This window comes from Amycolatopsis sp. NPDC102389 (assembly GCF_044765885.1).
Classification (GTDB): domain Bacteria; phylum Actinomycetota; class Actinomycetes; order Mycobacteriales; family Pseudonocardiaceae; genus Amycolatopsis.
On record NZ_JBIWKX010000021.1, the window covers coordinates 1 to 41,347 of the forward strand.

Genomic DNA, 41,347 nt, shown 5'->3' on the forward strand with positions numbered 1-41,347 from the left:
GTCCCCCCCCCAAACACCACCCTCCCTCGGCGCCGGCGGGCGGGGGGTGTGGTGGGGTGGGGTTTTGGGGTTGGGTGTGGCCCCCCAACCCCACCCCCCCCAACCCCCCACCAAAGCGAGCCGGTGGTTTCAGGCCACCAGAGCGAAACTGGAGTAGTACTCACCCGAAGGATCCCGCGAACCGCTCCGGTCCGGGCTGACCTCGGCGCCGACCCAGCCTTGGAACGCGCCGGCGTCGTCGATCACCTGCAGCAGCGGGCGGACGTGACTGTTGCCGAGGTAGCAACCGTTGTAGGACAGGCATTCGCACCAGAACTCGTAACTGTTGCGCCGTCCGCCGAAAGCGTCGCTCAGGTAGTAGAACCGCCTGTCGCCGGTGTCGATGATCTTCTTCGCGCACGCCTCGTAGCCGGGGCCGGCGGGGCAGCACGAGGACGGGTCGCAGCCGGAGTCGTACTGCACGTATCCGAGACAGGAGCTGTCGTCGCACTTGTTCCAGCCCGGACCGACACCGAGGGCACCGCTGCTTCCCCTGGTCCAGTTCGTGATCGCGCGGCGGTTCACGCCCTGGCCTTCGAGCAGGTACGACCGCTGGGTCGCGCGGACCGAGCTCATCGGGGCCTTGCTGGTCTGCGCGAGGGAGGCGTTGCTGCCGTAGGCGATGCCGCTGCTGATCGAGTAGTTGTCGTTCACCAGCTGCAGACGGCCGAGCCCCGGCTTCGGCTCCGAGACGGCCCACGTCTCCGTGAGGTTCACCGGGGTGGTGGTGCCGTCGACGGTGCTGCTGGTCCAGGTGATGGCCACCTGTCCGGAGTTCTCGGCGTAGGTGCCGGTGAAGTGGCCGTTCGGCGCGCCGGTGAACCCTGGCGCGGTCTTGATCGGGCAGTTGTTGCGGGGATTGGTCCCCGGCGCCCAGTCACCGCAGTAGTAGACGTCGCCGCTGTTGACCGGGGCGGGGAAATCCGCCTGGTTCCAGGTCCAGAAGTTGTGCGCGACGGTGTTGTCGGCCGGGTTGAACACGAGATAGCCGAGGCGGACGTAATTGCGGTCGGCGTCGGTCCGGAATCCGCCGACGCTCACCACCCAGTTCTGTTTGCCCGACGGCGCGGACGTGGTCCGAGCCTGGGACGCGCCGACGAGGAGCGTCGAGGCGAGTACGGACAGGACGATGATCGCGAAGACACGTAACCGATTTCTCCCCATGTGAGGAGCTAAGCAGGTCAGCCCGCTTCCGGTCGAGAATCTCCAGCGTATCGCCAGTCGACATCACCCACTTCGCCCGCTTTCGCGGCGCGACGCCCGACGACGAACACGTAAAGTAAGAACGCGACCTCGGCGATTACTCCGATTCCTATCCTCGCCCAGGTCGGCAGGCCCGAGGGGGTCACGAAGCCCTCGATCACGCCGGAGATCAGCAGTACGACGGTCAGCCCCAGCGCCATCACCACGACCGATCGCCCTTGCTCGCCGAGCGCGGCCGTCCGGGACCGGCGTCCCGGGTCGACGACCGTCCAGCCGAGCTTCAGCCCCGTCCCGGCCGCGACGAACACTGCGGTCAGCTCCAGCAGGCCGTGCGGCAGGATCAGCCCGAAGAACACGTCGAGCCGCCCCGCCGAGGACATCAGCGCCGCGCCGATCGCGAGGTTCAGCGAGTTCGCCCACAGCGCGTAGATCACCGGGACCCCCAGCACCACGCCGAGGAACAGGCAGGTCGCGGCCACCCACGCGTTGTTGGTCCAGACGCGCGCGGCGAAGGAACCCGCGGGATCGGACGAGTAGTACGTCTCGTACTTCCCGCCCGGCGCGGTCAGCTCCTTGAACTCCTCCGGCGAGGCCAGCGACGCGAGCACTTGCGGGTCTCCGGCGATCCACACCGCCGCGATCGCCATCACCGCGATCGACGCCGCCGCCGAAGCCAGCCACCAGCGACGGCTCAGGTACAGCGCCGCCGGGAACCGATGGGTGAAGAAGAGGCCGACCTCGCGCCAGGCGGGGCTGTGCGAACCGGTGACGGCCGAGCGCGCCTTCGCGACCAGGCCGGACAGCTGCGCGACGAGCACGGGGTCGGGCGCGACCGAGCGGATGATCGAAAGATGCGTCGCGACACGCTGGTACAGCGTCACCAGCTCGTCGGCGTCCGGGCCGCTGAGCCTCCCGGCGCGGCCGACGAGGTCGCGCAGCCGGTTCCATTCGGCCTGGTGCGCGGCGACGAACACGTCCACGTCCAACTCGGAGCCCTCCCGGCGATCGTCCTTGGTCGCCCAGCCTATTCGTCACTACGCTTGCCAGGTGGAACAAGAGTCCGAACTCGTCACCGGCGAGGCCGTCGTCCTGGACGTGCGCGCGGCGAAACTGGCCAGCCGCGGGCTCGCCATGATGCTCGACGTCGCCCTCCAGCTGATCGTCCTGTTCGTCGCGATGCTGGTCTTGAGCCAGGTCGCCGTGTTCGGCGACGAGGCGCTGGCGCTGACCCTGTTCCTGGTGACCCTCGTGCTGATCATGGTCGGCTACCCGGTGATCTTCGAGACACTGAGCCGCGGCCGCACGCTCGGGAAGATGGCGCTCGGCCTGCGGGTGGTCCGCACCGACGGCGGCCCGGTGCGGTTCCGGCACGCGCTGGTCCGCGGGCTCGCCGGATTCTTCATCGACTTCTGGGCGCTGGGCATGCTCGGCGTCGTGGCGGTGGTCACGTCGCTGCTGTCGCCCAACGGCCGCCGCGTCGGCGATTACCTGGCGGGCACGCTGGTGATCCGGGAACGCATGCCCGCCTCGCGGACGCCGTACGTCGGGATGCCGCCGCAGCTGGCGTACTGGGCTTCGCAGCTGGACCTGACCCGGTTGCCGAACGATCTCGCGCTCGCCGTCCGCCAGTACCTGAGCCGCACGAGCGAGCTTCGCCCCGAAGCGGCCGAAGCGCTCGGGTACGGCCTTGCGCAGCAGGTCGCGGGGGCGATCGGGGCGCCGGTGCCGCCGGGGGTGCCGTCGTGGGCGTACCTGTCGGCGGTGCTGGCCGAGCGGCGGCGGCGGGATCAGGCGAAGCTGCAGCCCGCGGTCCAGTACGGACAGCCAGTCGTGCAGCCCTATCCGCAGCCCGCCGCCCCCGCACCGGTCGCCCCACCTCAGCCACCCTCGGAACCGGCCCCGGAAAACCCCTTCGCGCCTCCGGGCTGATCGGCGTCAGGTCAGGAAACGTCGGCCGACTTCGCCGCCCAGGTGTTGCACTGGAACATCCGGTTCTTCTGCGCGCCGTGCTGCCACCACGAGACGGCGTGCGCGTCGGAGCCGTGGTCGCGCGGGCCGCCATTGTGGTCGCCGCGGTCCTGCGTCTGCCAGGCGTCGCGATACATCGCCTGATCGACCGAGCCGCCACGCCCCACCGTCGAACCGAGGAACGTCCCGGAAAGACACTGCGCCGAAAGCTCGTTGCGCCGCGACATCTCCAGGCCCGCCGCCGAGTCGGTGCCCGCTTCGTACCGCGCGTCCCAATAGGCCTCCGAGATACCGGAAAGCGCCTGAATGTGATGCGCGTACTCGTGGGCGAAGACCGCCAGATAGACCCCGGGCCGGTTGCCGTATTGAGAGACCTGAAGCCCTTCGTACGGCATGTACAGCGTCTCGTTCTGCGAGCAGTAGAACGCCGCCACCGAGCCGCCGTTGGCGTCGCCGCAGGGGCTCGACCAGTTCTTGCCGGACGGGTACTTCACGGTCGGCACGCGGAACGGCAGTTTCGAATAGTTCATGACCTGCTGCCAGACGCTGTCCAGGCAGGGCCGCGCGCTTTCGAAGAACGCCGATGACGCGTTCGGGTTGTTCGCCCAGCGCGAGAGATTGCACGGCTGGTTCGGCAGGCCGACTTCGGAATCGAGCCACAGCGGGTTGTCCGCCAGCTTGTGGTGCGGTTGCGGGCCGGACGGGGCGCGGCTGGCGGACGTCTCACGGTTCGAGCCGGTCGACGTCTCCCGCGTGCCGGTCGAATCACGCGAACCGGTGGCCCTCGTCGTCGACGTGTCACCGGACGTGGTCGTCGTCGTGTCGTCCGAAGTGGAGGTCGTCGCATAGCTCGAGTAACCGACGTCCGCGACGTGTTTCGACTTGCCGTTCGCGATGGTGATCACCATGAGCAGCCCGCCCATGACCGCCATCACGGCCACGATCGCGATCGCCGCGATGACCCCGCCGTTCGACTTCTTGGCTCGATATCCCCCGTAGGGCGCGAAAGCGGGCTGAGCGAAACGCGGACCGTAAGGAAGCTGCGGCGGGCCGACGGCGCCAGGCCGGAACGGGACCGGCGCGCCGATCTGCGGCGGCGGGAGCGGAGCCGCACCCGGCGGGGGCAGCGGCATGCCACCGCTCGGCGGACCCGGCCGGTACGGCGGTGGAATCGGCGTCGGCCGGGAGACCGGCGGACGTCCGGGCGGGACGGGGCCCGGCCGGTTCGGCGGCGGCATCGGCGGCCCCCCGCGCGGTGGAAGCGGTGGAAGCGGACGCGCTCCCGGCGGCGGGAGCGGACGGCCACCCTGCGGCGGCCGGGGTGGCTGCCGGGGCGGTTGCCGCGGTGGCGTCGGTGGCGGAGTCGGCCGGCGCCGCGGATCAGGCGGGCCGGGCGGCTGCTGGTTCATCGAGTGGATCCCCCATGCGGTTCGGCAACGCCGTTCGCCCAGGTGGCGGATTCGGCGTTTCGGCGGTCAGCATAGATCGGCTGCCCTAGAGTGTGTGGCTGTGTTGACGAAATGGGGGACGGCGGTCGTGGCCGTCGCGGCGAGCTCGGCCTTGATGGCCCCGCCGTCGGATACGAACGTGCCGGAGGCGCCCGGAGCGGGCCCTTCACTGACGAACGCGCCACAGCTGCCGAAGCCGCCGCCACTCGGCGCGCGCGGTCAGCTCGGGCTGCTCCAGCCGCCGAGCGGAGCGTCCGCGAACGTCGCGGTGAAGGTGGAACGCGACGGTTCGGTGTCGATCACCGAGCAGGTGACCGTCCCGGGTGGACAGCATCTGGTGCGCCGGATCCCGTTGAGGGTTCCCGCGGGAGAAGAGCAGGACCGCGTCTACGCGATCCGCGACGTCTCGGTCGAGGGCGCGGGCAAGGCCGAGCCGAACGGCGAACAGCTCGTCGCCACCTTCGACGGCGGAGCGGCCACCCTCAAGTACAAAGTGGACGGTGCGGTCGCGGACGTCAACGGCGCGCAGCAGGTGCGCTGGCAGGTCGCGAGCGGCTGGGACGGCGAACTGTCCCGGGTGTCCGCTTCGTTCAGCGCGCCGACGCGCGAAACGCCCACAGTGGACTGTTTCGCCGGGCCGCTCGGTTCGGACCGGCAGTGTTCGCTCGCGGAGACCGACCACAGCGGCGTCGTCCGCATCGAGCAGGACAAGCTCGCGGCGGGCGAGCGGGTCGACCTCGCCGTCCAGCTCCCGGCGGGCACGGTGCCCGCGAACGCGCGGTTCGAGCAGCTCGCCTCGGTCGGCGGCGCGTTCGCCCTCACCACCCTCGCCGGTATCGGTTTCGGGGCGCTGGCGCTGTTCCTGATCCTCGGCGCGCTCGCCGTCTGGCTGCTGCGCCGTCGTGACCGGGGCGCGCTCACCGCGGGCACCGGCCCGGTCGACGTCCTCATGCGGGAGGGCGACCGGGTGTCCTTCGCCTCGCCCGACGGTGTCCTGCCCGGACAGGTCGGCACCGTCGTCGACGAGACGGTCGACGTCGTGGACGTCAGCGGAACGGTGGTCGACCTCGCGGTCCGCAACTACCTGTGGATCGCCGAAGTCCGCGGCGCCGGAACGGTCGACTGGCAGATCGCGCGCCGTAACGCGCCGGACGAGCACCTCGCCGCTTTCGAGCGCGAGATCTACTCCGCGCTCCTTCCCGAGGGCACCGATTCCGTGCTGCTGTCGGAACTCCGCGGCCGCGGCACCGTCGATCTCCGTGTCGCCGGCGAGGCGATGTACGCCGACGTCGTGCGCAAGGGCTGGTTCTCGCGGCGCCCGGACAAGGGCAAGAGCAAGCTGACGTGGGCGGGTATCGGCCTGATCGCACTCGGACTGGTGGCCACGGTCGTCCTGACCTTCACGGCGGGCCACGCGCTGCTCGGCGTCGCGGTCGCGCTCGCCGGGATCGCGACGCTGCTGGGCGCGTCGTGGGTGCCCGCGAGGACCACACGCGGCAGGCGACTGGTCGGCCAGGTGCGCGGACTGCTCGAATACCTGCACACCGTCAAGGTCGCCGACATTCCCTTGGGGGACCGGGAAATGGTGTTCTCCCGGTCGCTGCCGTACGCCATCGTCCTCGGCGACACCGAGCACTGGCTCCGGACGTTCGAGGGGCTCGACCCGTCGGCGGACGGTTCGGCCGGGCTGTACTGGTTCGGCGGGCTCGAGGGCGATCGGGATCTGCGCCGGTTCGCCGCGCATCTGCCGTCGTTCCTGTCCGCTTTGGACGGTCTGCTCGCCGAATCCGGGCATCTGCGCTCGCTTCGCCCGGAACCGGTCCCCGCCTGACGTGAAGCCCCACGTTTCGTCCTCTGAATGCGGTAGTTGCACACGCAAGTACCGCATTCAGAGGACTAATTGCGTGCTGTTGCTGGTCGGTCTCCTGCTGGTGCTGGGCGCGGCACCGGCGGGAGCGCAGAGCGAACCGCAGCTGCCCTCGTTGCCGAACAGCGCGGAGATCTCGCTCAAGGTGGAACGCGACGGCGCCCTCACCGTCGTCGAGGCGGTGTCCGTGCCGAGCGAGGCGACGATGACCCGCCGGATCCCGCTCCGCACGGCCGCCCCGCGCGACCGTGACCGGATCATCGGCATCCGTGACGTCGTCATCGAGGGGGCGGGCAACGCCGAGCTGACCGGCGAAGAACTCACCGTCAAGCTCAAGGGTGGCACCTCGATCGTCCGGTACACAGTGGACGGCGCGGTCTCCGAAGCCGACGGCTTGACCCGGGTGAGCTGGCAGCTCGCGGGCGGCTGGGACACCCGGCTCGAACTCGTGCGGGCGAGCTTCGCCGCGCCGACCATCCCGAACGCGGTCACCTGTTACGCCGGGCCCGAGGGGTCGCGCGCGCACTGCGGCACCGCCCAGATCGCGCATTCCGGGCTGACCAGGTTCAGCCAGCAGAACCTCGCGCCGGGGCAGCGGATGGAGATCTCGGTCGAACTGCCCGGCGGCACCGTCCCGGCGAACGCGCGCCTGGAGCCGTCGAAGACCTTCGCCGGGGCGTTCGTGCTCAGCGCTCCGGTCGGCTGGGCTTGGGGTGGCTTCGCGCTCGCGCTGGTCGCGGCCGGCGTCGCGCTGGCCCTGCTGCGGAGGCGGGACCGGGATCCGGGCGACGCGCTCCCGGTTCGGCTGCTCACCGGGAAGGACGACCGGGCCGCGTTCGCCTCACCCGACGGCGTGCTTCCCGGGCAGGTCGGGACCGTCTTGTCTGGCCGCGCCGACGCCGTGGACCTGGCCGCGACGGTCGTCGACCTCGCGGTCCGGAACTACCTCTGGGTGAGCGAGGAGCCCGGCGAGCCTGCCACCTGGCGGCTCGTCCGCCGCAATCCGCCGGACGAGCAGCTGACCACTTACGAACGCGCCGTGTTCGACCTCCTTCTGCCCGGGGACCGCGAGTCGGTGCTCCTGCCGGAGATCCAGTCCGCCCGGATCGGCGTCGACACGGTGCGGGACGTGCTGGACGACAGCGTCGTCGAACGCGGCTGGTACTCGCGGCTGCCCGCCAGGCTGACCCGCGTCGGCCTGCGGATCTGCTTCTACGGTCTGTTCCTCACCGCCCTGCTGGCCTTGACCGTCGGCTACGCGCAGCTCGGGCTGATCGTCATCGCCGCGGGCGCGGTACTCGCCGTCGCCGCCCGGTGGCTGCCGGTGCGCACCGGCGCCGGCGTCGCGCTGCACCGGCGGCTGCTCGGCGTCCGCGACGTGCTTCGGGAGACCGAGGCGACGGCCGTCCCGAAGCTCGAACGCGAGGTGCTCCTTTCCCGCGCGCTGCCGTACGCGCTCGCTCTCGGCGAACAAGACCGGTGGGTCGCCGGATTCGCCGCGCTCAAGGGGCCGCCCAAGATCTACTGGTACGGCAAGGAAACCGCCGAAGAGGTGGACTTCGCGCGGGTGAGCGACTTCACCGCCGCACTAGTGGGAACCTTCGCCGCGACCCGCCAGGGTCGTCGCCTGGAGGCCTGAGTAGCCCGTAGGGTGGTGCGCATGGCCGATCCCGAGCTTGTCCGATTCACCCTCGACAACGGTCTGCGCGTGGTGCTCGCGCCCGACGCGACCGCTCCGGTGGTGGGTGTCAGCGTCCACTACGACGTGGGCTTCCGTTCCGAGCCCGAAGGGCGCACCGGTTTCGCGCACCTCTTCGAGCATTTGATGTTCCAGGGGAGCGAGAGCCTGGAGAAGCTCGCGCACTTCCGGTACGTCCAGTCGAGTGGTGGCAGCTTCAACGGCTCCACCCATCCGGACTACACGGACTACTTCGAGGTCCTCCCCGCCGCGGCTCTCGAGCGCGCCCTGTTCCTCGAAGCGGACAGGATGCGGGCGCCGAAGCTGACGCAGGAGAACCTGGCCAACCAGATCGACGTGGTCAAGGAGGAGATCCGCCTCAACGTGCTGAACCGGCCGTACGGCGGGTTCCCGTGGATCACCCTCCCGCCGGTGCTGTACTCCACGTTCCCCAACGCGCACAACGGTTACGGCGGCTTCGAGGATCTCGAACAGGCCACCATGGACGACTGCGCGGCCTTCTTCGACACCTACTACTCGCCCGCGAACGCGGTGCTGACCGTCGCCGGTGACTTCACCGTCGACGAGGCCCGCGAGCTGATCGAGAAGCACTTCGGCGACGTGCCGCACCGGCCCGCGCCCGAGCGTCCGTCGTTCGCCGAGCCCGCCCCCGATGGCGAACTGCGCGGCGAGCAGGTGGACCCGCACGCCCCATTGCCCGCGGTCGGCGTCGGCTACCGCATGCCGGATCCGATCAACGACCTCGACGGCTACCTGGCGAACCTCGTGCTCGCCGGCGTGCTGACCGACGGTGACGGCTCCCGGCTGCAGCAGCGGCTGGTGCACCGTGAACCGCTGGTCGTCGACATCGGCGCGGGCGCCGGGCTGTTCGGCCCGTTCGAGGCCCGCGACCCGGACACGTTCACCATCACCGCGATCCACCCGCACGAGGTGAGCACCGACCAGGTCCTCGCCGCGCTGGACGAGGAGCTGGAGAAGCTGGCGGCCACGCCGCCCGGCGACCAGGAGATCAAGAAGGTCACCGCGCGCTGGGCCGCGAGCCTGCACTCCGAGCACGACAAGCTGGTGTCCCGGACGCTCGCGCTCGGCTCGTTCGAGCTGCTGTACGGCGACGCGTCGCTGGTGTACCGGCTCGCCGACAAGATCTCGGCGGTCACCGGGGAGGCCGTTTCGGCGGCGGCGAAGGCACTGCGGCCGGATTCGCGCGCCGTGCTCGTCGTCCGCCCGGGTAGTGGATCTTCAGACCAGGAAGGTACCGAGCAGTGAGCGCACCGCACCGCACCGCCGAGGAGATCGGCCGCACGGCCGCCGGGCCGCGTCCGGTCCCGTCGCTGGGGACGCAGCGCGCCGCGGCGGAGCTGTCCCATGTGGACACCACGCTGAGCAACGGGCTGCGGGTGCTCGCCGTCCGCAAGGCCACCGTGCCGCTGGTCGAGCTGCGCGTCTGGATCCCGTTCGCCGGCGAGGACAAGCTGCACCCGGCCACCGCCGAGGTGCTGGCCGAGACCCTGCTGACCGGCACCGCCCGCCGCGACCGCATCGAGATCGACGCGGATCTGGCGCTGATCGGCGGTGACCTCGCGTCCGGCGTCGACCCGGAGCGCCTGGTCGTCACCGGCACCTCGCTGGCCGACGGCCTGCCGACGATGCTCGACGTCCTCGCCGACGCGCTCACCGGCGCGTCGTACGCGGACGCCGAGGTCGAGCGGGAACGCGAGCGGCTCATCGAGCGGATCGCCGTCTCCCGCACGCAGCCGAGGACGATCGCCCGTGAGGCGCTGCAGAAGCACCGCTACGGCGACCACCCCGCGGTGCGTGAGGTCCCGCAGGCCGAAGACGTGGCCGTCGTGACGCCGGAGCAGGTTCGCGCGCTGCACCGGGCTTCGGTGCTGCCGCGGGGATCCGTGCTGGTGATCGTCGGCGACATCGACCCCGACACCGTCATCGGCGACCTGGAGAAGGCGTTCGGCGGCTGGGCTTCGGACCGTTCCGCCGTCCGCCTGCCCGCGCTGCCCGCCCTCACCGGGGGCGATGTCCTGCTGGTGCCGCGGGCCGGTGCCGTGCAGTCGCAGATCCGGCTGTCCGCGCAGACCGTGTCCCGCACGGACCCGCGGTACCCGGCACTGCAGCTGGCGAACCTCGTCTACGGCGGGTACTTCTCCTCGCGGCTGGTCGAGAACATCCGTGAGGACAAGGGTTACACCTACAGCGCGCACTCCGGGTTCGAGTTCACCGACCAGACCGCCGTGGTGAACGTCGACGCGGACACCGCGACCGATGCGACCGCGGCCGCGCTCCTGGAGACGCGGTACGAGCTGGCCAGGCTCGGTCTCGTCCCGCCGACCGCCGACGAGGTCGAGTCGGTGCGCCAGTACGCGATCGGTTCGCTGGTCACGTCCGCGTCCTCGCAGGCGGGCCTCGCCGCTCAGCTGTCCGCGCTCGCCGCGACCGGGCTGGGCGCCGAATGGCTCGCCGAGCACCCGGCACGGCTCGCCGCGGTCACCGCCGAAGACGTGGCGAACGCCGCGCTGGAGTTCTTCGCGCCCAAGCGGTTCACCGGGGTCGTCGTCGGCGACGCCGACGTCCTCGCGCCGAAGCTGACGGCGCTGGGCGACGTGACCGTCGGGGAGCCATCCTGATGGAGACGCCGTTCGGGTTAGGGGCGCTCCCGACGCTTTCGCGCTCCACTGCGGACCGTCAGGAATCCTTGCGCACCAACCCGGACAGGCTCGCCGAGCGCTGGCCGAACGCCCGGGTCGTGCTGCTCGACGAGCACGCGCGCACCCCGGTGGTGGAGGGTTCCGGCACCCTGGCGACGCGCAAATCGCAGGATTTCGGCACCGAGCCGCCCGCCGACGCGGTCTTCCTGGGGGAGTGGCAGGGCACCGACTACTGGTCGCTGCCCGGCCGGCCCGCCGGCGAGACCGAGACCGTCGAGATGGCGGGCAGCTGGGGCGTCGTGGAGCAGGTCGCACGGCACGAAGGCGAGATCTGGGTCGACCTGCGCGGCTACGGCGACCTGCTCGACGACACGTCGGCCGGGCTGTTCACCACCGCGCAGGCGTTGCAGGCCTGGCGCCGGCAGGCGAAGTTCTGCACGCGCTGCGGCAGCCCGACCGAGCTGGTGCAGCTGGGCTGGGCGAGCAAGTGCACCGGCTGCGGGCGGGAGGAGTACCCGCGCACCGACCCGGCGGTCATCTGCCTCGTGCACGACGACGCCGGCGTCAACGGCGAGCACGTCCTCCTGGCACGGCAACCGATCTGGCCGCCGGACCGGTACTCGATCCTCGCCGGTTTCGTCGAGGCGGGGGAGTCGCTCGAAGGCTGTGTCGAGCGGGAGATCCGCGAAGAGGTCGGCGTCGAGGTGCGCGACATCCGCTATCTCGGCAGCCAGCCGTGGCCGTTCCCGCGGTCGATCATGCTCGGCTTCACCGCGCGGGCCGACATCTCCGCTGAGCTCGTGCCCGCCGAGGGCGAGATCGAAGAGGCGTTCTGGGTTTCGCGCGAGGAGGTGCGGGCCGCTTTCGCGAACAGTCAGCTGCGGAACGCGGGCGCCGTGCCGACCCCGATCGCCGGCGGTACGCGGCAGCTGGTGCTGCCGGGGAACTCGTCGATCGCGCGCGTGATGCTGGCGGCCTGGGCCGGCGTGTAGGCGGTGTCCTGTTGGCGGTCTGAGGCCTGCTTGATGTCGCGAAAGCCACTTTCGGGACATCAGACGTCGCGAACGTGGCTTTCGCGACACGCTCCGGCCGCACGACCGCTTGCGGGAAGCCGCCACCCGACCCCACTGTCCACAAAGGCCTCGCTCCTAGCGGGGCGCTGCTGCCCGAAGGGGTCGTGAGTGGCAATGAGGGTTATTGAGGGGTAAGTCAAATGTGGCGTGGACCCTCTTCGCTGACGCCTACTCGCCGCTGATTGTCCACAAGGGACAGTTTCCGACTGCGCGGCATCCGTTTTATATCCATTTGTACGATCCTGACCGAGGTCGTGAGTGGCAATGAGGGTTAGAACCCCACTTGCCACTCACGACCCCCTCGTGAAACCGTACATATGTGCATTAAACGGACGCAGGGGTCGTCGGCAAGCGTCCTTTGTGGACACTGGGGGCAAACTTACAGGACGACCTCCAGTCCTCTGGTGGCCATGTTGGTGATTTGCCCGCGAAGCGGCGAAGTGTCCGATACTCTCCGGCCGTTCGGTTTCTTGATCATCGAGTTAGGACACTGGGGAAAACATGAAGAACACCTTGCGGCGGCTTGCCGTCGCCGGAGCCGCTGTCGCGGCCTTCGCCTCGTTCAGCGCAGTGAACGCCGGAGCTGCGCAGGCCTCGGACTACGAGTACTTCGGTTCGTACTCCGAGGAGGACTGCGGAATCACCGGCCACCATGGCCAGATCGCCGGGGACTGGAACGGGTGGATGTGCTACCCCTCGCCCACATTCCCCTGGGTGTACGACCTGTACGTGCAGCCCAACTTCTGATTCACCACCGCGTCGCCGAAGGGCCGCTCGGGAGGCTTCGAACCTCCTGAGCGGCCCTTCGTCGTCTGAACGGACACCCTCCGCGCCGGTACGTGTACCCACTGTGCGGAACACGCCAAGCGTTACCTCCCCGTTTCCCCGCGCCGTTGACGGCTGTGGTTCGGCTCACTACAGTCCCCGGAAACCGTCTGTAAAGTTTCCTAACGAAGTCGGGAGCGAACCCCCATGCGAGCCGGCAGTCCGCGAATGCTGCGCGAGATCAACGATCGCGCGGCCATCGAGGTCCTCCTCCGGGACGGCCCGCTGACGCGCTCCGAGCTCGAGGTCGCGATCGGCCTGTCCAAACCCGCGACGGCGCAGCTGCTCACGCGCCTCGAGCAGGACGACATCGTCGCCAAGGCGGGCGTGCGCGGCGGGGGCCGGGGCCCGCGGGCGCAGCTCTGGCAGGTCAACGGCGGTGTCGCCTACGTCGCGGCCGTGGACCTGACGCCGCAAAAAGCCGATTTCGTCGTCGCCGACGTCACGGGCGCGGTGCTCGCCGAGTACCAGGTCCCGCTGCCGGTCCACGAGGGCGCGGACGTCGTCGGCACCTTCGGCGCGGCGCTCACCCAGGTCGCGAACAGCGCCGGGCTCGCCGCCACCGATCTCCGCCACGTCGTCATCGGCGCGCAGGGCGCCTTCGATCCGCGCACCGGCCTGCTCTCCTCCGCGCCGCACATCCCCGGCTGGCTCGGTTTCGACGTACCGCGAAGGCTCAGTCAGGAACTCGGCGTCGAGGTCACCATCGAGAACGACGTCAACCTCGTCGCGATCGTGGAGATGACGGTCGGCCAGGCCGTCGGGCTCGACGACTTCGTGATGATCTGGCTCAGCGACGGCGTCGGCGGCGCGGTGGTGGTCGGCCGCAGGCTGTTGCGCGGCGCGACCGGGGGCGGCGGCGAGATCGACTGGATGCGCGTTCCCGATCCGGTTTCCGTTGCCACACGAAAAGAACCGGCGCGCGGAGGCGATCGGTTCGGTGACCTCGTCGCGTCCCCGGCCGTCGTCGAGCTGGCCGCCGCGCACGGCATCGAGGCCGAGACCGGCGCGGACGCGGTCGCCAAGGCCCGCGCAAGCGAGAACGAAGCCTTCCTCGACGACCTCGCCCGCCGTGTCGCGGGCGGAGCGGCCAGCCTGATCGCGGTCGTCGACCCCGAACTCGTGCTCCTTTCCGGTGACACCAGCCGGGCCGGTGGCGACGACTTCGCCGCCCTGGTCGCGAAAAGGCTGCACGAACTGGTCCTGCCCCGCACTCCCGTCGGGGTCGCTTCGGTGCAGGGCAACGCGGTCCGCGCGGGCGCGCTCCAATCGGCGCTCGCCACCGTGCGCAGGGACGTCTTCGGCGTCAACACCCCTTCGCTCCTCGGGCCGAGACGGTCCGGGGCGGGAGAGCCTAACCCGATCGTGGCGATCCCGGATTCACGAACAGAACCACCGTCTCCCGCCCCAACCAACTAGGAGGAGGGTCATGAGTTCCACGACCCAGGTTCGGAGAAGTGGCCGCCGTTGGCGCGGCTCGATAGTGCTCGGCGCGGTCACCGTCGCCGCGCTGGTGTCCGCTTGTTCGGGCGCCGCAAGCGGCCCGAAGGATGGGGCGGGTGACGCGGCGGCCGCCCCCGCCGCGGACGCGAAGCTCACGCTGACCGTCTACAGCAAGTTCACCGACCGCGAGTACAACGTGGTCACCGCCGGGCTCAACAAGCTCAAGGCGAAGTTCCCGAACATCGAGATCAAGCACGAAGGCCAGCAGGACGACGACAAGATCACCCAGTCCATCCGCGGTGGCAATCCGCCGGACGTGGCGATCTCGTTCTTCACCGACAACCTCGGCGCGTGGTGCTCGACGGGCAGCTTCCAGGATCTCAAGCCCTACATCGAGCGCGACAAGGTCGACCTGGCGCAGATCCCCGACGCCGTCCGCAGCTACACCGAATACCAGGGCAAGCGCTGCGCCATGCCGCTGCTCGCCGATGTCTACGGCTTCTACTACAACAAGGACATGTTCGCGGCGAAGGGCATCACGTCGCCGCCGAAGACGACCTCGGAACTGTTCGAGGCCACCAAGAAGCTGACCGAGTTCAACCCGGACGGCTCGATCAAGGTCGCCGGGTTCATGCCGTCGATGCCGTTCTACGCCAACTTCGCGCAGTACTGGGCCCCGAACTTCGGCGCCACCTACCTCGGCCCGGACGGCCAGTCGCATCTCGCCGACAGCCCCGAGTGGAAGGCGATGTTCGACTTCCAGAAGCAGCTCGTCGACTTCTACGGCGGCCATGCCAAGGTCGAGCAGTTCAAGGCCGGTCTGGGCGAGGAGTACTCGGCGGACCACGGTTTCCAGCGCGGCAAGCTCGCGATGATGATCGACGGCGAATACCGGACCGCGTTCATCAAGGACCAGACGCCGGACCTGAAGTTCGGCACCGCGGCCCCGCCGGTGCTGGACAGCAAGCCGGACCGTTACGGCGGCGCGTTCACCACGGGCACGATCATCGCGATCCCCAAGGGTGCCAAGAACCCCGGCGCGGCTTGGGAACTGATCAAGCAGGTCACCCTCGACACCGCGACCCTGGTCGATCTGTCGAACGGGCTCAAGAACGTGCCGAGCACCAAAGCCGCGCTGACCGACCCGAAGCTCGAGGTCACGCCGGAGTTCAAGACGTTCCTCGACCTGTACAACGGCGGGAAGCTGCTGCCGAACCCGTCGACCCCGATCGGCGACGCGCACCTCAAGGCCGTCAACGACTTCGCGGAGAAGTGGCAGGCGGGCAACATCCCCGACATGATCGCGGGGCTCAAGCAGGTCGACGCTCAGATCAACGACGAGCTGGCCCAGAAACGCGCCGGCGGCTGATCGCATGACCTCGACCCTGGATTCCAGGGCGGTCGGTTCCCCTTCCGCGTCCACCCGGACGCGGAAGGGGAACGCAGCGCGCCGCCGTCGCACCGTCTTCTACTTCATCGCACCGGCGATGCTCGGGTTCCTGATCTTCTTCGGCTACCCGCTGATCGCCACGGTGTACTACTCGTTCACCCGCTACGACCTGATCAACGCGCCCGAGTTCATCGGCTTCGACAACTACATCCGGATGTTCACCAATGAGCCGCTGGTCGGCACCGCCGCGTACAACACGCTGTGGCTGGTGATCGTCCTGACGTTCTGCCGGGTGGCGTTCGCCCTCGGCACGGCGTCGATCATCTCCCGGCTCAAGTCGGGTGTCGGCCTGGTGCGGACGCTCTGCTACCTGCCTTCGCTGGCCCCGCCCGCCGCCGCGACGCTGGCGTTCGTGTTCCTGTTCAACCCGGAATACGGCCCGGTCAACGCGTTCCTGCGGGCGGTCGGCGTCGACGGCGGCCTGTGGTTCAACGACCCGGCGATGTCGAAGCCCGCGCTGACCCTGCTGGTGATGTGGGGTTCGGGCGAGCTGATGATCATCATCCTGGCGGCACTGCTCGACGTGCCGCAGGAACAGTACGAGGCCGCCGAACTCGACGGCGCCGGTCCGGTCCGCCGGTTCTGGCACGTCACACTGCCGTCGATCTCGCCGGTGCTGTTGTTCGGCGTCGTCAACTCGATGATCTTCGCGTTGCAGTTCTTCACCCAGGCGATCGTCGCGGGTTCGGCGGCCGCGGGCGCGGCGGACGTCGCGGGCAACACGAGATTCATCGGCGCGCCACAGAACTCGACGCTGACCTACCCGGTCTGGCTGTACGTCCAGGGATTCCGGTACTTCAACATGGGCTACGCGGCGGCGATGGCGGTGCTGCTGTTCATCGTCTCGGCGGGGTTCACCTGGATTCTCGTGCGTCAGCTTCGTAAGTCCCAGCATCAGGAGGAGGGCGGATGACCACACTGGCCGAGCCCAGGCACACCGCCCCGGCGTCCGAACCGCCGAAGGTGCGGGTGCGGCGCCAATGGGACAAGAAGCTCTACTGGATCGCGACGCACAGCGTGGGCATCGCGATGGGCGTGATCTTCATGCTGCCCATCCTGTTCGTGTTCCTCACCGCGGTGATGTCCAGCGAACAGGCGCTTTCGTCGAACTTCTGGCCCAAGGAATGGCACTTCGAGAACTTCATCGAGGTGTTCGAAAAGGCGCCGCTGTTGCAGTACTTCGGCAACAGCATGCTCTATTCGACGCTGGCCACTTTCGGGGCGCTCGTTTCGGCGATCCCGGCGGCGTACGCACTTTCGAAGCTGAAGTTCCGTGGGCAGAACCTGTTCTTCATGCTCACCGTGGCCGCGATGATGCTGCCCCCGCAGGTCACCGTCGTGCCGCTGTACGACCTGTGGGTGCGGCTCGGGTTCACCGGGACGCTGGTTCCGTTGATCGTGCCGTACTTCTTCTTCGACGCGTTCTCGATCTTCCTGCTGCGGCAGTTCTTCCTCACCATTCCGAAGGACTACCTCGAAGCCGCGAAGATCGACGGCTGCAACGAGTTCCAGGCGATGGTCAAGGTGCTGATCCCGATGGCGAAGCCGGGGATCGCGGCCACCGCGATGTTCTGTTTCCTGTTCACCTGGAACGACTATTTCGGCCCGCTGCTCTACACCGGTGAGACCCGCGACAGCTGGCCGCTTTCGCTGGCGATCGCGTCGTTCCGCGGGATGCACCACGTGGAATGGAATCTCACCATGGCGGCCACCGCGCTGATCATGCTGCCGGTGATCGTGCTGTTCGTATTCGCGCAGAAGTCCTTCGTCAAGGGCGTCACATTCACAGGGGTCAAGGGATGAAACTGGCAGTCGTCGGTGGTGGATCCACTTACACACCCGAGCTGATCGACGGGATCGCCGGACGGCGGTCCACTTTGGACGTCGACGAGATCGTGCTGATCGATCCGGACGCGTACCGGGTGGAGGCGGTCGGGGACTTCAGCAACCGGTTGCTGAGCCACGCCGGGCATCCGGCGCGGGTCCGCACCACCGCGAGTCTCGAAGAGGGCGTCGAAGGCGCGTCGGCGGTGCTGATCCAGCTGCGGGTCGGCGGGCAGCGCGCGCGGCGCGGGGACGAGACGTTCCCGCACGCCTGCGGCTGTGTCGGGCAGGAGACCACGGGCGCGGGCGGCCTCGCGAAGGCGCTGCGCACCGTGCCGGTGGTGCTCGACATCGCCGACCGGGTAAGGAAAATCGCCGGGGACGACACCTGGATTGTCAACTTCACCAACCCCGTCGGGATCGTCACCCGCGCGCTGCTGAACGAGGGCCACCGTGCCGTCGGGCTGTGCAACGTCGCGATCCACCTCCAGCGCACGTTCGCGCAGCTGCTCGGTGCCGGCGTCGACGACGTCAAACTCGTCCACACCGGACTGAACCACCTGAGCTGGGAACGGAAGGTGCTCGTCAACGGCGAGGACCGGTTGCCGGAGCTGCTGGCGGAGCACGCGGAATTCCTCGGCGAGCACGTCACCGCGCCGGTCGAGTGGATGCGGCGGATGAACGTCGTGCCGTCGTACTACCTGAAGTACTACTACGGGCACGACGAGCAGGTCACGAAGCAGCGCACCGAGCGGCCGCGCGCGGACGTCGTGAGCGACGTCGAGGAGGAACTGCTCAAGGTGTACCTCGACCCGGAGGTGGTGACCAAACCGGAGCAGCTGGAAAAGCGGGGCGGTGCCTACTATTCCGAGGCCGCGGTGCAGCTCGTGCACGCGCTCACCTCGGGCGGCCCCGCCGAAGAGCACGTCGTCAACGTCCGCAACGAAGGCACTTTCGGCTTCCTGCCGGACGACGCCGTCATCGAAGTTCCGTCCCTTGTGGACGGTAACGGTCCGCGCCCGATCCCGCAGCCGCCGGTGGAGCAGCGGTTCGCCGGGCTCATCGCCGGGGTGACCGCGTACGAGCACCTCGCGCTGGAGGCGGCGATCAAGGGTGGCCGGGACCGGGTCGCCGACGCGTTGCTCGCGCATCCGCTGGTCGGCCAGTACACCAAGGCCGATCAGCTCGCCGACACGCTGGTGAAGATCAACCGTGAGTTCCTGCCGTGGGCGGGGGCATGACGGCCGGCTCACGGGACGTCGTCGTCGCGATCGACGGCGGCAACAGCAAGACCGACGTCCTGATCGTCTCGCGGGACGGACGGGTGCTCGGGCAGTCGCGAGGGCCGGGTGCGTCCCCGCAGAACATCGGGGTGGACGGCAGCGTCCAGGCGCTGGAGAAGCTGGTCCTGGAAGCCCTTCGCGGGGCAGGGCTTCCCGACGAACGTCCTTTCGCGACACATACCTCCGCCTATCTCGCGGGGCTGGATTTCCCGCGAGAGGAAGCGATCCTGCACGCCGCGCTGGCCGCGCGAGGCTGGAGCGACACGCTGATCGTCGGCAACGACACGCTCGCATTGTTGCGCGCGGGCAGTTCCGACGGGACGGGTGTGGCGGTGGTGTGCGGCGCCGGGATCAACGGCGCCGGCGTCAGCGCCGACGGCCGTGAGCACCGGTTTCCCGCGCTGGGCAAGATCTCCGGCGACTGGGGCGGCGGCTACCGGCTGGGCGAGGAGGCGCTGTGGTGGGCCGTCCGCGCCGAGGACGGCCGTGGTCCGGGTACGGCTCTGCAGGCCGCCGTCACCACGCACTTCAAGGCGTCTTCGGTGCTGGAAGTGGTGCAGCGCCTGCACTTCGAGGAGCTGCACTCCGATTCGATCCACGGCCTGTGCCCGCTGCTGTTCGCCGTCGCGGCGGACGGTGACGAGGTGGCGCAGGACGTGGTCGACCGGTTCGTCGAAGAGGTCGCCCTGCTGGTCTCGGTCATCCTGCGGCGGCTCGAACTCACCGAGGAGGCGCCCGAAGTCATCCTCGGCGGGGGAGTGCTGACCGGGGTCGGCGCGCAGGTGATCGCGGAGATCGAACGGCGGTGCCTGAAGGTGGCGCCGCAGGCGTCGATCCAGGTGGTCGATGTGGCCCCCGTGGTCGGCGCGGCGCTGTTCGCGCTGGACACGATCGGCGCTTCTGTCACCGCGAAGGCCTCTCTGAAGGCCGCGACCAAACGGGTCTGAATGTCCGTGAAGGCCTCCTTTCCGACCTTGAGCGTAGGGAAGGAGGCCTTCACGGACATCGGCTCAGGAAGCGGCGGGGACGAGCGGCTCGTCCGTCTCCAGCAGCGACTTGAGGTCCGACAGGATCCACGCCCAGCCGCCACCGGCGTTCTCGCCCGGCCCGGCGTTGATGTTCTCCTGCGAGCCGTTGACCAGAGCGGCCGTCGTGGGCGCGTCGGTGACGTCGTGGGTGACGGTCAGCCGGGTGCCCGCGGTCTTCGTCTCTTCGATCTCGTAAGTGAGCTTGGTGTACGGCTCCTTGTCGAAGGCCGGGTCCATCCGCAGTTTCCAGGTGACGACCAGCTTGCGTGGCGGATCGACCTCCAGCACCTCGCCGTCGACCAGGTCGTTGGTGAAGCCGGCTTCGACGTATTCCGGCGTCGGGTGGGTGGCGTGCTTGCCACCCGGCCGCAGGTCGAAGTCGACGAGGCCGGTGTAGCCGTACTTCCGCGACCACTCGGGCTTCGTGATCGCGTCCCAGATCTTCTCCGGGGTGGCCTTGATGTAGACGCGGTAAACCTGGGTGTCGGTCATGGCGGTTCCTCGGTTTCGAGTTCGGCTTTGAGGTCGAGCAACGCGGTCACGTTGCGCTCGGTGAACTTGTCGATCCACCGGTCGTGGATCTGCCGGATCGGTACCGGGTTGAGGAAATGCTTCTTCTCCCGGCCCTCCTTGCGCGTGACGACAAGTCCGGCTTCTTCCAGCAGTTTCAAATGCTTCATCACGCCGAACCGGCTCATGTCCACTTCGGACTCGAGCTCGGTCAGCGTGCGGCCGTCACGCGCGAACAGCTGGTCGAGCAGGAACCGGCGGGTCGGATCCGCCAGGGCCTTGAAAACCAGGTCGTCGTCGGGCACGTCGAAAGAATAGGTGACCAAAAGGTCACGTGTCAAGCCTCGGCTACAGCAGGGCGCCCAGCGGCAGGATCAGCGCGATCGCGACCACCGAGATGACCGTCTCCATGATCGACCAGCTCTTCAGCGTCTGCCCGACCGAAAGCCCGAAGTATTCCTTGACCAGCCAGAACCCGGCGTCGTTCACGTGGGAGAAGAACAGCGAACCGGCGCCGATCGCCAGCACGAGCAGCGCGCTGTGCGACGGGTCCATGGTCGCGGCGAGCGGGGCCACGATGCCCGCGGCGGACACGGTGGCGACCGTCGCGGAGCCGGTCGCGAGCCGGATCGCGACCGCGACCAGCCAGCCGAGCAGCAGCGGCGACAGGTTCGCGCCGGTGGCCAGGCTCGTGATGACGTTGCCGACCCCGGCGTCGACGAGGGTCTGCTTGAACCCGCCGCCCGCGCCGACGATGAGCAGGATGCCGGCGATCGGCGGCAGCGAATCGGCCACAGTGGACGAAAGCTTGTCCCGTGTGAAGCCCGCGGACCTGCCCAGGGTGAGCATGCCGAGCAGGACCGCGGCGAGCAGCGCCACCAGTGGGTCGCCGATGAAGTCCAGCACGCGGCGGAGGTGGTTCTCCTTCTCCAGCAGGATGTCCGCGAGCGCCTTGCCCATCATCAGCACGACCGGCAGCAGCACCGTGGACAGCGTCGCGAGGAAGCCCGGCCGCCGTCCGTCCGAAGAGGACGATTCCGGGACGAGCCGCTCCGGCGCTACGGCGTCCGGGACCATCTTGGCGGCCAGCCTGCCGAACAGCGGTCCGGCGATGATCACCGTCGGGATCGCGACGAGGAGGCCGAAGGCGAGGGTGAGGCCGACGTTCGCGTTCAGCGCGCCCGAGGCGGCGAGCGGGCCGGGGTGCGGCGGGACGAGGCCGTGCAGCACCGAAAGCCCGGCGAGTGCGGGGATTCCCAGCATCAGCAACGGTTTCCCGGTGCGCTTGGCGACCAGCAGGATCACCGGGATCAGCATGACCAGGCCGATCTCGAAGAACATCGGCAGCCCGATCAGCGCGGCGACCAGCGCCATCGCCCACGGCAGGGTGCGGTCGCCCGCGCGGCGCAGAATCGTGTCGACGATCTGGTCGGCGCCGCCGGAGTCGGCGAGCAGTTTGCCGAGCATCGCGCCGAGCGCGATCAGCACGCCGACCGAGGCGACGGTGGAGCCGACGCCGGAGCTGAAGCTCTTGATCAGCTTGTCCACCGGCATGCCGCCGACGAGCCCGAGCACGCCGGAGCCGAGAATGAGGGCCAGGAACGGATGCTGCTTCGCCTTGGTGATCAGGACGACGATCACGGCGATGGCGAGCACCGTCGCGCCGATGAGGCGGGTGTCGTGTCCGGTCCAGGCGGCGGCGAGTGTGGTGGTCATCAGCGGTCCTTGAAAGCGGAAAGGGCGGTTTCGACGATCTCTTCCGGCTTCTTCGCGATGTCGGCGACGAGGCCGTGCTCGTCCGGCCGCAGCGGCTCGAGGTCGGCGAGCTGGGAGTCCAAAAGGGACACCGGCATGAAGTGGCCGGAGCGGGTCTTCATCCGATCGGCGAGCAGATCGTGGTCGCCGTGGAGGTGCAGGAACCAGACGTTTCCGCCGCTGCGCAGGATGTCGCGGTAGCGATACTTGAGCGCGGAAGACGTCACGACGCCGCCGGAGCGCTGGTGGTCGCGGATCCAGGTGGCGATGGCTTCGAGCCAGGGTTGCCGGTCTTCGTCGTTCAGCGGGTGGCCGGAGCTCATCTTGTCGATGTTCGCCTTCGGATGGAACGTGTCCGCTTCGGCGTAGTCGACGCCGAGGCGTTCGGCGAGTGCCGTGCCCACGGTCGTCTTGCCCGAGCCGGAAACGCCCATCACCACGATGACGGTCATCCGTACCTCCCACGTCGTTGTAGCCGGGACGAGTACAGCTCAAAAGTACTACTTAAGCAACATCAAGTACTACTTAATCGAGTCAGAACGCTAGAGTCGCCTGGTGGGCAACGACAGGCATGCCGAAGTGCTCGACGCGCTCGGCTCCGCGATCGCGAACGGGGAGCTCCCGCCGGGCTCCGTACTGCGCTCGGAGGAGCTGCAAGAGCGGTTCGGCGCGTCGCGCACGGTGGCGCGCGAGGTGGTGCGCGTCCTCGAAACGATGTGCCTGACCAGCAGCAAGCGCCGGGTCGGGGTGATCGTGCGCGAGCCGCGTGAGTGGAACCATTACGACCCGAGGCTGCTCCGCTGGCAACTCGACGGTTCCGAGCGAAAGACCGCGCTGCGCACCCTGACCGAACTGCGGTCCGGTGTGGAACCGTGCGCCGCCCGGTACGCCGCGCTGCGGGCGACGCCGGAGGAGGGCGGCCGCCTCCGAGCGTTGGCGAAGCGGCTGGAAGAGACGGCGCACCGGCGGGACCTCGACACCTTCCTGGGGCACGACGTCGCTTTCCACGATCTGCTGCTGTCCGCGTCGCGGAATCCGATGTTCGCGCAGCTTTCGGCGGTCGTCGCCGAAGTGCTCGCCGGGCGTACCGGGCACGGGCTGATGCCGGAGGAGCCGCAGCCCGAGGCCGTCGCGCTGCACGTCGAGGTCGCGGCGGCCATCGACACCGGTGACCCTGACCGGGCCGAACGCGCGATGCGGGACATCGTCATCCAGGCGCGTGACGAGATGGCCGTCCTTCTGGACAGATGATCTTCGAGTAATCTCTGCAGGTCTTCGAGGGAAACTGCATGCAGGGGGCGACGGTGAGCGCGGCGCGCGCGATCGGCTTGGTGTTGGGGGTGGCCGCGGACGGGGCGATCGGGGATCCCCGGTCACGGCGTCCGGTGACGGCGTTCGCCAGGGCGGCTTCGGCGGTGGACGCGAAGGTCCGATCGAAGCATCCGGTGGCCGGAGTGCTGTGGACCGGTGGCCTCGCGGGTTCCGTCGTGCTGGCGGGCGTACTCGCCGAACGCGCCGGGCGGCGCAGCCCCGTCCTGCAGGCGACCACGACCGCCGTGACCACCTGGGCCGTCCTCGGTGCCGCCGGCCTCGCCGCGCACGGCACCTCACTGGCCAGGGACCTCGAAGAGGGTGAACTCGAGACCGCGCGCGGCACACTGTCCACACTGGACCCCCGCGTCGCCGACGACCTCGGCGTCATCGGCCTCTCGCGCGCTTCGGTGGAGACGCTCGCCGAGAACACCGCGGACGTCGTCATCGCGCCGCTGGTGTGGGGAGCGCTGGCCGGTGTCCCCGGCCTGCTCGGCTCGCGCGCGATCAGCCTGCTGCGCGGGATCGGGCGCGGGCGTCCCGAGCGGTACCGCTGGCTCGTCGCCCGGCTGGATGAAATCGTCCATCTCGTGCCCACGCGGGTCGCGGCCGGGCTGACCGTGCTGGCGGCTCCGGTCGTCGGCGGCTCGGCGGGCGGCGCGTGGCGGGCATGGCGGCGGGACACCACCGCGCACCCGAGCCCGAACGCGGGCCGCGTTGAGGCCGCGTTCGCCGGGGCGCTGGAGATCCGCGTCGGCGGGCGGACGGTGTATCCGCACGGGGTCGAGGAGCTGCCGGTGCTCGGCATCGGCCGCAACCCGGACGCCGGGCACGTGACGCGGGCCGTGGAGCTCTCGCGGGTGGTCGGCTGGCTGGGCGCGATCAGCTCGGTGGTGCTGGCGGGTCTCGTCGGGCTGCGGCGACGGCGCTGACCTGCGGGTTTCCGGCGCCGGGGGAGCAAGGGACCTTTGCTATCACTTACGTAGGCATGCTAACCAATCGAGAGCAAAGGTCCCTTGCTACCGCTTGGGACGGGGGTGTGTGGAAATAGGGACGTTGAGTGTCCCTATTTCCACACACCCCCTACTCCGCGTGGTGACCGTGTGGATTTTGGTGCGTCAGGTGACCCGAAATCCACACGGTCGCCGCGCTGACCTGCGGAAGGAGAGCAAGGGACCTTTGCTACCGCTCCCGCCGCGCCAGCTGCGCCCGCGCCCGTGCGTCCATCGGACCGTCGCGCCGCGCGAGCTCCGCGTCGATCCGTGACCGATCGGCGGGCTGCTTGTTCCCGCCGAACTTGAACTTCGCCCGCACCCCGGTCACGGTCAGTTCGACGCCGCGGATGCCGGGAAGAACCCGCTTGTCCGGCGCCTCGGTGTGACTCACCCCCGACCGGCCCGAACCGGGCTCGAAATGCGCGAGCTGCCGGTCCAGGAGCGCGGCCTTCTCCGCCGCGTCGTCGACCAGCCGGACGTCGCATTCGAGCTGGACGGACGCGTAGTACGAGGTAGGCACCCCATGCGCCGGATCGGCCGGGGTGTTCCAGGCGGAGTGGATGTAGGTGTGGTCGTCGATCACCGTCAGCAGCGCGCGCGGGTGTTCCTCCAGCAACGGCCAGACCGGGTTGGGGCGCGCGAGGTGCAGCAGGATCGTCCGGTCGCCGTCGTAGACGAAGTGCACCGGATTGACGATCGGCAGGTCACGGCCCGCGCCCCCGGCGATCAGCTGGCCGAAGTCGTGTTCGGAGAGCCAGGCCTGCCATTCGGCGTCGTCGTGGGCGGCGTCCCACGGGTGAATCAGCATGCTCGAAGGGGAACATCTCGAAATGGACCCGCAAAAGGTCCATTTTCGGGTCGAATCAGGTGGCCACTTCGGAGCGTTCGTCCTCGGCCAACATCTCCGCGACGCTCTTGCGCCGCTGCGGCCGTTCCGTGGTCAGCGCGCCACCCGGCTTCAGCTCGCGGACTGTGAAGTACAGCCACCCCATCAACGCCATCGCCCCGAACGCGATCCACTGCAGGGCATAGGAGAAGAACGGTCCGGCGTCGGTCTGCGGGAGCGGCAGCGCGCCCAGCACGCCGGGCTGGTTCACGTCGAGCTGGAAGTAACCCGGACGGATGTCCAGGTTCGCGGCCCGCGCGACGACCTGGGAATCGACGACGTAGCTCTGCGGCTTCCCGCCGGTCGACTCGTCGGCGAAGGCGTCGCGGTTCTTCCCGTCCTTTTCGTCGTGGCGTGCCCGCGTGACGATGTCGACCGTTCCGGCGGGCGGCGGGGCGAAGGGGAGCGCGCGCGATTTGTCGTCGAGCCGGACGTACCCGCGGTCCACCAGCACGACTGTGCCCTCGACAGTCCGGAACGGCGTCAGGACCTCGAAGGCCGCTTCGCCCTGTACGGAACGAAGACGGGCCACGACCTCGCCCTCGGGCAGATACGTGCCCCTCATCGCGACAAGATGCCATTCGGTGCGCTGGTCAGGGGCGGCTCCACCGGGAAGCAGCTGGTCCAGCGACCGCGGCTGGCCGGAGAACGACTCCCGCAGCGCCGCGTTCTGATGCTCGCGTTCGGTGTTGCGGGAGAACTGCCACGGCGCCAGCAGGGTGAAGCAAGTGATGGCGAAGGTGAACACCACCAACGTCAACGCCAGCCACCCGGGCTTCAGCAGGAACTTCAACCGCACCCCACCACGGTAAGCGGTCGGCCTCAGGCGTGTGCGCGCACCCAGTCGAGCAGGGCCGGAACGGACCGCTCGATCATGCCGAGGACGTCCTCGAAACCGTCGTCCTCGCCGTAGTACGGGTCCGGGACCTCGGCGCCCGCGGGCGCGGACGGATCGAACTCGCGCAGCAGGCGGACCTTCGCCGGATCCGAAACCTTGCGCCGGAGGAACGACAGGTGACCGTCGTCCGCCGCGAGCAGCAGATCGGCGGCCAGATGCCCGCGGTCGACCTCGGCCGCGACGTGGCCGGTCGGGTAACCGTGTTCGGCCAGCTTCGCGCGGGCCCGCTTGTCCGCGGCCTCGCCCACGTGCCAGCCACCGGTGCCCGCGCTGGACACCTGCACGAGGTGATCGAGACCCGCTTCCTCGACCTTCGCGCGGAAGACGAGCTCGGCCATCGGGGAGCGGCAGATGTTGCCGGAACAGACGAAGACGATGTGCAGCACCTGATCAGTGTGAAGGCCGGCGGAGATCGACCGTTCACCGGCTCCGAACGGCTACCGGGCGCGCGAAGCTGGAAAGCAGGGACGAAGCGGGAGTAGACCTCCTGGAGATAAACACGCAGGAAGGTCGCGTATGAGCGCACCAACACCCAGCGTCGAGTCGCCGGCAACCGGGCTCCGCTGGTATCGCATCACCGTCAAGCTTCCGCACCCCTACGAGGTCGGGCGGATCCTGTCGGAGCACCACTTCGTCCAGGCGAGATCGCCGAAAGAGGCGATGACCCGGATGCCGTTGCACCTCCGGTCGAGCGCTTCCGTCGCGCCTTATGAGGTCGTCCGGCCCGAGGTTCCCGATCAGGCGACGAAGGCCTACCGGGCCGTTCTGTGGACGGGCCGCGCGATGCGCGCGGCCGGTCGCTGGGCGATCAACAAGGATGCGAAGGCGCTGGACTGAGCCCGGGTGGTAGCAAAGGTCCCTTGCTCTCTTTTTGCAGGTCAGCGGCGCTGGTGGTCGATCCGGGAATGTCGCGAAAGCCACTTTCGGGACATCGGACGTCCTGAAAGTGGCTTTCGCGACACGCGGCGCGGGGCAGGCGCGAGCCCAGGTGGTAGCAAAGGTCCCTTGCTCCCTTTTCGCAGTTCAGAAGCGTGAGCAGGCCGACCGCACGGACTCCGAAAGTGCCCCGGAGTGCAGCCGGTCCAGACCGCGCCGCGCGTCCACCAGCCGCACCGTGACCGCGAGCCGTACCTCGCACGACCGCCGCGCCCGCGCGTCCCGGGTCGACGCGAGTTCGGTGAGCAGCCCGGCGTTGAGCCGGTCGATCACCGGCCGCACCTCGGTCCCCAGATCGGGACGCTCCGGCGGCCGCGTGCCGGGCTGCTCGGTCCACCGCGCGTACAGACCGCGCTGCACGACCTTGTTCGCCTCGATCTGGTCGCGGAAGAACCGCACCGCATCGGCCGGGTCGAGGCCGAGGCCGGGCGCCTTCGCGGCCACCGAGTCGAGGATCTGCTGTTCGCGCACCGGGTCGTCGATCGGCGACGGCGTGCCGAACTTCGCGGCGGCGACCTTGTCGGCGATCTGCACGCGCTGAGCCGCCAGATCGGTCAGTGTCCAGAAACCCGACGACGCCGAAGCGGGCGTGGGCACCGCCAGCAGTCCGGCCACGAGCAGCGCGCAGAGCACCCGAAGTCGCATGCCCGGAAACGCTACATGCGAAAATCGCCGGGTGCCCGCGCTAGCCGAAGTGATCGCCGCCCTGGAGCAGGCGTACCCGCCCGAACTCGCCGAATCGTGGGACGCCGTCGGACTCGTCTGCGGTGACCCGGCCGAGCACGTGGACAAGGTGCTGTTCTGCGTCGACCCGGTCGACGAGACCGTCGACGAGGCGATCGCCGGTGGCGCGCAGCTGATCGTCGCGCACCATCCGTTGCTGCTGCGCGGAGTCCACGGTGTCCCGGCGGACAGCACGAAGGGGCGCCTCGTGCATCGCCTCATCCGCGCCGGCGTCGCGCTCTACTGCGCGCACACCAACGCCGATTCCGCGTCGCCCGGTGTGTCCGACGCGCTCGCCGAGGCCATCGGACTGACCGTTCTCGGCCCGCTCGACCCCCGCGAAGACGGCGTCACCGGCATCGGCCGCATCGGCGAATTGCCCGCGCCCGAACCGTTTTCCGCCTTCGTCGAACGTGTCGCGAACGCCTTGCCCCGCACGGAGCCCGGCGTCTACGGCGCTGGCGATCCGGCCCGCCCGATCCGCCGCGTCGCCGTCTCCGGCGGCTCCGGCGACAGCTATCTCAAGCGGGCCACCGCCGCCGGGGTCGACGCGTACGTCACCGCCGATCTCCGGCATCATCCCGCCGGCGAGCACCTCGCCGACATCGCCGAAGTCCCCGCCCTGGTCGGCGTCACGCACTGGGCGAGCGAGTGGCCGTGGTGCGAGCAAGCCTCGGACGTCGTCCGTACCGCGTTTGCGGGTAACGTCGACGTTCACGTCTCCACGCGGTGCACCGACCCGTGGACGCTACGGGCCACCCGAACCGAGCACTAAGAACTACAAGGAGCACCGTGAAGGCCGACCCCGCCGTCCAGCGCCAGCTGCTCGAACTCGCGAAGGTGGACGCGGAACTCTCGCGTACCGCCCACCGTCGCCGCACCCTGCCGGAGATCGCCGAGATCGACGCGGGCGAGAAGACGGTGCGCGAACGACGTGACGCGCTGGTCTCGGTCCAGACCGCGGCGTCCGACCTCGACCGCGAGATCGCCCGCCAGGAGAAGGAGATCGAGTCGGTGCGCGCTCGCGGAGACCGCGACCGCAAGCTCCTCGAATCGGGTTCCGTCGCGGCGAAGCAGATGACCGACATCGAGCACGAGCTGAACAGCCTCAACCGGCGTCAGTCGGCGCTCGAGGACGACCTGCTGGAGTTGATGGAACGCCGCGAGGCGCTCGAACTCGACGCCCAGCGCACCAGCGCCGAGGTCGCGAAGGCCGAGGGCGAGGTCGCCGAAGCCATCGCGCGCCGCGACGAGAACTTCACCGATCTCGACACCACGAAGGCACGCCGCGACGAAGACCGCGCCAAGCTCCTGCCGCGCTTCCCGGAAGATCTGCTGAAGCTCTACGAGCGGGTCCGCGCGCAGAAGGGCATCGGCGCCGCGCTGCTGCGGGCCCGCCGCTGCGGCGCCTGCCAGCTCGACATCGACCGCCGCGAGATCGCCGAGATCAAGGCGGCCCCGGAGGACAACGTCATCCAGTGCGAGAACTGCGGCGCCATCCTGGTGCGCACGCTGGAGTCCGGCCTGTGACCGACCACGTGCTCGTCGAGGCCGACGGCGGTTCGCGGGGCAACCCGGGCCCCGCCGGGTACGGCGCGGTCGTCAAGGACGTGGCCACCGGCGAGGTGCTCGCCGAGCGCAAGGCGTACGTCGGCATCGCGACCAACAACGTCGCCGAGTACGGCGGCCTGATCGCCGGGCTCGCCGCGGCCGCCGAGCTCGGAGCGTCCACTGTGGACGTACGGATGGACTCGAAGCTCGTGGTGGAGCAGATGTCCGGGCGCTGGAAGGTCAAGCACCCGTCGATGCAGCCGCTGAACGCCGAGGCCAAGGAGCTGGCGGCGCGGTTCTCCCGCGTGCGCTACGAGTGGATCCCGCGCGCGGAGAACTCCCACGCGGACGGGCTCGCGAACGAGGCGATGGACGCCGGGAAGCAGGCGGAAGCGCCGAAGAAGACCGTGAAGCAGGACAGGGTCAGCCCCGTCGGCTGGACCGGCGCGACCGGGACACCGACCAAGCTGCTCCTCGTGCGGCACGGCCAGACGGCGATGTCGGTCGAGAAACGGTACTCCGGCCGTGGCGACGTCCCGCTCACCGAGCACGGCAAGCAGCAGGCGGCCGCCGCCGCGAAACGCCTCGGCGCGATGGAGGGCCTGGTCGTCGACGGCGAGGCGGCGCCGATCATCGCCTCACCGCTGATCCGCACCCAGCAGACCGCGCAGGCGATCGCGGACGCGCTCGGCGGCCGGGTCGAGACCCACCCCGGGCTGATCGAGACCGATTTCGGCGACTGGGAGGGCCTCACCTTCAAGGAGGCCATGGACCGTGATCCCGAATTCCAGGCGAGCTGGCTTGCCGACACCTCGATCGCGGCGCCGGGCGGCGAAAGCTTCGACGGCGTCCACCGGCGGGTCCGCAAGGCCCGCGACGAGCTGATCGCGAAGTACGGCGGCCGGACGCTGGTGCTGGTCAGCCATGTCACGCCGATCAAGGCGCTGCTGCGGATGGGCCTGGACGCCGGGCCTTCGCTGCTGTTCCGCCTGCATCTGGACCTGGCCTCGCTGTCGATCGTCGAGTTCTACCCGGACGGCAACGCCTCGGTCCGGCTGGTCAACGACATCTCACATCTCTCCTAGCCGGAAGATGTGGCGCGGATCACGCCTGGATATGACGTGTCGCAGGCGGCCGATGGGGTATTGGCTACAGTTTCGGCGACGGCACGTGAGCGAAAAGGCAAAGACGGGGACATGACGGCGAGCGCACTCAGCGAAGCTTCCGAACAAGACGTGCCCGACCCGGCGGAGACGCCGGCCCGTCGTGGCCTGGCCGCCCGTGTCGCGCCGTACCTGGCGGTGCTCGCCGGGGTGGCGGCGCTGGCCTGGCATGCCACCCTCTACGGCCACTGGATCGTCGACGACGCGGCCATCACCTTCTCCTACGCGCGCAGCTTCGCCGACGGGCTCGGCCCGGTGCTGCAGCCGGGGCAGCCGTCGGTCGAAGGCTGGTCGAACTCGACGTGGCTGGTGGTGCTGGCGCTGGGCAAGCTCGTCGGCGTCTTCGACAGCGGAATGCTGTTCGGCCTTCCCGACTACGTGCTGTTCCCCAAGCTGCTGGGGCTCCTGTTCACCGCCGGGACGCTGGCCGCGTGCCACATCGCGGCGAAGCAGGTCTTCGCGCGCTTCGCCTGGCTGGCGACGCTGGTCGCCGGGCTGACGCTGGCCGCGATCCCGTCGTTCGTCATCTGGACGATCTCCGGCCTGGAGAACTCCCTGTTCGGGATGGCCGTCGCGTGGCTCGCCGTGCTGCTGTTCGTGGCCGTGCGCAAGGATTCCGTGCTCACCGCGAAGGTCGCCATCTGGTCCGGGGTGCTGGTCGCGTTCGCCGCGCTGACCCGCCCCGAAGGCCTGATCTACGGCGCCGCGTACCCGCTCGTCGTCCTGTTCCAGCTGCGGAAGCCGCTGCTGGGGCGGAGCATCAAACTGGTCGTGGTCTCCGTGGTCGCGTTCGCGATCCCGTTCGGGGCGTATCTCTCCTGGCGGATCGCGGAATTCGGCAGGCTGCTGGCGAACCCGTCCATCGCGAAGGGGCAGGGCCTGCCCGGGCTTTCGGCGCTGAAGCAGCCCTTCGAGCTGGTCGGCTACGCCGGTGTCGCCGGGACGATCCTGCTGGCGCTGACCATCGGCTACGCGCTGATCCGGGCGGAGTGGCGGCGCAGCCTGATCGCGCTGCTGGTGCCGCTGACGCTGGGCATCGTCGCGTACGGCGTGATGGTCCCGGACTGGATGGGCCAGCACCGCTTCGCGACCCCGATCTGGATCCTCGCCGTGCTGGCGGGAACGCTGGCCGCGGGCGAGCTGCTGCGCCGTTCACGGGCGGTGCTGCGGACCGTCGTGGTGCTCGTGCTGGTCGCGGCCGCTATCCCGTCCGGGATGGGCTTCGCGTCGGCGTCGAAGAAGTTCCAAGAAGTCCCGACGGTGCCCGCGTGCCTGATCGCCGACCGCTTCGGCCGCGGCTTCAACACGATGGCCGACATCCTCGGCCTCCAGCAGGCGTCGCTGCTGCTGCCCGATCTCGGCGGCTCGTCGATGACCAGCCGCCTGCACCTGGTCGACATGGCCGGGCTGGTCGAGGCGGACGTCGCGGACTTCCTCAAGAACGGCGACCTGCCGGGGCTGCGCGACTACGTGTTCGAGAAGGTCAAGCCGACCTTCATCCACTCGTGGGGCCCGTGGGCCGCGGGGAACGGCATCACCGTCGACCCGCGGATCGACCGCGACTACGAGCCGATCTTCGTGTACCCGGGCAGCGGGCCGCGGAACGGGGACTTCGTGCGCAAGGACGCCGTCTCCAGCCCGGAGAAGCTGAAGGCCGTGCGGGAGTACGCCGCAAAGACCCTTCCGGACGTCGAGAAGGCGCGCTTCGGCGGACCGCTCAAGGACTGCGGCCCGACCATGAAACCCGGCCAGACCGTCTACCTGCCGTAAGCCACCCACGCATTTAGTCCTCTGAATGCGGTAGTTGCGCGTGCAACGACCGCATCCAGAGGACTAAATGCGTTCCAGTTCCGCCTCCTTCGCCCGGATCACCGGCAGCACGTGCTTCCCGAAGTGCTCGACGTCCTCCAGATAGTGCAGGAAGCCGAGCAGCAGCAGGTTCGCCCCGCGCTTCTTGTACTCGATGGCCCGGTCCGCGATCTGCTCCGGCGTGCCGATCAGCCCGGTGCGGAAGCCGTCGTTGTACTGCACCAGATCCTTGAACTCCGAGTCGGCCCACATCCCCTTCTTGTCCGAAGTGGAGCTTCCCGCCTGCTTGACGGCGCCGCGGAACCCTTCGACGGCGTCCTTGTTCGCCTTCTCGACGATCTCGCGCAGCACGGCTTTCGCCTCGCTCTCGGTCTCCCGCGCGATCAGGAAGCCGTTGAGCCCGAAGCGGACGGCGTGGTCGTTCTCGGCCGCGTAGCCGCGGACTTCCTCGACCTGTTCGCTGAATCCGTCGAAGTCCTTGCCGTTGCTGAAGTACCAGTCGGAGACGCGGCCCGCGAGCTTCCGCGCCGCGGTGGAGTTGCCGCCCTGGAAGATCTCCGGATGCGGCCGCCCGACCGGTTTGGGTTTGATGTCGAAATCGTGGATCCGATAGAAATCGCCGGCGAATTCGGCGTGGTCGTCCGTCCAGAGTTCCTTCAGCACGCGAATGAATTCTTCCGAACGACGGTACCGTTCGTCGTGTTCCAGCCACGGTTCACCGAGGCCGGTGAATTCGTCCTTGAACCAGCCGCTGACCACGTTCACCGCCGCCCGGCCGCCGGAGATCACGTCCGCGCTCGCGATGAACTTCGCGAGCACGCCGGGATGCCACAGTCCGGGATGGACCGCCGCGATCACCTTCAGCCGTTGCGTCGCGAGCAGCAGCGCGAGGCTGAACCCGGTCGATTCGTGCTGGTAGGCGGCACCGTAGCTGGCCGTGTAGCGGACCTGGCTGAGCGCGTATTCGAAGCCGCTGTTCTCCGCGAGGACGGCGAGATCCCGGTTGTACTCGTAGCCCCAGTCGGTGCGCTGCTCGATGTCACTGGTGACCAGGCCGCCGCTCACATTGGGGACCCAATAGGCGAATTTGAGTGGTTCGGATTCGATTCCCGGCATGCCGCGGAGTGAACCCGCCGCCCCCGGAAACCGTCAATCGGCGTCCACGCGCTGAGACCGTCCGAGCGCGGAGCACAATTCGGTGCGTCCGGTGATCCCCAGTTTGCGGTAGGCCCCGGACAAATGGAGTTCGACGGTGCGGCGGGTCAGGTGCAGTGCTTCGGCGATCTCCCGGTTGGTGAGACCTTGTGACGCCATCAGCGCGATGCGGTATTCCTGTTTGGTGAGCCCGTGTTCGTTGTCCTTCGCCGTTGTGAGGCTCGTCCGTGCCTCCCGCAGCGCCTCCGCGGCCCGCCTCGCGAGCGGCCGCGCCCCGCAATGCTTGCTCGACTCCGCGGCCGCTCGCAGCGTTCCGATCGCCTTTTCGGCCTGCCCGTGCCGGGCCTGCAGGACGCCGAGTTCGGTCAACGCCTCGGCGAGCGCGAGTTTCGCGGTCGATCCACCGAGGACGTCGACGGCCTTGGTAAGCAGGCGTTCGCCCTCTTCGTCCTCGCGGACGAGGCCGGCCGTGGTCAGCGCGCCGCCGAGGATTCTCGGCGCTCCCCAGCGTTCCGCGGCCTCGAGATCCTCCTCGGCGAGCCGGGCCGCCGCGTCGGTGCGGCCGAGCGCCAGCGCGGTGCGGGCGGCGTGCGCCCGCCAGGGGGCGAAGCCGGGGAAGCGCATGCCGTGGTGTTCGAGACGGCGGCCGCAGCCGCGCAGGTCTTCGTACCCGAGTTCCGGTTCGCCGGTGGCCGCACGGAGCCTGCCGCGGGCGTAGAGCAGGTAGTTGTGCGTGAAAAGTGCTTGTGTGGCCCCGAAATCGATTTTGTCCAGCACCGCCTTCGCTACGTCGTGGCGGCCGAGGTCGACCGAGACCTCGATCAGCCTCGCCGCGCACAGCACCGCGATCGGGCAACGGCTGGTGACACCGCGTTCGTCGAACTGCCGCACCAGCGATTCGTAGTGGACGCTCGCGCGCACCAGGTCTCCGCCCGCCTGCAGGGCGATCCCGCGGGCGAGGGTGGCGAGGGCGCCTTTCGGCACGTGGAAGTCCCACGGCAGGCGTTTGGTGTCGAGCACTTGGCAGAGCTTGTCGGTGAGGGCGGGTTCGTCGGCGAGCGCGGCCGTCGCGAGCGTGAAGAAATACGGCTGTTCGAACAGTTCGGGCTGCTCGCCGGACAACGCCTCCCCGAAATGGCGGACGGCGTTCGCCGAGGACTTCCCGCCGCGCACCGTGTCCAGCGCCAGCAATCCCGACCGGCTCTGTTGCGCGGCGGGATCGTTCAGCGGCGCCCATTGCCGTTCGAAGTCGCGGAAGTCCGGCGGTGGCCCGAGCCTGCTGCCCGCCTCGGCGAGATAGGTCATGCACAGCAGCGGCCAGACGGCGTCGGGCCCGCCCGCGTCGAGCCGTGCGGCGAACTGGCCGGCGGAATTGATCGCCAGCCGCGCGTCGGGGCCGCAGCACAGCGAAAGGATCATGGCCGTCGCGACGAAGGCCGCGGTTTCCCGGTCGTCGATGTGGTCGATGGCCTCGCGCACCCTGGCCGGCGCCGAATCCGGGTCGCAGTGGAATTCCGCGTGCGCGAGCTGGAGCAGGATCGCCATCCGCTTGCGTTCGCTGAGCCGTTCTTCGAGCGCGCGCGCAAGGAACCGGACGGCCAGCTCCGGGTCTCCCTCGACCACCGAATGCCGCGCGGCGAGCCGCAGGACGTCGACCGCCCAAGGGATCCTGATCGCGGTCGCCTCCAGGAGATGGACGCCGACCCGCTCCGGCGCGGCACCCGCGTCGTGCAGGAGCCGCGCCGCCCGGGACTGGGTGACCGCCCTGGTGGCGAGCGGCATGTCGGCGAGCACCGAGTTGCGGACGAACCGGTAGGTCAGCGACGGCCGGTGGCTGTCGGTCAGCAGGCGCACGCGCACCATCGTGTCGATCGCTTCCAGAGCGGTGCTCTCGTCGACCCCGGCGAGCTGCGCCAGCAGGTCGAAACTCGCGTCCTCCCCGAGGATCGCGACGGCTTCGAGCATCTTCGGCGCGGCGGTGTACTCGTGCATGCGGACCCGCAGCACCTCGCCGATCATCGCCGACCCCGCGGTGTCCGGATCCATCCCCGGGACCAGGCGGCGGCGCAGCGCGCCGAGCAGGAACGGGTTGCCGCCGGTGACCTCGCGGCATTCTTCGGCGAACCGCCCGGGGGAGACACGGAGGAAGTCGGCGACGTGCCGCGCGCCGAGCCCGTGCAGCAGGATCGTCGCCGGGGTGCAGCCGGACATCTCCAGCAGGGCGACCTCGCCGGTCTGCAGATGCCCGATCAGCGAGGTCAGCACGACCAGCACCGGCAACTGCTCGACCCGATGCCGGATGTAGGCGAGACAGCGCATCGACCACGGGTCGGCGAGGTGGATGTTGTCGATGCCGAGGAAGACCGGCCCCTGTTCGGCGGCGTGGCGGACGATGTGGAAGAAGGCGTCGAGCGCCTCCGTCTGTTCCTGTTCGGTCCGGGGAGGGTGATCCGGCAGGATTTCCGCCGCGTGAGGCGTGCGCGGTCGCGGCGATCCGGGGCCGGGCGGCACGTGGGTGAGCCCCTCGACGAGCTGACGGCCGACACCGCCGGTCAGATGTGTTTCCAGCCGGGACGCGGTGGCGATCGCGACGGTGAACCCGGCCGCTTCCGCGAGCTCACCGGCCGCGGTGAGTATCGACGACTTGCCCATGCCGAATTCGCCGACCACCACCGCGCTGACGGCGCGGCCGTGCAGGGCGGCCCGGAACAGCCCGGTGATCGTGTCGAGTTCGCTGTCTCGACCCAGTAACCCGGCGGCGCGGCGCTTCGGTACCGAAGGCCTGCCGAAGGGACTCTCGGGATTTACTTCGGTATGCACCGTAGAGACCTTCGTGTCGGCTTGCGGCAGACTACTCGCATGTAAGCGGTAACGGGAGTGATCGCTGGTCGTCGAGGGGAGCAGGAGCCGGGATGTCCGCGTCCGACGAGATCCGCCGGGACGATCGTTGCGACGACATCAAAGCCGCGACGACGCACGCCAGGAAGAGCACGACGAGGTTGGCCGCGATCATCGACAGCCGGCCGCGACATTGCTCGGTGCCGGGGGACAGGTAGCGCGGATCGGCCTTCGCCAGCGCGGCCTCCACCGACGTGAATTCCGCGACCTGGCGCACGCAGCGCACACAGCCCTTCAAATGCCTTTCGAAGGCGTGCGCCTCGGCGCGGTCCAGCACACCGAGTACGTACGCCGCCACATCGGTGTGTTTCACCCTTCGCTTCCTCATCGCGAACCCAGCTCTCCTAACGACCGTCGCAATGTCTTCATAGCCGCGTACAGCCGTGATTTGACCGTTCCCTCCGGGATCCCCAATATCACCGCCGCCTCCCGGACCGTATGCCCGGTCAGATACGTCTCGTAGATGACAGCCTGGTATTTGCTGTCGAGATAACGTAGCGCTTCGGAAATGACGAGTGCGGACAGTGACTGCTCGGTCCGGTCCGCTATTTCGGCGTTTTCGGAACTGTCCAGCTCGACCTCCTGCGGGCGGGCACGCCGGTTTCGCCAGCCGTCGATCACGATCCGCTTGGCGACCGTGAGCAGCCAGCCGCGCAGCATTCCCGGCTCGCGGTTCAAGGTGTCGGAATGCTGCCAGGCGCGGATCAGTGTTTCCTGGACGACGTCCTCCGTCCATTGTTGATCATGGCCGGTCAGGTACATCACCTGTCCGAACAAGGTGTCCCGGAAATCCTTGTACAGCAACGAGATAAGCTCTTCGGAAACCTCGTTCGACCGATGGTCGCCATCGAACCGGCATCCTCTGCCCACTGCTTCCATAAAGTTCGCTACCTCCCCGATGGTGGAGGATTTCACGGGTTCGTACACCGTAGCGCAGACTATCGCCGTGAGCCATGTGCAGTAGTGCTCCGTTTACATTTAGTCGTCCGGTACGTATGTCGGCGATAAACGGTTCTAATTGTGTCGTGTGATGCACGTCACATCGACCTGGCCGGCCTAGATCGAACCGGCCGCTCCGGTTCGCCGTACTCCCAGTGAGGCACTTTGAGGACGGGGACGGGTGAAATGATCTATCGACTGTTCGGACTGGTGACGGCCTGCTTGGTGATATGGGTGGGAACGCCCGCCCATGCCTTCGCGGAAATCGACTCCCATGATCGGGAACTGCTCGTCCGGGTGCGCCAAGCCGGTTTGTGGGAAGGGCCGATCAGTCGTCAGGCGGAACAACGCGCAAGCGGGCAGCGGGTACGGGAGGTCGGCCGGAAACTCGCCGACGACCACGACCGGCTCGACGCCCAGGTCCGCGCGCTCGCTTCGAAGGTCCGTGTCGAACTCCCCGGCGAGCCCACCGTGGAACAGCGTTCCTGGGTCGACGAGATCACCGGTGCCGCCGGCGCCGACTTCGACCGCCTCTACGTCAATCGCGCCCGCGCCGCGCACGGCAGCATCTTCGGTCTCGCGTCCCAGGTGCGGGCCGCCACCCGGGACGACGCGATGCGTTCCTTCGCCCAGACCGCCGTCGACACCGTCATGCGGCAGATGACCCTGCTCGAAAGCACCGGGATCGCCGAGACCACCTCGCTGATGGTCGCTCCCGGCGGCGGTGACGAACTCGGCGGCGGCGACATCGCGCTCGGCGTGCTCATGGCGGGGATCGCCGGGGGCGCGACGTTCGGGCTCGTGCGGGTTCTCGGGACTTCGGGCAGGCGGGCATGAGCGCGCTCCTGTCGGTCATCCCGGCCCCGTCGCCGCACGACAGCGGGGTGCGGGACATCGCCGCCCTGTCGGCCCGGTTCGCCTACGTGACGATGTGCCTGACGCTGGTGTGGGGCGTGCTGAGCGCCACCGGCTGGATCAGGCGCGTCACCGGTCACGACGCGTTACGCGGAGGCCACGTCGTGCTGGCGGTGTTCAGTCTCGCGACCGGCGCCGTGCACGGACTGTCCTATCTCTTCCTCGACGACGACTCGTTCGGTGTCCTGGCGCTGCTGATCCCGTTCGCCGGCGGCGGATTCGCCCGGCACGCGGCGGGTGTCGCCGGGCAGGAGCTGTTCATCGCGGTCTCGGTCACCGCGGCGGTGCGCCGCGGCGCGGCCGATCGCGCCGGGCAGCGGTTCCATCAGGCCGGCTATCTCGCGGTCGGTCTGCTGGCGATCCACTCCTGGCTCGGCGCGTCCGCGAACGGGAATCTCGCGACGGTCTGGCTCGGCGGGATCACCGTGCTCACCCCCGCCGTGGTGCTCACCGTGCTGCGGGTGCTCCCGCCGCGGGCGCTGGTCCGGCTGGGGCTGCTCGAAGGCGAGACCGGCCGGGCCGAACCGATCCGGATCTCCGTCGACGACAAGAAATGCCACCGCTACGCCATTTGTCAGGCCGAAGCGCCGCGGGTCTTCCAGTTGCAGGGCGACGGTCAGCTGCGCTACCTCCGGAAACCCGGCGCCAAACAGGTGCCGCTCGTCGAGGCCGCGGCCAGAGCCTGTCCGATGCGGGCGATCCGGTTGCAGGGGGCGGGACGATGAGCGAACGGATCGTCGTGGTCGGCGGCGGGCTCGCCGGGCTGCGGTGCGCGGAACGGTTGCGGGAACTGCGGTTCGACGGCGAACTGGTGATCGTCGGCAACGAGCCCGGGCTGCCGTATCACCGGCCGGCGTTGTCCAAGCAACTGCTGACCGGCGACACCCGCCCGGCGGAGATGATGCTCGCCCGGCCCGACGAGATCGACGCCGAGTGGCGGCTCAACACCCCGGCGACCCATCTGCAGCCCGGACGCCAGGTCGTCCATCTGCCCGGGGCGGAAGAGCTGCCCTACGACGGGCTCGTCATCGCCAGCGGCGTCGAACCCCGGCGCCTTTCCGGTGTGCCGCACGGACATCCGCGGGTAGGCGTCGTACGTACGCTGGCCGACGCCGCGGAACTGCGCGACAACCTCGCCGTCGACAACGGGCCGGTCGCGGTGCTGGGCAGCGGGTTCATCGGCTGCGAGGTCGCCGCCAGCCTGCGCGAGATCGGCCGGGAGGTCACCATCATCGGCCGGTCGGCGCATCTGCTCGGCGAGGTCGTCGGCAAGCACATCGGGCAGAAGCTCTCGGCGCTGCACCGATCGCGAGGCGTGCGGCTGGCGCTGGGCGCGTCCATCGACAGCTGGCAGACCACGCCGAACGGGCTGCGGCTGCGGTCGTCGGACGGGTGGATCCTGGACGTCTCGTGCGTCATCGTTGCCGTCGGGACCGTGCCGTCGCTCTCGTGGCTGCGCGGTTCGAAGCTGCCGCTCGACGACGGCGTCGTCTGCTCACCGACCTGTCACGTGCTCGGGATGGACAACATCGTCGCCGCCGGAGATGTCGCGCAGTGGCCGAACCTGCGGTTCGACGAGACACCGCGGCGGGTCGAGCACTGGCTCAACGCCGTCGAGATGGGCCGGGCGGCCGCGGAGAACCTCCTCGCCGGCCCGCGGGCTTCGCGGCCTTTCGCGCCGGTGCCGCGGTTCTGGTCCGAACAGCACGGTATGCGCATCCAGGCGGGCGGCATCCCGAAGCTCGGCACCGACACCGTCGCGCTCGCTTCACCCGTCGGTGGCGAACGGCCCGTCACCGGCTTCGTCCGCAAGGGGCGTCTCGTCGGTGTCGTCGGCCTCGACAGCCCGTCCGCCGTCCTCCACTGGACCAACGAGATCGCGGAACAGAACCCCGTCAGCCACCCGGGAGAAACGGAGACGCCTGATGCGCCGATCGCGGTTGACCATGCTCGTCGTCATCGTGGCGCTCGTCGTGGGCGCCGCGATGTGGTGGCAGGCGGTTGAACCCGCGTCGCTGACGGCGCAGGCGCCGGTCACCGAGGCCCTCCCCAGCCCGCGGGTGTCGCAGTCCGTCACCTCACGCGCCAGCACGCCGGTGGATGCGCCGCCCGGCACGCGGCTCACCGCCGTCTACATGACCCGGATGGGGCAAGCCGTCCTCGACGAGACCGGCGCGGTGCTCTTCCGCTACGAACGCGACAACCCGCACAAGGCCCGTTCGGCGTGCCTCGGGGACTGCGCCGCGGTGTGGATCCCCGTCACGACCACCGGCACGCCGCTGGTGACCGGCATCGATCCGGCGCTCGTCGACACCATCAAACGTCCCGAAGGCGCCAAACAGGTGACGTTGGCGGGCTGGCCGCTCTACAAGTTCGCCAACGCGCGGCCCGGCGAATGGACCGGGCAGGGCACCGACCACGTGTGGTTCGTCGTCGAACCCGACGGGCGGCGCAACCTGAACTGCCTGCCCGCGCCCGTGCAGTAGGATTCGCCGACGGACGAGTCGGCGGGGCGGCCGCGAGCCGGGAGACCGGTTCGAGGAAAGTCCGGACTCCACAGGGCAGGGTGGTTGTTAACGGCAACCCGGGGCGACCCGCGGGACAGTGCCACAGAAAACAGACCGCCTCCGTTCGCTTCGCGGGCGGAGGTAAGGGTGAAACGGTGGTGTAAGAGACCACCAGCGTCCTGGGTGACCAGGACGGCTAGGTAAACCCCACCCGGAGCAAGGTCAAGAGGGAGCCGCGAGGCTCCTGCGCAGGCGATCGAGGGCTGCCCGCCCGAGCCTGCGGGTAGGCCGCTCGAGCCCGTCGGCGACGGCGGGCCTAGATGGATGGCCGCCACTCGCTCAGCCGCAAGGCGAGGCGAGGACAGGATCCGGCTTACACGCCGGCTCGTCCGTACTTCTTTCTCCGGCCCGAAATGGGCAGTAGGTCCGTGAAGGCCTCCTTACCTACCTTGAGAGTAGGGAAGGAGGCCTTCACGGACTTCCGGCCGCGGTGAGCGGTGGGTCGGGGTGGTGGGGGGGGGGGGGGGGGGGGGTTTTTTGGGTAATCAAGAAAAAAAAAAACCACCCCCCCCCCCCCACCCCCACG

General features: G+C 69.1%; 39 protein-coding genes and 1 other RNA gene. 25 read left to right on the forward strand and 15 right to left on the reverse strand.

Annotated elements, in window-relative coordinates; genetic code table 11:
• Positions 1-129 precede the first annotated feature (129 nt).
• The gene (locus ACIRGA_RS19400; RefSeq protein ID WP_400942785.1) at positions 130-1,203 is read right to left on the reverse strand and encodes a hypothetical protein; all 1,074 of its coding nucleotides are present in this window, start codon (positions 1,201-1,203) and stop codon (positions 130-132) included.
• A gap of 17 nt (positions 1,204-1,220) precedes the next feature.
• Entirely contained in the window at positions 1,221-2,228 is a 1,008-nt protein-coding gene (locus ACIRGA_RS19405) for a stage II sporulation protein M (RefSeq protein ID WP_400942787.1), read from the reverse strand.
• Between the two features lie 61 nt (positions 2,229-2,289).
• On the opposite strand from ACIRGA_RS19405, the gene ACIRGA_RS19410 reads away from it, so the two are divergent.
• On the forward strand, positions 2,290-3,171 hold the full coding sequence (locus ACIRGA_RS19410) for an RDD family protein (protein ID WP_400942789.1): 882 nt from the start codon (positions 2,290-2,292) through the stop codon (positions 3,169-3,171).
• 11 nt (positions 3,172-3,182) lie between these two features.
• Here the strand turns inward: ACIRGA_RS19410 and ACIRGA_RS19415 are convergent, their stop codons facing one another.
• Entirely contained in the window at positions 3,183-4,448 is a 1,266-nt protein-coding gene (locus ACIRGA_RS19415) for a neutral zinc metallopeptidase (RefSeq protein ID WP_400942790.1), read from the reverse strand.
• A gap of 271 nt (positions 4,449-4,719) precedes the next feature.
• Between ACIRGA_RS19415 and ACIRGA_RS19420 the strand changes: the two genes are divergently transcribed.
• The 12 genes from ACIRGA_RS19420 (at position 4,720) to ACIRGA_RS19475 (ending at position 19,729) form a co-directional block, all read left to right on the forward strand.
• Positions 4,720-6,489 carry a DUF2207 domain-containing protein gene (locus ACIRGA_RS19420; RefSeq protein WP_400942916.1) on the forward strand — a complete coding sequence of 590 codons (1,770 nt, stop codon included), beginning with the start codon at positions 4,720-4,722 and terminating at the stop codon, positions 6,487-6,489.
• A gap of 73 nt (positions 6,490-6,562) precedes the next feature.
• Positions 6,563-8,164 (forward strand): DUF2207 family protein, encoded by a 1,602-nt coding sequence (locus ACIRGA_RS19425; protein ID WP_400942792.1) that lies wholly within the window; start codon positions 6,563-6,565, stop codon positions 8,162-8,164.
• Between the two features lie 21 nt (positions 8,165-8,185).
• On the forward strand, positions 8,186-9,490 hold the full coding sequence (locus ACIRGA_RS19430) for a M16 family metallopeptidase (protein ID WP_400942794.1): 1,305 nt from the start codon (positions 8,186-8,188) through the stop codon (positions 9,488-9,490).
• Positions 9,487-10,863: a M16 family metallopeptidase gene (locus ACIRGA_RS19435; RefSeq protein WP_400942795.1), complete on the forward strand. Its 1,377-nt coding sequence runs from the start codon at positions 9,487-9,489 to the stop codon at positions 10,861-10,863. The genes ACIRGA_RS19430 and ACIRGA_RS19435 overlap by 4 nt, the downstream gene beginning before the upstream one ends.
• Entirely contained in the window at positions 10,863-11,876 is a 1,014-nt protein-coding gene (nudC, locus tag ACIRGA_RS19440; protein WP_400942797.1) for an NAD(+) diphosphatase, read from the forward strand. Before ACIRGA_RS19435 ends, nudC begins: the two co-directional genes overlap by 1 nt.
• 582 nt (positions 11,877-12,458) lie before the next feature.
• On the forward strand, positions 12,459-12,704 hold the full coding sequence (locus tag ACIRGA_RS19445) for a hypothetical protein (RefSeq protein ID WP_400942799.1): 246 nt from the start codon (positions 12,459-12,461) through the stop codon (positions 12,702-12,704).
• Between the two features lie 246 nt (positions 12,705-12,950).
• A complete protein-coding gene (locus ACIRGA_RS19450) occupies positions 12,951-14,201 on the forward strand; it encodes an ROK family protein (protein WP_400942917.1) in 1,251 nt (416 codons plus the stop codon).
• Positions 14,202-14,211: 10 nt separating this feature from the next.
• Complete coding sequence (locus tag ACIRGA_RS19455) at positions 14,212-15,594, forward strand: extracellular solute-binding protein (protein ID WP_400942801.1); 1,383 nt, start codon at positions 14,212-14,214, stop codon at positions 15,592-15,594.
• Positions 15,595-15,598: 4 nt separating this feature from the next.
• Positions 15,599-16,588 carry a carbohydrate ABC transporter permease gene (locus ACIRGA_RS19460; RefSeq protein WP_400942803.1) on the forward strand — a complete coding sequence of 330 codons (990 nt, stop codon included), beginning with the start codon at positions 15,599-15,601 and terminating at the stop codon, positions 16,586-16,588.
• Complete coding sequence (locus ACIRGA_RS19465) at positions 16,585-17,478, forward strand: carbohydrate ABC transporter permease (protein WP_400942805.1); 894 nt, start codon at positions 16,585-16,587, stop codon at positions 17,476-17,478. Before ACIRGA_RS19460 ends, ACIRGA_RS19465 begins: the two co-directional genes overlap by 4 nt.
• The gene (locus tag ACIRGA_RS19470) at positions 17,475-18,740 is read left to right on the forward strand and encodes a 6-phospho-beta-glucosidase (RefSeq protein WP_400942807.1); all 1,266 of its coding nucleotides are present in this window, start codon (positions 17,475-17,477) and stop codon (positions 18,738-18,740) included. The genes ACIRGA_RS19465 and ACIRGA_RS19470 overlap by 4 nt, the downstream gene beginning before the upstream one ends.
• Positions 18,725-19,729: an N-acetylglucosamine kinase gene (locus ACIRGA_RS19475; RefSeq protein WP_400942809.1), complete on the forward strand. Its 1,005-nt coding sequence runs from the start codon at positions 18,725-18,727 to the stop codon at positions 19,727-19,729. The genes ACIRGA_RS19470 and ACIRGA_RS19475 overlap by 16 nt, the downstream gene beginning before the upstream one ends.
• A gap of 63 nt (positions 19,730-19,792) precedes the next feature.
• Here the strand turns inward: ACIRGA_RS19475 and ACIRGA_RS19480 are convergent, their stop codons facing one another.
• Genes ACIRGA_RS19480 through ACIRGA_RS19495 form a run of 4 tightly spaced genes read right to left on the reverse strand, consistent with a single transcriptional unit; the run spans position 19,793 to position 22,527 of the window.
• Positions 19,793-20,302, reverse strand: a complete 510-nt coding sequence (locus tag ACIRGA_RS19480; RefSeq protein WP_400942811.1) for an SRPBCC family protein — start codon at positions 20,300-20,302, stop codon at positions 19,793-19,795.
• Positions 20,299-20,625: an ArsR/SmtB family transcription factor gene (locus ACIRGA_RS19485; RefSeq protein WP_400942813.1), complete on the reverse strand. Its 327-nt coding sequence runs from the start codon at positions 20,623-20,625 to the stop codon at positions 20,299-20,301. Before ACIRGA_RS19485 ends, ACIRGA_RS19480 begins: the two co-directional genes overlap by 4 nt.
• 43 nt (positions 20,626-20,668) lie before the next feature.
• The gene (locus tag ACIRGA_RS19490; RefSeq protein WP_400942815.1) at positions 20,669-22,036 is read right to left on the reverse strand and encodes a gluconate:H+ symporter; all 1,368 of its coding nucleotides are present in this window, start codon (positions 22,034-22,036) and stop codon (positions 20,669-20,671) included.
• The gene (locus ACIRGA_RS19495; protein ID WP_400942817.1) at positions 22,036-22,527 is read right to left on the reverse strand and encodes a gluconokinase; all 492 of its coding nucleotides are present in this window, start codon (positions 22,525-22,527) and stop codon (positions 22,036-22,038) included. The genes ACIRGA_RS19490 and ACIRGA_RS19495 overlap by 1 nt, the downstream gene beginning before the upstream one ends.
• 103 nt (positions 22,528-22,630) lie before the next feature.
• On the opposite strand from ACIRGA_RS19495, the gene ACIRGA_RS19500 reads away from it, so the two are divergent.
• Together ACIRGA_RS19500 and ACIRGA_RS19505 are read left to right on the forward strand one after the other, a co-directional pair.
• Complete coding sequence (locus ACIRGA_RS19500; protein WP_400942819.1) at positions 22,631-23,326, forward strand: FadR/GntR family transcriptional regulator; 696 nt, start codon at positions 22,631-22,633, stop codon at positions 23,324-23,326.
• Between the two features lie 38 nt (positions 23,327-23,364).
• Positions 23,365-24,318: a cobalamin biosynthesis protein gene (locus ACIRGA_RS19505; protein WP_400942821.1), complete on the forward strand. Its 954-nt coding sequence runs from the start codon at positions 23,365-23,367 to the stop codon at positions 24,316-24,318.
• A gap of 250 nt (positions 24,319-24,568) precedes the next feature.
• On the opposite strand, the gene ACIRGA_RS19510 is transcribed toward ACIRGA_RS19505, so the two are convergent.
• The 3 genes from ACIRGA_RS19510 to ACIRGA_RS19520 are packed head-to-tail and all read right to left on the reverse strand — an operon-like array spanning position 24,569 to position 26,551.
• Positions 24,569-25,189: an FMN-binding negative transcriptional regulator gene (locus ACIRGA_RS19510; RefSeq protein WP_400942823.1), complete on the reverse strand. Its 621-nt coding sequence runs from the start codon at positions 25,187-25,189 to the stop codon at positions 24,569-24,571.
• 55 nt (positions 25,190-25,244) lie between these two features.
• A complete protein-coding gene (locus ACIRGA_RS19515; RefSeq protein WP_400942825.1) occupies positions 25,245-26,066 on the reverse strand; it encodes an SURF1 family protein in 822 nt (273 codons plus the stop codon).
• Positions 26,067-26,089: 23 nt separating this feature from the next.
• The gene (locus ACIRGA_RS19520) at positions 26,090-26,551 is read right to left on the reverse strand and encodes a low molecular weight protein-tyrosine-phosphatase (protein WP_400942827.1); all 462 of its coding nucleotides are present in this window, start codon (positions 26,549-26,551) and stop codon (positions 26,090-26,092) included.
• Positions 26,552-26,681: 130 nt separating this feature from the next.
• On the opposite strand from ACIRGA_RS19520, the gene ACIRGA_RS19525 reads away from it, so the two are divergent.
• Entirely contained in the window at positions 26,682-27,002 is a 321-nt protein-coding gene (locus ACIRGA_RS19525; protein ID WP_400942829.1) for a hypothetical protein, read from the forward strand.
• A gap of 186 nt (positions 27,003-27,188) precedes the next feature.
• Here ACIRGA_RS19525 and ACIRGA_RS19530 read toward each other — a convergent pair whose 3' ends face one another.
• Positions 27,189-27,746: a chorismate mutase gene (locus tag ACIRGA_RS19530; RefSeq protein ID WP_400942831.1), complete on the reverse strand. Its 558-nt coding sequence runs from the start codon at positions 27,744-27,746 to the stop codon at positions 27,189-27,191.
• A gap of 31 nt (positions 27,747-27,777) precedes the next feature.
• Between ACIRGA_RS19530 and ACIRGA_RS19535 the strand changes: the two genes are divergently transcribed.
• The 4 genes from ACIRGA_RS19535 (at position 27,778) to ACIRGA_RS19550 (ending at position 32,308) form a co-directional block, all read left to right on the forward strand.
• Positions 27,778-28,599 carry a Nif3-like dinuclear metal center hexameric protein gene (locus tag ACIRGA_RS19535; RefSeq protein ID WP_400942833.1) on the forward strand — a complete coding sequence of 274 codons (822 nt, stop codon included), beginning with the start codon at positions 27,778-27,780 and terminating at the stop codon, positions 28,597-28,599.
• A gap of 17 nt (positions 28,600-28,616) precedes the next feature.
• Positions 28,617-29,354, forward strand: a complete 738-nt coding sequence (locus ACIRGA_RS19540; protein ID WP_400942835.1) for a zinc ribbon domain-containing protein — start codon at positions 28,617-28,619, stop codon at positions 29,352-29,354.
• Positions 29,351-30,460 (forward strand): bifunctional RNase H/acid phosphatase, encoded by a 1,110-nt coding sequence (locus ACIRGA_RS19545; RefSeq protein WP_400942837.1) that lies wholly within the window; start codon positions 29,351-29,353, stop codon positions 30,458-30,460. The genes ACIRGA_RS19540 and ACIRGA_RS19545 overlap by 4 nt, the downstream gene beginning before the upstream one ends.
• A gap of 111 nt (positions 30,461-30,571) precedes the next feature.
• The gene (locus ACIRGA_RS19550; protein WP_400942839.1) at positions 30,572-32,308 is read left to right on the forward strand and encodes a hypothetical protein; all 1,737 of its coding nucleotides are present in this window, start codon (positions 30,572-30,574) and stop codon (positions 32,306-32,308) included.
• 63 nt (positions 32,309-32,371) lie between these two features.
• On the opposite strand, the gene sfnG is transcribed toward ACIRGA_RS19550, so the two are convergent.
• Genes sfnG through ACIRGA_RS19570 form a run of 4 tightly spaced genes read right to left on the reverse strand, consistent with a single transcriptional unit; the run spans position 32,372 to position 37,279 of the window.
• Positions 32,372-33,463 (reverse strand): dimethylsulfone monooxygenase SfnG, encoded by a 1,092-nt coding sequence (sfnG, locus tag ACIRGA_RS19555; RefSeq protein WP_400942841.1) that lies wholly within the window; start codon positions 33,461-33,463, stop codon positions 32,372-32,374.
• A 33-nt stretch (positions 33,464-33,496) separates the two neighbouring features.
• Complete coding sequence (locus ACIRGA_RS19560; protein ID WP_400942843.1) at positions 33,497-36,322, reverse strand: AAA family ATPase; 2,826 nt, start codon at positions 36,320-36,322, stop codon at positions 33,497-33,499.
• Between the two features lie 31 nt (positions 36,323-36,353).
• The gene (locus ACIRGA_RS19565; RefSeq protein WP_400942844.1) at positions 36,354-36,713 is read right to left on the reverse strand and encodes a zf-HC2 domain-containing protein; all 360 of its coding nucleotides are present in this window, start codon (positions 36,711-36,713) and stop codon (positions 36,354-36,356) included.
• 11 nt (positions 36,714-36,724) lie between these two features.
• On the reverse strand, positions 36,725-37,279 hold the full coding sequence (locus ACIRGA_RS19570) for a sigma-70 family RNA polymerase sigma factor (protein WP_400942919.1): 555 nt from the start codon (positions 37,277-37,279) through the stop codon (positions 36,725-36,727).
• Between the two features lie 246 nt (positions 37,280-37,525).
• On the opposite strand from ACIRGA_RS19570, the gene ACIRGA_RS19575 reads away from it, so the two are divergent.
• The 5 genes from ACIRGA_RS19575 (at position 37,526) to rnpB (ending at position 41,153) form a co-directional block, all read left to right on the forward strand.
• Positions 37,526-38,176 (forward strand): DUF4142 domain-containing protein, encoded by a 651-nt coding sequence (locus tag ACIRGA_RS19575; protein ID WP_400942846.1) that lies wholly within the window; start codon positions 37,526-37,528, stop codon positions 38,174-38,176.
• Positions 38,173-38,979: a ferredoxin gene (locus ACIRGA_RS19580; protein WP_400942848.1), complete on the forward strand. Its 807-nt coding sequence runs from the start codon at positions 38,173-38,175 to the stop codon at positions 38,977-38,979. The genes ACIRGA_RS19575 and ACIRGA_RS19580 overlap by 4 nt, the downstream gene beginning before the upstream one ends.
• Complete coding sequence (locus ACIRGA_RS19585) at positions 38,976-40,259, forward strand: NAD(P)/FAD-dependent oxidoreductase (protein ID WP_400942849.1); 1,284 nt, start codon at positions 38,976-38,978, stop codon at positions 40,257-40,259. Before ACIRGA_RS19580 ends, ACIRGA_RS19585 begins: the two co-directional genes overlap by 4 nt.
• Positions 40,180-40,740: a hypothetical protein gene (locus tag ACIRGA_RS19590; protein WP_400942850.1), complete on the forward strand. Its 561-nt coding sequence runs from the start codon at positions 40,180-40,182 to the stop codon at positions 40,738-40,740. The genes ACIRGA_RS19585 and ACIRGA_RS19590 overlap by 80 nt, the downstream gene beginning before the upstream one ends.
• A gap of 14 nt (positions 40,741-40,754) precedes the next feature.
• An RNA gene (gene rnpB / locus ACIRGA_RS19595) (RNase P RNA component class A) lies at positions 40,755-41,153 on the forward strand.
• The last annotated feature ends 194 nt before the right edge of the window (positions 41,154-41,347 follow it).

Bases quoted from the DNA above. Each gene is read 5' to 3' on its own strand.
- ACIRGA_RS19400 (WP_400942785.1), bottom strand. From the start codon at position 1,203: ATGGGGAGAAATCGGTTACGTGTCTTCGCGATCATCGTCCTGTCCGTA.
- ACIRGA_RS19415 (WP_400942790.1), bottom strand. From the start codon at position 4,448: ATGCCGCCGCCGAACCGGCCGGGCCCCGTCCCGCCCGGACGTCCGCCG.
- ACIRGA_RS19430 (WP_400942794.1), top strand. From the start codon at position 8,186: ATGGCCGATCCCGAGCTTGTCCGATTCACCCTCGACAACGGTCTGCGC.
- nudC (WP_400942797.1), top strand. From the start codon at position 10,863: ATGGAGACGCCGTTCGGGTTAGGGGCGCTCCCGACGCTTTCGCGCTCC.
- ACIRGA_RS19445 (WP_400942799.1), top strand. From the start codon at position 12,459: ATGAAGAACACCTTGCGGCGGCTTGCCGTCGCCGGAGCCGCTGTCGCG.
- ACIRGA_RS19450 (WP_400942917.1), top strand. From the start codon at position 12,951: ATGCTGCGCGAGATCAACGATCGCGCGGCCATCGAGGTCCTCCTCCGG.
- ACIRGA_RS19455 (WP_400942801.1), top strand. From the start codon at position 14,212: ATGAGTTCCACGACCCAGGTTCGGAGAAGTGGCCGCCGTTGGCGCGGC.
- ACIRGA_RS19460 (WP_400942803.1), top strand. From the start codon at position 15,599: ATGACCTCGACCCTGGATTCCAGGGCGGTCGGTTCCCCTTCCGCGTCC.
- ACIRGA_RS19465 (WP_400942805.1), top strand. From the start codon at position 16,585: ATGACCACACTGGCCGAGCCCAGGCACACCGCCCCGGCGTCCGAACCG.
- ACIRGA_RS19470 (WP_400942807.1), top strand. From the start codon at position 17,475: ATGAAACTGGCAGTCGTCGGTGGTGGATCCACTTACACACCCGAGCTG.
- ACIRGA_RS19480 (WP_400942811.1), bottom strand. From the start codon at position 20,302: ATGACCGACACCCAGGTTTACCGCGTCTACATCAAGGCCACCCCGGAG.
- ACIRGA_RS19490 (WP_400942815.1), bottom strand. From the start codon at position 22,036: ATGACCACCACACTCGCCGCCGCCTGGACCGGACACGACACCCGCCTC.
- ACIRGA_RS19495 (WP_400942817.1), bottom strand. From the start codon at position 22,527: ATGACCGTCATCGTGGTGATGGGCGTTTCCGGCTCGGGCAAGACGACC.
- ACIRGA_RS19505 (WP_400942821.1), top strand. From the start codon at position 23,365: ATGCAGGGGGCGACGGTGAGCGCGGCGCGCGCGATCGGCTTGGTGTTG.
- ACIRGA_RS19510 (WP_400942823.1), bottom strand. From the start codon at position 25,189: ATGCTGATTCACCCGTGGGACGCCGCCCACGACGACGCCGAATGGCAG.
- ACIRGA_RS19525 (WP_400942829.1), top strand. From the start codon at position 26,682: ATGAGCGCACCAACACCCAGCGTCGAGTCGCCGGCAACCGGGCTCCGC.
- ACIRGA_RS19530 (WP_400942831.1), bottom strand. From the start codon at position 27,746: ATGCGACTTCGGGTGCTCTGCGCGCTGCTCGTGGCCGGACTGCTGGCG.
- ACIRGA_RS19550 (WP_400942839.1), top strand. From the start codon at position 30,572: ATGACGGCGAGCGCACTCAGCGAAGCTTCCGAACAAGACGTGCCCGAC.
- sfnG (WP_400942841.1), bottom strand. From the start codon at position 33,463: ATGCCGGGAATCGAATCCGAACCACTCAAATTCGCCTATTGGGTCCCC.
- ACIRGA_RS19570 (WP_400942919.1), bottom strand. From the start codon at position 37,279: ATGGAAGCAGTGGGCAGAGGATGCCGGTTCGATGGCGACCATCGGTCG.
- ACIRGA_RS19575 (WP_400942846.1), top strand. From the start codon at position 37,526: ATGATCTATCGACTGTTCGGACTGGTGACGGCCTGCTTGGTGATATGG.
- ACIRGA_RS19580 (WP_400942848.1), top strand. From the start codon at position 38,173: ATGAGCGCGCTCCTGTCGGTCATCCCGGCCCCGTCGCCGCACGACAGC.
- ACIRGA_RS19585 (WP_400942849.1), top strand. From the start codon at position 38,976: ATGAGCGAACGGATCGTCGTGGTCGGCGGCGGGCTCGCCGGGCTGCGG.
- ACIRGA_RS19590 (WP_400942850.1), top strand. From the start codon at position 40,180: ATGCGCCGATCGCGGTTGACCATGCTCGTCGTCATCGTGGCGCTCGTC.